This window comes from Lolliginicoccus suaedae, from assembly GCF_008312885.1.
Lineage (GTDB): Bacteria > Actinomycetota > Actinomycetes > Mycobacteriales > Mycobacteriaceae > Lolliginicoccus > Lolliginicoccus suaedae.
Map to the genome: position 1 here is coordinate 1 of NZ_VSSO01000004.1, position 56,902 is coordinate 56,902.

Below are 56,902 nucleotides of genomic sequence, written 5' to 3' on the forward strand. Positions count from 1 at the left end.
CGACCGTGGTGGCCAGGCCGATGCTCTCGAAGACGGAGAGGTTGCCGGTGGCCCAAAGGTAGATGGCGACCGCGAAGCCGATGTACTGCAGCGGGATGTAGGCGTAGGTGACCCAGCGGTAGAACCTGTCCTGATCGAGCTCGTCCATCACCTCGTCGGGCGGGTTCTGGCCGTCAGCGCCGAACGCGATATCGAGCAGCGGGATCAGGCCGAACACGATGATGGGGCCGCCCCAGTAGAGCCATCCCCAGCCGGTGAGCTCGACCAGCCCGACCGCGAGGAACACCGCGGACGCAGGGACCAGCGAGAAGATCCACAGCAGCTTCTTCTTGTCGCGCCAGCGCTGGAGCTCCTCCGCGCTGGTGTCGACGGCCTCGACCGTCGAGTCCTGATTCAGTGATGTGGTCATACGAGATAACACCTCATCGTGTTGGTGTGCTCGGCCCCGATGCCGAAGCAGCTTGTGGATTTGACTATAAGGGTTGGCGCGTTCCCCGGCTAGACAGCCTCCACGTTTTTGTCCACTGAAGGGACATTTTCGACCGTTTGACGCTAGCTACAGCAAGCGCGACTGCCGGATCATGATCAAGATACGGTAACAAACAAGCAGTTCAGCATGGTTTCTAGCGGGCACCCGACGCGCCCGGAGCACGGCCGGACCGCTAGCCACCAGCGGCATGCGACGTTGATCACACCATGGGCAGCACCCGCGCAATAGCGCGAGCAACGCCCTTCTGCCAGCCAGGGCTCAGCCGCGCGGGGCACCGGGGCGTGCCCGTGATGCCGCTAGCCCCATTCCGGCACTAAACTGGGGCGTGCCTGCTTCGCAGCGCGCCGATCGATCGTGCCATCACCATGTTTGGGGGTCTTGCCGTGTCGCCGTTCCGGCACGTTTTCCGCAGCCCGGAGCCCGAGATCCTGCCTCCGCCGCGCAAGAGTGGCCTGATCGGCCGCCACCTGCCATCGATGCCCCCGGGCACCCGGCGCTCGACCGAGCTCGCGAGCCAATCCAGGCACGGCCTGCTGGACCAGCGCCGACCAGTCCGCGGCGAGCGTGCCATGCTGCCCAGCGTGCCCTCGAAGACCCAGTACTCTGGGGGCATGCTGCTGGTGGATGTCGCATTGTTGCCGGTTCGCGCGAGCATCGTTGGCGTGCGGGTCACGGTGATGGCGAGCCAGTGGGTACGCCCGGACGGGCCACTTCGGCGCGAGAACGGCCTGATCGACATGGCTGACGTGGTCGTGGGCAAGAACGGCGTGGCCGAGCAAGTCATGACACTGCTCTCCAACCCGTACGGCCCGGTCGCGCTGCTGCGCGCTATCACGTCGGCAACGTCGCCGGAGCGCCCGCTGGGCAAGGCCATCCAGGATGGTGGCATCGTGGACTCGGCGTTCGCGCCCGACGGCATGATCGATCGGGTGTTCCAGTCGGGGGGCTTCGTGGAGCGGATCGTGATGGAGAACGGTCTCGCGGAACGGATGCTCGCCCTGCTCGAGAACATGGTGGCGATCGCGCCGACCATCGAGGGCTTGCAGGATCCGCTGGCCCGCATCGAATCGGCCTCCCGCTACATCACCGAGGCCGCGGAGCCGTTGACCGATCTCGCGGCTCGCCTGCCACGCCCCCGCTTCCCGAGGGTGGCGTGGCCCAACGGTGCGCGCGAGGACCTGGTTGAGCCACCGATCGAGGTGACGCCGCCGTCACGCGGCAAGACTGTTCCCCCCACTCCGCCGGGAAGCGGAAAGCGGCCCCCGGCGAAGCCCTAGGCCGCGTGAGGCCCTGAGCTTTCGCGGGAGGCCGGGGCTCAGCTTCCGAAGACCCGCTCGACGACGGTGCGGGCCCTGCGGGTGATGCGCCGGTAGTTCTCGACGAACTCACCTGGGTCGCCCCGCCATCCCGAGACATAGGCAACGGCGCGCAGGTCCGAGCCACCGCTGGGAATCTGGTCGGAAGGCTTGCCGCGGGCGAGGACGAGCGCATTGCGCACCTTGGTCGCGGTGATCCATGCCTCCCGCAGCAGCGTGGTGTCCTCCTCGCTGAGGAGATCCTCGGCGGCGATCGCCTCGAGCGCCTCGAGGGTCGAGGTGTTGCGGAGGCTGGTCAGCTCGTGAGCGTGCTGCAGCTGCAGCAGCTGCACCGTCCACTCGACATCGGCGAGGCCACCACGGCCGAGCTTGGTGTGCGTCTTGGGGTCCGCGCCGCGTGGCAGCCGCTCCGAGTCGATGCGGGCCTTGATGCGGCGGATCTCGCGCACAGCCTCGTTCGAGACGCCCCCCTCGGGATAGCGGATCTTGTCGGCCATGTGCAGGAACTCGAGTCCGAGCTCCTGATCGCCCGCGACCTGGTGGGCGCGCAGCAATGCTTGCACTTCCCATGTCTGGGCCCATTGGCTGTAGTAGGCATCGTAGGCGGCAAGGGTGCGCACCATGGGGCCGCTGCGCCCCTCCGGCCGGAGGTTGGTGTCGACCTCGAGCGGCGGATCGGTGCTCGGGGCGCCGAGGTGCTTGCGCAGCGTCTCAGCGATGCTGGTGGCCCACTTCACGGCGACGGTCTCATCGATGCCGGGCAGCGGATCGCACACGAAGAGGACGTCCGCGTCGGAGCCGTAGCTGATCTCGGCCCCACCGAGGCGCCCCATCCCGATGACAGCGATGCGGGCTGGCGCCGGCTCGCCGCGTTCCTCGACGCTCGAGGCGATGGTGGCACCGAGCGCGGCCTCGAGCACTGCCACCCATACCGAGGAGAGCGCGTGGCACACCTCGGGCACGGAGAGCATTCCAAGGATGTCCGCGGAGGCGACCCGCGCGAGCTCGGCGCGGCGCAGCGAGCGGGCGGCGGCGATGGCGCGCTGGGGGGAGCTGTGCCGCGCGGCGGACGCGATCAGCCCCTTGGCCACATCGTCGGGGTGGGTGCTCACGAGCTTGGGGCCGTCGGCGCCATCAGCGTAGAGCCGGAGCACATCGGGCGCCCGGAGCAGCAGCTCGGGCACATAGGCGGAGCAGCCGAGGATATGCATGAGCCGACGGGCCGCTGCTCCCTCGTCGCGGAGGGTGCGCAGGAACCATTGCTTGTCGCGGAGCTCCTCGGACATGCGCCGGTAGGCGAGCAGGCCCGCGTCCTGGTTGGGCGTATCGCTCAGCCAGTCGAGCAGGGTGGGCAGCAGCAGCGCCTGGATGCGGTTGCTGCGGGTAACGCCGCCAGAGAGTGCCTGGAGGTGGCCGAGCGCGTTGCGGGGCGCGGAGTATCCGAGCGCACCGAGCTGGCGGATGGCCGCGTCCTCGGTGAGGCGCAGCGCGTCGGTGTCGAGCTTGGAGACGGACTCGAGCAGCGGCCGGTAGAACAGCTTGGTGTGGATGCGCCGCACTCGGGAGATGTTGCGCTTGATGTCCTGGATGAGCATGCCCGCGGCGTCGGTCCGGCCGTCCGGACGAATGTGCGCGGCTCGGGCGAGCCACCGCAGCGCTTCAGCGTTGTCGAAGGCAGGCAGGGTGTGGGTGCGCGAGAGCCGCTGCATCTGGAGCCGGTGCTCGAGCAGCCGGAGGAACTCGTAGGACGCGGTGAGGTTGGCGGCGTCCTCGCGGCCGATGTAGCCGCCGGCGGCGAGCGCGGTGAGCGCCTCGGTGGTGGCGGTGACATGGAGGGTGTCGTCGACGCGTCCATGCACGAGCTGGAGCAGCTGCACGGCGAACTCGACGTCGCGGAGCCCGCCGGATCCGAGCTTGATCTCGCGGTCGCGGATGTCGTCGGGGATGAGTGACTCGACGCGACGGCGCATCTTGCGGACGTTGTCGACGAAGTCATCGCGCTCGGAGACGATCCACACCATCGGGTTGAGCGCGGTCACGTACTGCTCGCCGAGCTCCATGTCGCCGGTCATCGGGCGGGCCTTGAGGAGGGCCTGGAACTCCCAGGTGTGCGCCCACCGCTTGTAGTAGGCGATGTGAGCGTCGAGGGTGCGGACGAGCGCGCCGGACTTGCCCTCGGGGCGCAGGGCCGCATCAACCTCGAAGAACGCGGCGGAGCCAATGCGCATCAGCTCGCTGGCGAGCCGGGTCGAGGTGCTGTCGGCAGGCTCGGCCACGAAGATGACATCGACGTCGGAGACGTAGTTGAGCTCGCGTGCCCCGCACTTGCCCATCGCGATCACAGCCAGCCGGGATGGGCAAGGCTTGTCGGGGCACACCGTGGCGACGGCGACCGCGAGGGCCGCGGTGAGCGCGGCATCGGCGAGATCGGTGAGGTGGCGCACCACCGAGGTGTAGGGCAGGACCGGCTCGTTCTGCACCGTCGCAGCGAGATCGGCGGCGGCGAGGAGGAACAGCTCATCGCGGTAGGCATTGCGCAAGGCCGGGATCGCGGCGTGCCCCGTGGTGGTGGCGCGGTGGATCAGTGACCGTGCTGGGTCGACTCCCTCGATCGGCTCGGGCTTTGCGTCGACAGCGGCGAGCATGTTGGCGCGCAGCCCCTCGGCATCGGGCAGGTCGAGGTACTGGCCACGCAGCTTGTGCCACAGCTCGGGCCTGGCAATGAGATGGTCAGCGAGGGCGGAGGATGACCCGACGACGCTGAACAGTCGTCCGCGCAGGCCCGTGTCCTCGCGCAGCGCCGAATCGAGCTCGGACCACTCGTCGGGCAGGGCATCGCGCAGCCGGTCGATGGCGAGCAAGGCACGATCAGGGTCCGGGGCGCGCGAGAGGGCCCACAGCAGATCGATGTCCTCGTCGCGGTCCCAGCCCAGCGAGGCAAGGCGGTCGGAGGCTTGCGAATCGACCATGCCGAGGCGCGCTGGACCGGGAATCAAGGATCGGCCGAGCGGTGGCCGGGCCATCACGCGGAACCTCTCATCTCGGGAAACCTCTTACAGGGAGAGATAGGTCTTCAGCTCGAACGGGGTGACCTGGCTGCGGTACTGCTCCCACTCGGCACGCTTGTTGCGGAGGAAGAAGTCGAACACGTGCTCGCCGAGCGCCTCCGCGACGAGCTCGGACTTCTCCATCTCGCGCAGCGCCTGGTCGAGGTTGCCGGGAAGCTCCCGGTAGCCCATGGCGCGACGCTCGGCGCGGGTCAGCGACCACACGTCGTCCTCGGCCTCGGGGGGCAGCTCGTACTCCTTCTCGATGCCCTTGAGCCCGGCGGCGAGCAGCACGGCGAAGGTGAGGTAGGGGTTGCAGGCCGAATCGGGGCTGCGGACCTCGATGCGGCGGGAGCCGGCCTTGTTGGGGGTGTACATGGGCACGCGCACGAGCGCCGAGCGGTTGGCCCTCCCCCACGATGCCGCGGTGGGTGCCTCGCCGCCGTGGATGAGCCGCTTGTAGGAGTTGACCCACTGGTTGGTGACGGCGCTGATCTCGCTGGCATGGGTGAGGATGCCGGCGATGAAGTGCTTCGCGGTGTCCGACAGCTCCATCGGATCATCAGGATTGAAGAACGCGTTGTTGTCGCCCTCGAACAGGCTCATGTGGGTATGCATGGCCGAGCCGGCCTGCTGGCTGAAGGGCTTCGGCATGAACGAGGCATGCACGCCCTCGAGCAGAGCGACCTCCTTGACCGCGTACCGGAAGGTCATGATGTTGTCGGCCATCGACAGGGCGTCGGCGTAGCGCAGGTCGATCTCCTGCTGCCCGGGCGCGGTCTCGTGGTGGCTGAACTCGACGGAGATGCCCATCGATTCGAGTGCCTCGATGGCATGGCGACGGAAGTTGGGGGCAGTGTCGTGCACGGCCTGGTCGAAGTAGCCACCCTTGTCCGCGGGCAGTGGCTCGGAGCCGTCCTCGGGAGAGTCCTTGAGCAGGAAGAACTCGATCTCCGGGTGGACGTAGCAGGTGAAGCCGAGATCCCCGGCCTTGTTGAGCTGGCGACGCAGCACGTGCCGCGGATCGGCCCAGGAGGGCGAGCCATCAGGCATGGTGATGTCGCAGAAGATGCGAGCGGTGTGGGGCTTGCCGTCCTTGTGGACCCACGGCAGGATCTGGAACGTCGACGGGTCAGGCTTGGCGACGGTGTCGGCCTCGGAGACGCGCGAGAAGCCCTCGATGGAGGAGCCGTCGAAGCCGATGCCCTCGGTGAAGGCACCCTCGAGCTCCGCCGGGGCGATCGCCACCGACTTCAGGTAGCCGAGTACATCGGTGAACCACAGCCGGACGAACCGGATGTCGCGCTCCTCGATCGTGCGAAGCACGAATTCCTTCTGGCGATCCATACCGGCGAGGTTATCACTTGACGGCCCCGGCACACCCGAATCCGCTAGCAGCGCTCGCCCTCTGGCGGTAGGCGCAGGTCCACGAGGTAGCGAGTGACGTGCGTGTCGATGCACTCGTCGAGGCCAAGAACGACGGTGTGCTGGTCGCCCTCGTAGGTGAGCATGCGGCCGCCGAGCTGCGCGGCGAGCTCGGCCCCGGCCTCGTAGGGAGTGGCGGGATCGCCGGTTGTGGATACGACGAGCGTCGGCGGCACCGAACCGGGGATGTCGAGCCGCGAAGGCTTGCTGGTGGGATCGACCGGCCAGAACGCGCAGATGTCGAGGGGCGCGTTGCCCGTGCCCCGTCCGTCGTCGGCGAACGGTGCGACTGACCGGTAGCGCATGTCGTACTGGCCCCATTCGTCGCGATCAGTGACGGCAATGGTGTCGACGCAGTTCACGGCGTGGAACGCGGGCGTGGAGTTGGAGTAGGTGCCATCGTCCGCGCGGCCCTCGTAGATGTCAGCGAGCAGCAGCAGGGTGTCGCCGATGCCATCGCCGAGCTCGATGAGGCCCGAGCGCAGCAGCCGCCACATCTGGGGCGAGTAGAGCGCTTGGATGACGCCCGACATCGCGTCGTTGTAGCCGAGCCCGCGCCCGTCCGACGTCCAGGCCGGAGTGTCGGCGAGGGGGTCCACGAGGGCGCGGAAGTCCTTGATCGCCACGTCGCGATCATCGCTGAGCGGGCATTCGGGACGGGTCGCGCAGTCCGCGACGAACGCATCGAACGAGCGCTGGAAGCCCTCCCCCTGCCGGACGATCGCTTCCCCGAGGTCCATCCCTGGATCGACGGCACCGTCGAGCACGAGCGCCCGCACTGAGCCAGGGAACCGCTCCGCGTACCGCGCCCCGAGATAGGTGCCGTAGGAATAGCCGAGGTAGTTGAGCTGGTCATCGCCGAGGACCGCGCGGAGCATGTCGAGGTCCTCGACGTTCTCGCGCGTGCCCACGTTCGCCAGCAGCTCCATGCCCGAGCGCTCCGCGCAGGCATCGATGTAGCCCTGCATGTCCGCCTCCGCGCGCGCGATGCCCTCCGCGGACATGTCCACGTGATCGAGGCGGCGGTACTCGTCCATCTCCGGCCCGGCGAGGCACTGCACGGACGGCGTGGAGGCCGCCACGCCCCTCGGATCCCAGCTCACCAGGTCGAACCGCTCGGCGAGCTCGGTCCCGCGCCACACCGATGCGAGGTTCGCGGCCGTGCCGATGCCGCTCGCGCCCGGCCCGCCCGGATTGACCAGCAGCGAACCGATCTTGCTGGTAGCGGTGGCCAGCCGCGTCACCGCGAGCTCCGCGGTAGCACCATCGGGATCGTCGTAGTCCACCGGCACCGTCACGCGGGCGCACTCGAACCCTCCAGACTCAAGTTGCCTGGCCGTGGCGGGATCCTCCGCGAATCCCGCGCAGTCCCCCCACTCGACGGACTGGCCGGAGAAGGGCTCAAGACCGCGACCACCGCCCGCGGGCTCGGCGCACGCGGTGCTCGCGATGCCGAGGACCGTGCCGAGCGCGGCAGCAACGACAACGCGCCGCCGCCACGGCGCCACGCTCCGTCTCGAGCGGAGCTTTTCGGGGACAGTGCCGAGGACCATGCCGAGAATCGTGCCACGGCCCCGCCCCGCGCCACCACGCGCGCCACAACGGTGCCCTATCCGTAATCCATGTCACATCCGGTGCGGGCAGCGGAGGTTTGGTCACGGCAGTGGCAGACTGTGAGGTGTCACCACACCAATCCCGGGGACCCGCTGGCCGGGCCTCGAGGCGCGAAGGGACATCCATGACGAGCACATCGCCCGAGACCCCGGTGTACGGCGCCGCCGCGGCAGCCGGAGCCCCCAAGCGGGCCCGCACCCGGATCCACCACTTGCAGGCGTGGAAGGCGGAGGGGCAGGCCTGGCCCATGCTCACCGCCTATGACTTCCCCTCCGCGCGCCTCTTCGACGAGGCCGGTATCCCGGTCCTGCTGGTCGGCGATTCCGCCGCCAACGTCGTCTATGGCTATGACACGACCGTGCCCATCTCCATAGACGAGCTGATCCCGCTGGTGCGGGCCGTCGTGCGGGGCGCGCCGAATGCCCTCGTCGTCGCGGACCTGCCGTTCGGGTCCTACGAGGTCTCGCCGCAGCAGGCCGTGGAGAGCGCCATCCGCTTCATGAAGGAGGGCGGGGCGCATGCCGTCAAGCTCGAGGGCGGCGAGCGCATGGCGCCGCAGATCGAGACCCTCGCGGTCGCCGGCATCCCCGTGATGGCTCATATCGGGTTCACTCCCCAATCGGTTAACAGCCTCGGCGGATTCCGTGTCCAGGGCCGCGGCGCCGGTGCCGAGCAACTCATGGCGGACGCCGAGGCAGTGCAGGCAGCGGGCGCATTCTCCGTGGTCATGGAGATGGTTCCCGCGGTCCATGCACGCAGCATCACCAAGTCCCTGGCCATCCCCACCATCGGGATCGGAGCGGGCAACGAGTGCGACGCGCAGGTCCTCGTCTGGCAGGACATGGCCGGGATGAGCGGGGGACGCACCGCGAAGTTCGTCCGCCGGTTCGGCGATGTCGGCACCGTCCTGCGCGATGCGGCCCGCGAGTACGGCGCAGCGGTGCGCGATCGGTCGTTCCCCGGGCCCGAGCACACGTTCGACGACTAGCAATTACTCGTCCACCGACCCCCACGCCGTAGGAGGCCCCATGCGCCATCATCGAATGCTCGCCGCCGCGATCCTGCCCATGGCGCTCGCCGCCGGCGGCTGCTCCGTGGAGGTCAATACCAACGATCCCGCCACCACCACTCCCTCACCCGCGACCGGCACCGCCCCAGGCACCACCAATGGTTTCGCCTTGCCGGACGCCTCGGAGCTGTGCACCGACCTCGATGAGCGCGGGCAGGAGATGCGGACCTACACGCGCACCATCGGGCGCATCACCCTCAACGGGCTCGTGATCGACTGGGCCAGCCGCAACCAGGTCGACCTCGTCGCGCTCGCCAGCAACCGGGGCGCGGTCGACGAAGCACTCGAGTCGGCCTGCCCCGGCGTACGGTCGAATGTGATGGACTACCTGGAGATCGAATCGATCGCCTCGGCCCTCGTGGGGCTGCCCGAATAGAGGAGGCGCGCATGACTGTGACGGAATCGATCGAGCGGGAACTGAAGTTCGAGGCAGGGATCGACATCACGTTCCCCCGGCTCGACACCGTCAAGCGCGTCGCGGAAGCACGAGGCCCCGACCGGGCCCAGCTCAGCGCCACCTACTTCGACACCCCCACGCTCGCCCTGTCGCGGGCCCGCATCACCTTGCGCCACCGCACGGGTGGGAGCGACGCGGGCTGGCACCTCAAGCTGCCCGCCAGCGAGGGCGCGCGGCGCGAGATCCACTCGCCGCTCACCGATCTCGCCTCGGGCCCGCCCAGCGACCTCATCGACCACATCCAGGTCCATGTTCGCGGGCAGGAACTGTTCCCCATCGCCGTGATCGTCAACCAGCGGTCCACCACGACGCTCATCGGCAAGGACGGCACCGCGCTCGCCGAGGTCACCGATGACCACGTCACGGGGCTCTCCGTGCGCCCCGGCCATCGCCACGAGACGCACTGGCGGGAATGGGAGGCAGAGCTCATCACCGGCGACGAGAAGCTGCTCGCCGCCATCCGCGAGCGCCTCCTCGCCGCGGGCGCGCACGACTCGCCCAGCCCGTCCAAGCTCGCCCGCACCATCGGCCCGCTGGAGGACACACCGGCTGGAACCGAGACTGAGGACGCTGATGCAGCCGCTCCGGAGCATGCGGTTGCGGAGGCCCGGTTCCCTCGCGGTTCGGCTGGCGCGCTCGCCGTGAACGCCCTGCGCACTCACCGCGCGGCATTCCTCGTGCACGATCCCCTCGTCCGTGCCAACGCCCCCGATGCGATCCACCAGATGCGCGTGGCCGCCCGCCGCATGCGCAGCGTTCTCCGCGCGTACCGGGCGATCCTTGACCGCGACCGTACCGATCCCGTGGAGGCCGAGCTGAAATGGCTCGCCAAGGTGCTCGGCGAAGCGCGCGACGCCGAGGTGATGCAGCTGCGTCTCGCTAGCGTGATCGACGACCAGCCCGCTGGCACCATCACGGCCACGACTCGCGAGAGCCTGCTGCGCGCGCAGCAGGAAGCCTTCGATGATGCCTTCGCCGCCGTCGTCGAAGCACTCCGCTCCGACCGGTACTTCGCGCTGCTCTCCTCGCTCGATTCGATGCTCAGCGCCGAGTCGTTCAGCAGCAAGGCCGAAGCCGGCGCGGACGAGATCATCGCCGCAGCGCTCCAGCGCCTGTTCCGGCGCGCCCGCGGACAAGTCCGCGAGGCGGCAGCGGCCGCGACCCAGGACGAACGCGACCCGCTGCTGCACACCGTCCGCAAGAGATCGAAGCGGCTGCGCTACGCCGCCGAGCTCGCCAGCAAGAAGCACGTGGGCCGCAAGCCGCTCAAGCGCATCAAGCGCGTGCGGGACGCCGCCGAGGATGTTCAGGAGATCCTCGGCGAGCACCAGGATGGCGTGATCACCCGGGCATTGCTCGACGACTACTCCGGGCGCGCCGCCGCGCTCGGCGTCTCCCCCACCGAGCTAGCGCGCCTCGCCGGGTACGAGCAAGCGCTCGCCGACATCGCCGAGGCACGCTTCGAGAAGGCCTGGAAGAAGCTCCGCAAGGCAGTGCGCAAGCTGTAGGCGGGGCGGGGAAGAGGCGGACCGGGTGCTGGCTGGTTCTGCGCCGCATCGGACTGGTTCTGCGCCGGGAAATCTGCGAGTGAAAGTCAACAAAACAGCCCCTGAAATCGGACATTTGGTGACTTTCGCTCGCAGATCCTTGGTCGAGCTTGTGGAAGCATGGGCATCTAGGGAGGCCGAAGCTTCGGCCTCAGCTACCGGGGCGACACAGTGAACTAAGCGCGAACCCTGGCTCCCGCCGCAGCGCCCAGGCGCCCCGCTGCGCGTTGCAACTGGGGGTGCCCGTCGCGCTGGCTTCGGCGGCTACCGCCACTCCTTGTCCTGCTCGTCGGCGGCCTTGTTGCGTTCCCGCGCGATCTCGAGCGCTCGTCGTGCCGTGGCCTCGTCCGGGTAGGGGCCCATGCGCTCGAGGCCGCGGGATTCCTTGCCGCGGCGGACCGTGCCATCTGCTACGCAGTAGAACCATTCGTTGTCATCGCTCATGACACCAGTGTGCCGCACGAGCCGCTGCGGTGGGGGCTTCATCCGTCGCTGGTTCTTCAGCTCCACCGGCTACCGTGACAATCTCGCCGTGGAAGTGCCCGGGCCTGTCGCGAGAGTGCGAATTACGACAGGCCACCGCACATTTTCTGTCGCTTTTCGCACACTCGCGGGCACGGGGACCCGCGCCCGGAGTGCATCTTGTCGGGGCACGCAGGCATGATGGTGGACCGGACGATATTGCTGCCACGCGGGGAGGTTTCGGGAGGCATGGCCTGGGTGGGGAACGTGACGTGGTTGGCCGATGCGCTGCGGGCCGAGGGCTTGCGGACCATCGAGCATGATGGGTGGCGCACGAGGGGGCATGGCGCGTTCCGGGACATCCGCGGGGTGATGGCGCATCACACGGCGGGTGGCACGCCGAATGATTGGCGCGTGGTGCTCGAGGGGCGCCCCGATCTGCCGGGGCCGTTGTCGAACCTAGTGCTGGAGAAGGATGGCACGTTTCGCGTGATCGCTGCGGGGGTGTGCTGGCATGCGGGCCGCGGGAACTGGCCTGGCTGGCCTGCGAACAACGCGAACTTCCATGTGCTGGGCATCGAGGCGGTGAGCTCGGGCCGCCCGGATTCCCAGGGGCGCTATGACTGGACCGTGGAGCAGCTAGATGCGTACGCGCGGGGGTGCGCGGTGCTGGTGGTGCAGGCCGGTTTCCCGGTGAGGAATGTGGTGGGGCACAAGGAGTACAGCGCGGAGGGCAAGATCGATCCCGCAGGCTTCGATATGGATGTGTTCCGTGCCGAGGTGGGGCGGATCGTTGAACGCATCCGAGCAGGCATCCCGGCATCGGATCAGTCGGTGTTCCCGTTGCCGTCCGGGTATTACTTCGGCCCGCTGGACGGTCCGGACGAGTCGATATCCGGGCAGCATCCCTCAGAATGGCCGTTGTGGCGGGCGGGCCTGCGGCACTGGCAGGAGTCGGTGGGCGTGCCGGTGACCGGTGCGTGGGATGAAGCGACCGCGGTGGCCGCGCGGGCGGTGCAGCAAGCGAATGGGTGGGAGCCGACAGGCTTGATCGGCCCGGGTACTTGGGCGGCGGGGCTGCGTGAGGGCCTCCCAGCGCAGCCTGCTCCGATGCCGCCTGTCCCGGCACCCACTCTGCCGGAGCCCCCTGCTCCCCCGGATGGTGCGGCTCTGCCTGCAGGATGGCGCCGCTTCCTCGAGCGCGGATGGCGGTCGCTGCGCGATGCGCCGCGCTGGGTGCTCGATCGGATGGGGCGGCGATGAGGCCGTTGGCACGCCGCGTCGCTTCGGTTGCGGGCACGGTGCGGCAGGTCGCGTCCTCGGCAGGGGCAGCGGGGCGGCGGATCCTGCCGGTGCGCGGGTACGGTGCGGGCATGGCACGACTGAGCAAGGTGTGTGACCTCACGGGCCCCGGTACTTCGAGCGAGCAGTTTGGCGTGGTGGGCACTGATCTGGGGATCCCGGTGGAGCTGCCCGGTGGCGAAGAACTGGGCTGGATCTTCGGCGATACGTTCTCGGGCCTCGGCCCGGGCACCGGGCACTGGCGCTCGCCCGTGCTGCTGCGCTCGCCACTGTGGCGTCCCGGCGATGAGCGCGCGGGCGGCCGTGCTGTTGATTTCTGCTCGTGCGCAGGCCGCAGGCATGCACGCAGGCTGATCCGGGAGAGCAACCATCGCGGGGTGACGTGGTTACCGGCTGATGCGATGACGGTGGGCGGCACCACCTATCTGTGGGCGATGCGCAACGCCGGGCTGCACAACGTGACGGAGTCCCGGATCTTCGCGTCGCGGGATGGCGAGCGGTGGAAGCGGACCCGCGCGGCGTGGCCGGGCGACCATCACGGCGGGACGATGCAGCTGATCACCTGGGCCGAGGGTGCTGCGGGCGATGATCATGTGTATGTATTCAGCTCGGGCTTCCAGCGGGACAAGCCGTTGTTCCTGCATCGGGTGCCCACCGATGGGTTGTTGCGACCGGGCCGCTGGGAGTCGTGGGGCTTCCGTCCGGAGACCGGCTGGCAGTGGGGCAATCCGCCGACGCCCGTGCTCGATGGCGCGTGGGGCGAGATGTGCCTGCGCCGGATCGACGGCAAGTATGTGCTCGTCTGGTTCGATGCTTCGGCGTACGCGCTGCGCGCCATGGTCCTCGACCATCCCACGGACAATCTGTTCGAGGCCCGAAAGCTGACGTTGCTGACGGGCTGCGGGTGGGAGGACGAGGACCATGCGGCGGGCAAGGTGGCACAGCTGTATGGCGGCTACATCGTGCCGGGTTCCACGTTGGATGCGTTCACGGTGTCGGTGAGCCAGTGGAACACGGCCACGAACGAGACCTACAAGGCGATGCTGTTCACCGGCAGCCTGCGCGGCTGAAACGGTTGGCGCAACTGCTCGGTGCAGATCCTCACGGGCGCACTCCGATGGTGGGCATCGCGAGGAGCTCCACCGGGGCCGGTGGCGCGGAGCAGCATCCTCCGGAGCTCGCGGCGTCAGGGTCGTCGAACAGGCCCGCTCCACCGCAGACCCCGGTCTCGGGCAGGGTCAGCTCGACGGCTTCCGCGGCGGCGAGGTCACCGTCGATGGCGGCGACGATGCTGCGAACCTGCTCGTAGCCGGTGAGCGCGAGGAACGTGGGTGCCCGCCCGTAGCTCTTCATGCCCGCGATGAAGTATCCCTGCTCGGGATGGGCAAGCTCGCGGTGCCCGTGGGGGTAGACGGTGCCGCAGGAGTGCACGTTCGGATCGATCAGTGGCGCGAGCGCGCGGGGCGCTTCGAGGACCGGATCGAGGTCGAGGCGGATCTCGCTGGTGATGCGATGGTCGGGCCGGAACCCGGTGAGCGCGAGGACGGTATCGACCCCGTCGAGGCGCTGGCCGTCGTCGCTGATCAGGGATAGTCCCTCGTCGGTGCTGATGATCTCGGTGACGCGGAACCCGGTGCGGGGCTGGACGTGCCCGGCGTCGACGGCGTCGCGGGCGCGGATGCCGAGGGCGCCGCGCTGCGGCAGCTCATCGGTGGCACCAGGCTCGGGCTGCGAGCTGGCGCGGCGCCGGACCCAGGTGATGGTGGTAGCGGGGTCCTCGGCCACGAGGTCGGCGAGGAGACCGATCGCGGTGAGCGCGGAATGGCCGCTGCCGGCGATGGCGATGTGCTTGCCGAGCAGTGCGGCGCGCTCGGCGGGGTCAGTGAGATCAGGGATGCGGTAGTGGATGCGGTCGCGGGCCGAGGTCTCACCGATGGCGGGGATGCCCTCGGTGCCGAGCGGGTTGGGCTGGTGCCACGTTCCGGAGGCGTCGATGACGGCGCGGGCGAGGATGCGCTCGGTGGCGCCGGTGCTGCTGGTCGCGTGGACGACGAGGGGTGCGGTGTCGCGGCCGGAGTCAACGACGCGGTCGCGGGATTGGCGGGTGATGGCGGTGACGGTGGTGCTGGTCCGGACCACATCGGGGCCGAGCGCCTGGGCGAGCGGCTGGAGGTAGCGGGTGGTCCAGTCCTGGCCGGTGGGGTAGGAATCGTGGTCGGGCTCGTCCCAGCCGGTGCGGGCGAGGAGTTCGCGCGCGGCGGGGTCGATGAGCTCTCCCCAGCGGGAGAACAACCGGACGTGGTTCCATTCGGCGACCGCGGAGCCGGCGGTGGTGCCGCGCTCGAGGACGAGGGCGGGGATTCCGCGCTCGGCGAGGCGCGCTGCGGCAGCAAGCCCGATGGGGCCGGCGCCGATGACGAGGACAGGTAGCTCGCTCATGCTCACTCCATAGATAGATGTCTATACAAGCGTCAGAATATAGACATCTGTCTATGCAAGCAAGGGGTGGACGAGCCAGCATGTAAGCCGGATTCTGTGCCCCGCCACGAGGGCAGGGGCGGCGATCATCCATCTGGGCACACCGTTGCCGGGTGCCTCGAGCAGCCCACCCACGAACTCGGGCGAGCAGCCCTCGAGCGTTCGTGCAGCCGCACCACCAGGATGCGACCTTTGGCCTTGCTCCGGACGGGGTTTACCAAGCCACCCTGGTCACCCAGGATGCTGGTGCGCTCTTACCGCACCGTTTCACCCTTGCCAGCCCGGCCATGCCGGGCGGCGGTCTGTTTTCTGTGGCACTTTCCCGCGGGTCGCCCCGGGTTGCCGTTAGCAACCGTCCTGCTCTGCGGAGTCCGGACTTTCCTCGGCAGGAAGCACACCACCATGATGGTGGCAGTCCTTCCCGACGCGATCGCCCAGCTGACTCGTCCACCACCACCATAGCCCGTCGGCGCACCCCGCCCCGCATCCGCGAACCGGCAGCTGATCAGGACCAGGCGTGGCTCGTATCGTTGACCAGCCGCACCGAGGCTCCCCCATCGGGATAGAACTCGGCGATGCTCAGCGAGGCAAGATCGAGATGCAGCCGGTACAGCAGCGACGGCCCCGCATCCAGTGCCATGCGCAGCATCGTCTTGATCGGCGTCACATGGCTCACCACGAGCACGTTCGCGCCGCCATGAGCGGCGATCAGCTCATCGCGCGCCCGCCGCACGCGCCGGTGCACCACATCGAAGCTCTCCCCACCCGGCGGCGCCACCGAGGTATCCGAGAGCCACTGCTCGAACAGGTCGGGATCGCGCTGCGAGGCCTCCGTGAACGTCAGTCCCTCCCAGGCGCCGAAGTCCGTCTCGATCAGTCCCTCGTGCACCTGCACCTCGAGGCCCAGCACGTCCGCGGCCGCAGCGGCGGTGGATCGCGCCCGTTGCAGCGGGGAGGACACGACCGCCGCGATACGGCCCCGCTGCCGGGCCATGCGTTGCGCCGCAGCAGCGGCCTGCCGCTCCCCCTCCGCGGTGAGCGGGTGATCACCGCGCCCGGAGTAGCGGCGCTCCACCGAGAGCCGGGTCTGGCCGTGGCGCATCAGCAGGAGTCGCGTGGGATCCCCCGTGGCCCGGTTCCACCCGGCCGGAGGGGCGCTCGCCGGAGCGGGACCCGCGGGCTCCGCAGGCTTCTCGTCAGCACTGCTGGATCCGGCGCTGCTCGGACCGGGGCCGGTCCGGGTCTCGCGCGGCGCGGCACCACGGTCCATGGCGCGGTTGGCCAGCGAGTCCGCGTGCTTGTTCTCGGCGCGCGGGATCCAGGTGTAGCTCACCGACTCGAAGCGGACCGCGAGGTCCCGGGCTTGGCGCGCCAGGGGGATCATGTCCGGGTGCTTGACCTTCCAGCGGCCCGACATCTGCTCGACGAGCAGCTTCGAGTCCAGGCGCGCCTCGACGATGCGCGCGCCGCACTCCGCGGCAGCCTCGAGGCCAGCGATCAGGCCCCGGTACTCAGCGACATTGTTGGTGGCCGTACCGATGTACTCGTCCCGCTCGGCAAGCACGTCGCCGGTGGCACTGTCACGCACGACGGCCCCGAAACCGGCGGGGCCTGGGTTGCCGCGCGATCCGCCATCCGCTTCCAGGATGACCCTGTCGTGGCCCGCGGGCCTACTGCTGCTCATCGCCTGCCTCGCGGATCGCTACTTGCGGACCAGGATGGCATCGCATTCCGGGCATTGCAGCACCCGCTCGGCAGGAGCAGCGTTGATGCGGGCGAGCTCGCCGCGGTCGAGCTCGATGCGGCATGCCCCGCACTTGCCGCCGTTGAGCACGCCCGCGCCCAGCCCGCCTGCCCGCACGCGCGAGTCGTAGAGCGCGAGCAGGTCCGCGGGGAAGGAACCCGCGATGGCGTTGCGATCGGTGGTGCAGCGCCGCTCCGCGGTCTCGATGTCCGCGAGCGCCTCATCGCGATGGCGCTTGACCTCGGCGATCTGCGACTCGACGTGGGAGACCTGCGCCCCGGCGTGCTGGAGGTCGGCCTCCGCTGCCTCGCGCTGCTCCATCACCTCGAGGGTCTCGTCCTCGATGATCGACTTGCGGCGCGCGAGGCTGTCCAGCTCATGCTGCAGCTCGGTGAGCTGCTTCGCCGGCAAGGTACCGCCACGCTGCAGGTCAGTGTCCTTCTCCTCGCGCATGCGGACCTGGGCGAGTTCCTTCTCGTGGCGCTTGATGTCGCGGTCGAGGTCATCGAGCCTGATCTCCTTGCCCACTGCCTCGTCCTTGCGGGCGCGGAGCTCCTCAGCGAGACGATCGAGCTCCTTGTCCTCGGGCAGGGTGCGGCGCCGGTGCCTCAGCCGCAGCATCTCGGCATCCACTGCAGCGAGGTCGAGGAGCCTAAGTTGAGTCTGGGGTTCCGCGTTCACGTCTCTGTGCTCCATTATTCAGGTCTCGGTGGTCGTTCAGTGCTGGCTAATCGCACTACCCTACCGCCTCGGTGGTGGCTCTTCCGCTGCGTTCACGGTCGCCATTGGTCAGAGCGGCGCGGCCGCTGCCACGGTCCAGGGGTCGGTGCGCAGCCCCGTGACGGAAACGGCCACTCCGCGTGCTGCCAGTGCTGCGTCGAGCAGCTGGCGCGCTTGGTCGCACCAGGGGAACTCGCTGGCCCAGTGCGCGACATCGACGAGCGCCGGGCCGCCTGCCCGCAGGTTCTCGTCGGTGGGGTGATGGCGCAGGTCGGAGGTGACATACGCATCGACGCCAAGACGTGCGACCGTGGCGAGCAGGGAGTCGCCCGCTCCGCCGCAGACAGCGACGCGGCGCACGATCCGGTCGGGGTCACCGGCGGCGCGCACGCCCCACGCCGTGGCGGGCAGCGACCGAGCAACCCGCTCGGTGAACTCGCGCAGGGTCTCCGGCTCAGGCAGCTCGCCCACCCGGCCGAGGCCTTCCGACGAGTCCAGGGAGGCATGCTCGAGCACGTCGTAGGCCGGTTCCTCATAGGGATGCACCTCGAGCAGGGCCGCGCGGACCATTTCACGCTTGACGCGAGGGGCGACGACCTCGAGGCGGTCCTCGGTGACGCGCTCGAGCTCGCCGATCTCCCCGATCGCCGGATTGGCGCCCCCCACTGGACGGAACTGCCCGGTACCGGTGACGCGCCAGCCGCATTCGCGGTAGTCACCGAGCTCCCCGGCGCCGACGGCAAACATGCCCTCGGCAACCGCGGCCGTGTCCTCGATGGGCACGAACACGATCCACTTGTCGAGGGGCGCGCTCGGCTTCGGCGCGATGGGGCCCTCGGTGCGCAGGCCCAGCGCCTCGGCGAGAGCGTCGGACACCCCGGGGCTCGCCGAGTCCGCGTTGGTGTGCGCGGTATATAGCGCGCAGCCAGCGGTGATGAGCCGGTGGATGTGGGCGCCCTTCGGAGTGCTCGCCGCGACGGTGTCCACACCGCGCAGGAGCAATGGGTGGTGGGCCACGATGAGGTCAGCGCCCTGCTCGATCGCTTCCTCCACGACGGCGGCGGTGACGTCCACGCACAGCAGGATGCGGCGCATGGGGGCTGCCGGATCGCCGCAGACCAGTCCGACGGAGTCCCAGCTCTCGGCGAGTCGGGGCGGGTAGGCGGACTCGAGCACGGCGATGGCGTCCGCGATGGTGGCGGGGCTGGCGCTCACGGGGCTGGCGCTCACGCGGGTTTGCTGCACTGCTTCTCCTCGGTCGGCGTTCCCTCGGGGCTGGGATCCGCGCTCAGGACCTCCTCGATGGCCTGCACCAGCGTGTCTACCAGAGGCCGCGCGCGCACCGCGACCCGGATGGCGCGGTCGTCGAGGCCGGGGAAGGTATCGCATCGGCGGACGGCCACGCCACTCTCGCGCAAGCCCTGCCGCAGGCCCTCGGGGCCGCGGAGCAGGACGAACGGCGCGCTCGGCGGGGCGGCCACCGCGATGCCAGGGTGGCGCAGTCCTCCGAGCCGGTCGAGCAAATGTGCTCGGTCCGCTGCGATCTGGTCGGCGATCCGCTCGGCCTCTTCGAGAGCGCGATCACTGGAGCACGCGGCGAGCGCCGTCAGCGCGAGGGTACCCACCGGCCAGTGCGGCCTCGGCCGAGCCAGGCGTTCCAGCAACTCCGGGGCGCCGAGAGCGTAGCCCGCGCGCAGCCCGGCCAGCCCCCACGTCTTGGTGATGCTGCGCAGCACCAGCACATCCCCCGCACCATCACTCGCGCAGGAACCGGTCTCGCCAGGAACGACGTCCATGAATGCCTCGTCGACCACCACGAGGCGCCCGGGCGCGCGCAATGCATCGATGCTCGACCGCGGATGCAACACCGACGTCGGATTGGTCGGGTTGCCCACCACCACGAGATCCACGTCGCTCGGGATCGTGGCCTGGGCGAGGCCATAGGGCGGCGGGAGGATCACCCTCGTCACCGGGATGCCTGCCGTGGCGAGGACATGCTCCGGCTCGGTGAAGGACGGGTGGATCACCGCGGCGTGGCGCGGCGCGAGTCCTGGCAGCAGCGCGAACCCTTCGGCGGCCCCATTGAGCAGCAGCACCTCGTCGGGGTGGCGCCCGTGCCGTGCCGCGATGACCGCGCGGGTAGCCGCGTCCTCGGCCTGGTCGGGGTAGCGCGCGAGATCCGGCAGCCGGTCCCGCAGCGCGTGCTGCACCCAGGATGGCGGCTCGGTGCCATGCACATTCACCGCGAAATCGAGCAAGCCCGGTGCCGCGTCGATATCGCCGTGGTGGCGCAGCGCATCCGCCCCGGCTCCCCTGCCGGGCCCGGACGATGGCCGCGCGACGATGCTCACGAGCCACCAGCCTAGTGCTGCGAAAGCGCCGGGCGGCATGATGGTCGGCATGGCTGCCCCTTTCCGCTTCCCGGCGATCCTCGTCGATCTCGACGGCACGATGACCGATTCCGCTCCGGGGGTGATCGCGAGCTTCCGTCACGCTTTGGACGCCGTGGGCTGGCCGGTCCCTGCGGATCTCGCGGTGCTCGACGTGGTGGGCCCGCCCATGATGGACACGCTCGACGCATTGGGCCTGGAGGGATCCGTCGCGGAGCGGGCGCTGGCGGCCTACTTCGATCGGTACGGCACGCTGGGCTGGCGCGAGTCCACCGTCTATGACGGCGTGCCCGAGGCTCTGGCGGCACTGCGGAGCGCCGGTGCCCGGCTCGCGGTCGCGACATCGAAGGGCGAGACCAACTCCCTCAAGATGCTGCGCCACCACGATCTCGAGCAATACTTCGAGATGATCGGAACAGCGAGCGACGATGGCACGAGGCGGCGCAAGGCTGATGTGATCGCGCACGCGCTCAAGGGACTGGGCATCCCTCTCGAGCGCGCGCCCCAGGAGGTGGTGATGGTGGGCGATCGGATCCACGACGTTCGCGGGGCCGCGGCCCACGGCATCAGCACGATCTCGGTCGCCTGGGGCTACGGCAGCGGCAGCGAGCACGCCGGCGCCGGATGGGTGGCCCGCTCCCCCGAGCACCTCATCGAACTGCTGCGCACCACCAGCGAGTAGGGTCGGCTACGTGCATATCACCTTCATCTGCACCGGGAACATCTGCCGCTCCCCGATGGCCGAGCGGATCCTCGTCCACGCCCTTCGCGAGGAGGGGCTGCACGATCAGGTCGAGGTCAGCAGTGCCGGGACTGGCTCGTGGCATATCGGCGAGCCAGCCGATCACCGCACCGTCGCGGCATTGCGGCAGGCGGGCTACAGCACCGAGCACGTCGCCGCTACGGTCGCTGCGGAGCATCTGAGCGCTGACCTGATCCTCGCGCTCGACGAGGGCCATGTCCGCGAGCTGCGCAAGCGCGGCGCCGACGCTGCCCGGGTGCGATTGCTGCGCGAGTTCGATCCGGCCGCGACGTCCTGGGATGTCGCCGATCCCTATTGGGGAAGCGCGCGCGAGTTCGAGGAGGTGCGCGAGCAGATCGAGGCCGCGATGCCCGGCCTCCTCGCCTGGATCCGCGCGCGCCTGTGACTTTGGCGGCGTTCGATGCCCGATGGTTTCGACCTGCCTGGTCCGCGCGGCTACCGTGGTAGCGTGCGCCGACTCGGATTCCTCGTCCGCCCAGGCTGGGTGGTCCTCATCATCATCGTGGGCGTGTTCGCCTACCTCTCCTTCACGGTGCTCGCACCGTGGCAGCTCGGCAAGAATGCCGAGACCGAGCAGCGGAACACTCTGATCGAGCAGTCGCTCGACGCGGAGCCCATGCCGGTCGATGAGCTCATGATCGATCAGGGCGCGCCACCCGCGGACAACGAATGGCGCCGGGTCCTGCTCAGCGGCTCCTACCTGCCCGCCGATGAGGTAGTAGCACGGCTGCGATCGGTCGATTCAACGCCTGGGTTCGAGGTGCTCACGCCGTTCGAGCTCGACAGCGGCCCGGTCGTGCTGGTCAACCGCGGATTCGTGCCCACCGATGTGGGGACCGAGGTACCAGGGTTCACGGCACCCCCCGAGGGCCAGGTCCAGCTCGCGGGCCGCATCCGCATGCCCGAGGGGACGACCGGTCGCGATGCCATTGATGGTGACGACGGCGTGATGCAGGTGTACTCGATCAACACCGACGAGATCAGCGCGGCCACTGGCACGGACCTCCCCGGCTTCTATGTGCAGCTCGCGGCCGAGCAGCCAGGCGGCCTCGGCCTGATCGGATTGCCGCAGCTCGATGCCGGCCCGTTCCTGTCCTATGGGCTGCAGTGGATCGCGTTCGGGATCATGGCGCCGCTCGGGCTGCTGTACTTCGTGCGCGCCGAGCTGCGGGAGCGCCGGGGACGCGGCAGCCGCGACGACGACGAAGCCGGAGAGAAGGGCGCTGCCGAGCCTGCCGGCACGGTTCCCTCACGCCCGCGCGATGTGCTTGCCGATCGGTACGGCCACAACCGCTAGGACCACCAGCGCGGCCGCGCCGGCCTGCACGCGCCGGGAGAGCCGCACCGCGCGCCGCACATCAGCAACCTGTGGGGGCGGGCCCTCCCCCAGCCGCGGCCGTTCCTCGGTTCCATGCCGGTACTCCGTGGTGCCGCCTAGCTGGATGCCGAGCGCGCCCGCCGCGCTGGCCTCCGCCACTCCGGCATTGGGGCTAGGGTGCGAGCGCGCGTCCTTCTGCCAGGCCCGCCAAGCCCGTGCTGGTGAGCCCCCGACGACGGGAGCCGAGGCGACGGTGATGATGCCGCAGAGGCGGGCCGGGAGCAGGTTCGCCGCATCGTCGGCGCGGGCCGAGAACCAGCCGAAGCGCAGGTAGCGCGCCGAGCGATAGCCCACCATCGCGTCGAGGGTGTTGATCGCCCGGTAGGCGAGCGCGCCCGGAGCGCCGAGCACTCCGGCCCAGACGAGCGGTCCGATCGTGGCATCAGAGGTGTTCTCCGCGAGCGATTCCACCGTCGCGCGGGCGATGCCGGGCAGATCGAGCAGCGCTGGGTCCCGCCCGCACAGCGAGGGCACCTGCGCGCGGGCCGCCTCCAGGTCGCCTGCTTCCAGATGCCCCGCCATGCGCTCGCCCACCCGCGCCAGGCTCGTGCCACCCAGGGTTGCCCACGTGGCGCCGGCGGTCCATCCGATCCTCGCCAGCCGGGGCATGCCGTCCCGTGCCAGCGCGCGATCCACCAGGCAGGCTGCACCGGCCGTACCGCCCACGAGAACCAGCCAGTGCAGGGCTCCCCGGCCACGGGAATCCCAGTACCAGGCTTGCTCGGCGCGGTGCGCGATAGTCCCGAACCCCGCGACGGGATGGAATCGCCGCGGGTCGCCCAGCCACCGATCCGCGAGGAACGCGATCGCGAGCCCCGCGGCCCTGTCCGCCGCCCACGAATGACGCATCCTCGTTCCCGCTCCTGCCAGCTCATCGTCGTGGTTCGGATCCTGCCCGCGTCCTACCCAGGCATGACGCGGGCCGCGGCGAGGATCGGACCGTGGCCCGACGCTTCTGCCCGCCCGCCACGGCACCGTGGAGAGCATGACACACTCCCCGGTCCTCAGCGGGCGTGGCCTCACCAAGCGCTACGGCCCCCACACAGTCCTCCATGACGCCAGCATCGACGTCGAGCCACAAGGCACCCTCGCCATCATGGGCCCCTCCGGCTCCGGAAAGTCCACCCTGCTGCACCTGCTCAGCGGGATCGTGCAGCCTGATGCGGGCGAGGTCCTCCTCGAGGGAACCGACATCAGCGCGCTGCGCGAATCCGCGCGGACCGCGCTGCGGCGGCGCGCGTTCGGCTTCGTCTTCCAGTCCGGGCAACTGCTGCCCGAGCTGCCCGCGATCGAGAATGTCGCGCTGCCCCTCATCCTCGACGGCATGAGCGTGCGTGCCGCACGGGATCGGGCCGCCACGTTGTTCGATCCGCTCGGCATCGCCGGGCTGGAGGAACGCCGTCCCGGCGAGATGTCCGGCGGGCAGGCCCAGCGCGTCGCGATCGCGCGCGCGATGGTGGCCCGGCCGACGGTGCTGTTCGCCGACGAGCCCACCGGCGCTCTCGATGCACGTACCTCCCAGGACGTGATGGGCATCCTTGTGGAGGCCAGCCGCCATCTCGGGACCGCGCTGGTCGTGGTGACCCATGACCCGCAGGTGGCTGGCTATTGCCAGCGCGTGGTGCACATGCACGATGGTCGGCTGGCCCAGCGGAGCGCGTCATGAGCGCCACGACGATCCTGCGGGTGACCCGGATGACGGCGCGCGCCGAGGGACCACGGCTGCTCGTGCCCCTGGCACTGCCGATCCTCGCGTTCGCCGCCGCTACGGCGCTGGCGCTGACCGTGATCGGCGGGCATGGCGCGTTCGCTGGCCGCGATGACCGACCCGATGCAGAGTTCTATCTGACGCTCGCCTCGATCGCGAGCATCCTCGTGGTGATCCCGTGCGTCACTCTCGGGCTTGCCGCCGCTCGTCTGGGCGCCCGCAAGCGTGACGCGCGCCTGGCGTCGATGCGACTCGCTGGCGCCACCCCGGGCGATGCGGCGGGCATGGCGATGGCGGAGGCGTCGATCGCGGGACTGCTCGGGGCGCTGCTGGGCGCGGGCATCAACGCGGCACTGCTGCCCGTCGTCGCGCTGCTGCCGTTCCAGGGCGAGCCTTTCTCCATCGGCGAGCTGTGGGTGGGGCCGTGGATCCTGCTGGCGAGCATCCTCGGTGTTCCCGTGCTCGCGGCAGCCACTTCGCTGCTGGGGCTCCGGAGCATCGCGATCACCCCGCTCGGCGTCGCGCAGCGGCACGCGCCCCCTCCGCGCGGGCTCATCCTGCTGGTCGTGAGCGGTGGCGGACTGCTGCTGTGGACCCAGGCGAGCCCGGCAGCAGCAGGGATCACTGGCCTGCTCATCGCGCTCGCGATCACCTTCGCGATGCTCAACGTCGTCGGTCCGCGCATCGTCGCGCTCGTGGGGCGGGCCATGCTCGCGCGGGCTGGCGATGCCGCGTCCTTGATCGCGGCGCGCCGTGTGCTCGACGCCCCAGCCCAGGCGTGGCGCACTGTCAGCGGCGTGGCCGTGGCCAGCTTCGTCGCCGCCGGGACCGCCCTGCTCACCGCGATAGGCAGCGGCAACGGCGAGGAGCAACTGATGAGCGACTTGCGGCTAGGCGTGGCGTTCACCCTGGTCGCGACGTTCGCGCTCGCCGCGATCTCCACCGCGCTCACCCAGGCCGCAGCGATCCTCGAGCATCGCGAGCTGTATGTGTCGCTGCATCATGCGGGCACGCCGGTCGCGGTGATGCAGGCGGCGCGCTCGCGGCAGGCGCGCGGGCCGGTGCTGGTGCTGTCGGTGGTCTCCGCGGGCGCTGCGCTGGCTTTCCTGTTCCCCATCACGGGTGCCGTGGTCCTGCTCGATCCGTTGGCGCTCGGCCAGGTGGTGATGCTGCTCGCGCTCGGCAATGCCATCGTCATCGGGGGCGTGCTCGCCACCCGGCCCCTGCTGCGCAGGGTAGTGACCGCCGACTAGGCGCGGCGGGCGGAAAGCTCCCGCGCCCACCTCGCCCGTCCCTTGCGCGCACGCGCGACCCGTGGGTGATCGCTTCCCAGCACGCGCTCGAGAACAGGGATGAGCTCCTCGTAGTCCCGGAGCGCGGCGGCCGCATCACCGTTGCGGCCCTTGATCCAGGCTAGGTTCGCGCGCGTGGTCAGGGTGGCAGGATGCTCGGCCCCCAGCACTCTCTCGCGATCCGCGAGCAGTTGCCCGAATTCGCGCAGGGAGCGCTGGATCTCGCCGAGCTTTCCGTGCGACAGCGCGAGATTGTTGCGCGCGGACAAGGTATCGGGGTGGTCCGCGCCGAGGACGCGCTGCTGGAGCGGGATGAGGTCCTCGAGCTCCTTGATCGCGCCGTGCAGCTCTCCAGCATCTGCCTTGGCGAGGGCGAGGGTGGCGCGGGCAGCAAGCGTATCGGGGTGATCCGCCCCGAGGTGCTGCGACCGGCCCTCGGCGAGCGCGATCAGGGCGCCCAGGGCACCATGCTGGTCCCCCGAGCGGAGCCGCCAGGACGCGAGCGAATGCAGGGTCTCCAGCACGTCCGGGTGGGCGGGGCCCAGGACTCGCCGCTGGTCGCGGAGCACCTGGTCGGCCTCAGCGCTCGCTGCGGCATGGTCGCCGGAGGCGGCGCTCATCGTGGCGATGCGGAACCGGGTGGCGAGGGTGGCTCGATGGTCGTGGCCGAGCACGCGCTGCTGGTCCCGCAGGGTAGACCGTGCCTCGTCGGGTGTCGCGGCGGTCGCGGCCATGCTGGCGAGGTAGTGGCTGAGGTGGTCGCGCATGGCGACGGTGGTCGGGTGAGTAGGACCGTGCAGCCGTTCGAGCATGGGAAGCACGGCGGCGAACTCGGCGGTGGCGGCCCGGTGCTGGCCGGATTTGCCCAGCCAGACGGCGACGTTGTTGCGGGTGGCGATCGTATCGGGATGCTCGGCGCCGAGGAGTAGCTCGCGATCGGCGGCGAGCGCGGTGAAGTCCTCGGCGGCGCCCGCGGGGTCCCCCGCGATGCCCCGCGCACCGGCGGCGTTGCCACGCAGCGACAGCACCACCGGATGGCCGGGACTGAGGATTCCGGTGGCGATGGTGCTCCAGCGGGCCCATCGGGCATGGTTGTCCGCGGCGTGCGAGTTGCCCGCTGCGGTGGCGAGCAGCGCGAGTGCCTGCCCGGGGAGGCCGCCGTGGAAGCAGTGGAAGGGAAGCACCAGCCGCTCGTGGACGGCAAGGGCCGCGGCAGGAGCAGCGCTGGCGGCAGCTCCGAGGTGCTCGACCGCGTCCACGATTGCTCGGTGCGCCACCGCCATCGCTGTGCCCGCGGGATCCACGACCGAGCGGAGCGCTCGGGCAGGTACGTGCTGCCGGAGGCCAACGGTCTCCTCGCTGGTGCCCGGCGCGGCGCGTTCCACGAGGGGGCCGGCCAAGGCGAGGACCTCTCCGGCGAAGGCCCGGGCATCGGGGAGGCCGCGCTCGGACAGGGCGCCCTCGATGGCCGACCGCGGCAGGATCGGGGCCGCGCCCGTGGCACAGAGCAGAGCGAGCACGAAGCGCGCGGCCTCCGGGGCGCGGCTGGCGGCCATGATGTCCCGGGCCTGGCGCGCGACCGCCTCATCGGGCTGCTCCGCTTGCGCTCCGGTCGGCGCGCCCTGCCAGCCGGCATCGCCGAGCAGGCTGATGCGCAGGCCTGCTGAGAGCGACGGCAGCGCGGCCAGGTCAATGGTGTCGCGGATGCTCGCGATGATCCGTAGCCGCGCGAGCGCGCCGTCGCGCCGGCCGAGCAGCGTGCCGATGGCGTCGTCGAGGCGCTTCAACTCCGGCGGGGGCAACTGGTCGATCCCGTCGAGGATGACGAGGATGGGGCGCTGCCAGGCCGTGGTGCACCCTGCGAGCGGATTCTCCAGGAGCCGCTCGGTGGCCATTGCGGGCACCGTCCCGTTGATAGGGCGCGGCTCGAGGCCGGGGATGCGCGCGCGCAGCTGGGTCGCGATCTCGGCGGCGATCTCCTCGACGGAGTGCCAGGCGTGGATGAGCACGATCGCGGCGACGTGGCGCGGGCTGCAATGATCGATCGAGGCGACCTGGTCGGGCCTGGTGAGGGCGGCGAGGACGGTGGACTTGCCGCATCCGGGGGCGCCCGTGATGGTGACGAGCCGGTGGTCGCGCGCCTCGATAGCGGATTCGGCGGCACGCTGCTGCGCCGGGGCGAGCATGATTCCCGCGAGCCGCGCATCGATCAGGCTCGCCCGCGCGGATCCAGCCGTGGCGTCGTGCGCGCGGGCCTGGTTGGGGAGGATCCACAGCGCAGGATCGTCGGTGTCCCCCGGCGGTCCCTGATGGGTGGCCGGGCGGATGTCGCGGGCGGTGATGCGCGAGCCCACGGAGGCGATGCCTGCCGCAGCGATCCGGGCGACCTCGGCAGCCAGTCCGTCGCCCGCTACCACCTCGACACGCCCGGTTCCCGGCGCACCAGCCCCGAGCGTTCCCGTCCAGGCTGGCGGCAGCATGATCGGGACATCGAGCAGCAGGATCAGTCCGTCGATGCCCCGATAGTGCTCGCGCAGCTCCCGCACGCATGCGCCCAGGTCCAGGCCGTCGGGACCGAGCAGCACGGTGGTGCCCTCTGCCGTCGCGACGTCGCTGACGATCCCGAGCAGCAAGGTCGTGCCCTCGCTGTGCGCGGCGGCGAACGCGCGCTCGATCAGAGCATGCGCGCCCGCCTCCGCTGGGTCGAGCGCGATTCCGTCCGGCGCTCCGGTGCCCTGCCAGCCTCCAGTGCCGACGAGCGCGCGGTGCAGTGCGAGCGCGCGGCCCGGCACGCCGGGATCGATGCCGCCTGCCATGCCCAGGACCAGCGCGTGCCGCGTGCCTCTCGCTGCTCGCGCCGCGGGATCGCCGACCATCACGTCATGCGAGCATCCGGCGCACGCGCTCGGATTCGACGAAGTCACGGAACTGGCGGCGCACGAAGCTCTCGAGCATGCCATTCTCCTGGACGATCCCCAGCACGCGCGGGGCGAACCGGAGTGCTTCCTCGATCATGTCCTCCCGGCTCACGCCCAGTTCCTCGAGGAGGTCAGCGAGGGAGTAATGGGAGTACTTCTGGAAGAACACGGCGACGCCCTCCTCCACGGCGGCGCGCAGCGCGCGGGTGCCGCGCATGTCGTTCCAGATCTCGAAGCCGAGGACGAGCAGGTCCTCGAGCTCCTGTGCGGTGAGGGACGATCCGATGTGCGCCTCGAGGAGCTCGGCGGTGGAGGCGCCCGCTGCGGGACGGGGAATGGCAAGGTCAGGGGTTTCCGCGGCATCGAGGATCCCGGCCACGATGCGTTCCACGGCCCCCCGTACCGCGCGGTCGACGTGCGCGGGGGCCGCTGGGGCGACCCGGTTGCCCAGCGCGCTGGTCAGGCGCACCAGCATGCCGAGTCCCGGGGTGCTCGCCATCAGGTCGCGGTTGCGGTTGACCGATTCCACGGCGGCCCGGTACAGGAACCAAGCGACCGAGCCGCGGACCGCGGGGCTGTGGTAGACGAGGTCGATAATGCGGTGGAATGCCGGCATCGCGAGGAACTTCTCCGCGGCCACAGCGACATCGCGGCCATCGTGATCGTGCAGCAGCCGCTCGTGGATGCGGCCAGCGATGTCACCGGCGAGCTCCGGGATCGCTCCCTCGATGCGCCACTCGAGCGCGTACTTGATCGCGGCCCCACTGACCTGCTGCGGCGTCACCACCTCGCCGAGGGTCAACTGCTTCGCGGCCGCGAGGGCATGCCCGACCTCCACGTGCACCAGCTCGGCGAGCGTATCGCCACGGAGCTTGTCGCTGACGAATTCCGTCAGCGCGTCCAGGAGTTCCTCGGGGTCGCCGCTTGCATTGCTCGGCTGTTTTCTCGCCACGGACCTGACAATAGTGCCTAGGAGCGCGTACGCGTGGGCGCCACGGGCCAGGCAAGCCGCGTGAGCTTGCTGCGGCCGCGCAGTTCCACGAGGTCGCCGCTCTCCCAGAGTGCCTGCTCCGCCTCGGAGGCGAAGCCCACCGATGTGGCTGATGCCAGGACATGGCCGGGATGCTTCTTCGCGAGCTCGGTCAGCCGGGCCGCCTCGTTGACCGGGTCGCCGATGACGGTGTACTCGAACCGCTCGGCCGCCCCGACGTTGCCCGCGGTGACGGTCCCGGCCGACACACCGATCCCTACCTGGATTTCTGGCATGTCGGCGAGCGCTTCCACGAGCTCGCGCGCGGTGGCGAGGGCCTGCGTCACGGCCTCCACCTGGAACACGGGAGCACCGAACACGATGAGCGCCTCGTCGCCGACGAACTTGTTGACGAATCCCCGGTTCCGGTCAACGACCCGGATCACGATGTCGAAGAATCGGTTGAGCAACGCAACGACCTCGCCCGGCCGCATCGTCGAAGCCGCGCGGGTGGACCCCACCAGGTCGACGAACATCACGGCCACGAAGCGCGTCTCCGCACGCAGCTCGGTGCCATGCTCGAGCGCCTGCCGGGCTACGTCCTGGCCCACGTGCTGCCCGAAGAGCGCCTGCGATGCTTCCGACCGGACGGACTCGTCGATCAGCTCGCCCACCGCGGACTGCAGCGCGCCAGCCTCGGTCACCGAGTCCACCACGGGCCGGTAGCGGCCCCGGATGGCGTCGCGGATAGCGGCGAGGGTGGCGGCGGATCGTCCGCCGAGCCACAGCGACGATGCCACGATCACGGCAACGCCAAGAAGGGTGGCTGCCTGGGCCGCACCGCTGGAGGCGCCACTACTAGCGAGGGCACCGGCGAGCAGCAGCACGGGAACAGCGGGGACGGTCACGACCCGCGCGGTCCATATCCGCTCCGCCCATGCCCGCGACGCCGCGACAGCACCCACAGCGGCTTGATCGAACTCGCGCAGCAATGCTGGCCGCAGCCACCACGCCGCGATCCCATGGTTGATGCCTGCCGCTAGCCAGGCGACCGAGCCGGCGATCCACCACGTCGCCAGGCCGCCCGCTGCCGCGCCAGCGGACACGGCTTGCTCCAGGACAACGATGCCGCCCCAGATCGAGCCGCAGCCAAGCGCGATGAACACCGCCGCCGCCAAGGCCTGCCGCAGGTCCGCGTCGGTGGGCGCGACGCTGGAGCGTGACCACGCTTGCACGTACCGGTCCACGCGGAGCACGATCACCGCGGCACCGAGCACCGCCACGGCAACGATGCCCCACTGCTCGGCGAGGCTGCCCGCACCGTCGTCGACAAGCCATGCGCTCGCCCACCACCAGGCGACCACGAACGAGTTTCCCAGCAGCAGCACGGCCAGCAACGCGGCTCGCGAGGACCTCATGCGTCGTTCCCGTGGCACCACGCGGCGACGGCGATCACGGCTTCTCGCCCCGGCCGTCCTCCAGCGCCCCGAGGACGATCTGCGCGAGGCGGACCATTCGATCAACGGCCACGTCCTGGCCATGGGTCGGCGCGATGGCGTGAGCCACAGCAAGCCGGGCGATGGAATCCGCCAGGATCACCGCGTCGTCCTCGCACACCGTGGGGGTCAGCTCGCGGATCAGGCTCGACAGCCTATCCACCGTGCGCTCGTTGACCTGGCGAAGCAGCTCCGTCAGGCCCGAACGGTCCCCGCCGCCCGAGAGGACGGTGCGGATCAACGGCTCGTCGGCCATGTCGAGGAACATGATCAGCGCAGCCCGGAATCCCTCCTCCAGGGTGGAGGATGTTCGCACGAGGGTCGAGACGGAATCGAGCACCTGGTCCAGGCGATGCAGGATATAGGCCTCTGCCAGCGACTGCCGCGAACCGAACTCGTTGTACACCGTCTGGCGGCTGATCCCGACGGTCTTGGCCACTCGGTCGATCGTCGTCGCGGCCCAGCCGTCATGGCGGACCAGCTCGTCCACCGCGGTGAGAACGGACTCGCGCAGCAGCGACCGGGCAGCCTGCGCGTACGAGGAACGCGAGCGCGGCCTTCCGATCATCACAATCCTCCACAGGTACTTCGAACGGGCATGGCAAGCCTACCGGTGCGCGGCATCACCCGTCGCCGATCCTGGGGCCAGCGCGGCTGCTAGCGCGTATCGCTGTCGATCAGCAACCGGCCACCGGCCTCGACGACCCGTACCTCGAGATTGCGGCTCTGGCCGTCGTAGTCCAGGCCATTGACCCGCAGATCGACCGATCCGTCCGGATTGTTGGCGAGCTTGTAGGCCTCGATGCGGCCAAAGCTCTGCACGACGCGCGAGGACCAGTACTCCTCGAAGCCGGCGGCGTCGCCATATACCTGCTGCGCGGCCGGGGTGAGCAAGGACCACGAGCCCGCCGGATTGCTGTAGAACTGCGCCACGACATCGCCCGCCGCGCCCCACGCGACGTTTCCGCCCGAGCTTGGTGTCTGCTCCAGGCTGGGCGCTGCCGATTCGGAAGTCTCTCCCGCGCCGCCGCCCAGGCCGTTGCCGGACATCGTGACGATGCCATACACCAGGCCGAGCACCATCAGCAGCACGATCACGACCGCACCCGTGAACACCACGGGTCGCGAGCCCGGTTCGCGAGCAGGCACCGGCCTGGCGTCCGTCACGTACGGGGCAACAGCGGTGGCCCGGCCGTCGCGCTGCGGCGCGGCATCAGGCTGGTAGGGGCGTGCCTGCACGGTTTTCGCGCGTGCCGGGCGGGACGGCGCTGGTGCCGGTTGCGCGGGGGGCGCGAGCTGGGTGGTCGCCGACCGTGCCGCTAGCGCGCCCGCTGGAACACTCGCGCGGACAGCGTCGATCAGCCCACGGCGCAGGCCCGGCTGGGAGGCTGCAGCACCGCGCGCGCCCGTGCCCTCCGCCACGCCCGCGAGCTCTGCCCGGGCCTCGCGCAAGGACGGTCGCTCCGCTGGATCCGAGGCCAGCATCCGCTGCAGCAGGATTGTCGCCTCGCCCGCGCGCTTGGGCGCGCCCATCTCCCCGCTCGCCGCCTTGTACAGCACGGCCAAGGGGTTCTGGTCCCGCCCATACGGTGGCTCGCCCTCGAGGGCGTGGAACAAGGTGGCGCCCAGCCCGAACACATCGGAGGCCGGTGTCGGCTCGGCGCCGCGCGCGATCTCCGGCGGCAGGTACGCCACCGTGCCCGAGACCAGGCCCGTCGCTGTCAGTGTCACGTCACCGGCCGCTTTCGAGATGCCAAAATCGGTGATCTTCACGACCCCGGCATCATTGATCAGTACATTGCCCGGCTTCACGTCGCGGTGGACGATCCCGGCATTGTGGGCCGAGATCAACGCCGACGCCACCTGCCGACCGATCCGCGCCACCTGCGGCAAGGGCACCGTGCCCTGCGCGGATAGCACCTCGGCGAGACTGCGCGACTGGAAGTACTCCATCACCAGGCACGGGTTTCCCTCATGATCTGCGATGTCGAAGACCACGATGGCGTTCGGGTGCTGGAAGCGGGCAGCGTTGCGGGCCTCCCGCATCGCGCGCTGGCGCAGCACCTCCCGCTCGCTCTCGGGCAAGCCCGGCTGCACGAGGATCTCCTTGACCGCCACCGGGCGCTCGAGGCGCTCATCGATCGCGCGCCAGACCACGCCCGCGCCGCCGCTGCCAATGCGCTCGACGAGGCGATAGTTCTTCGCGATCAACTCCCCGGCCTTGATGACAATCACTCCGAACTGTGCGTCTTGAGGTCCTGATGGCCCGCACCGGAATAGCGCGGGCCCAAAGGCTCGGGAGCCGGTCCTGGTCCCGTGCCTGGCGCGTCGCGGCACCTGGCAAGCAGCCGACAGTGTCCGAAACGCGCACTGTAGAGAGTACCGCCGCTACCACGGGATGCCGTTAGGACACGAGTCACACCGCGCAGGCTCGCGACACGCCCGTCCGACCAAGGGGGCAATGGGCCAAGGATCGTGCGGCGGCGCCAGGAACTGCTGGTGATTGTCCTGTTCTGGGCAACGTGTCGCGGCGTGTCGCGCAACGTTCGCCAGCAGATCCGCCGAACAGGCCAGCGGCACTGGAGCTCCCCCGCCCAATAGGCCAGGATTCATGCTCGCCGCTGAGTTGCGGTTCTCATGGTGGGCGCAGAGGGATTTGAACCCCCGACCACTGCTGTGTAAGAGCAGCGCTCTACCGCTGAGCTATACGCCCCGATGCCGCGACCACTTTACACTGGCGCGCGGAGCAGTCCTAGTCGGCGCCGGAGGGGCAAGCGGGGGCGAGCGCTATCGCTGGCTGGCGAGCGCCTCGATCGCAGCTTGCCATTGCAGCTGGTCGCGCGGCTTCCCGGGCGGCCCGATCTCGGCATAGCGGATGATGCCGCCGCGATCGATGAGAAAGGTGCCACGGTCTGGCGTGCCGTTCTTCTCGTTGAGCACCCCGTAGCGCGCGGCAATCTCGCCGTGGGGCCAGAAGTCGGCGAGGATCGGGAAGAGGTAGCCCTGCTCCGCGGACCAGATCTTGTGCACTGGTGGCGCGCTGACGGAGATCGTGAGGATCTCGGTGGTGTCGTTGCGGAAGGTATCGATGTTGTCCCGGATCTGCCCTAGCTCGCCCTGGCAGGTGCCGGTGTAGGCGAGCGGGAAGAAGACGAGGAGAACGTCCTTGCTGCCCCGGTAGTCGGCGAGGCTGACGCGCTGGTTGTTCTGGTCGCGCAGGGTGAAGCCGGGGGCGACGTCCCCGATGGCGGGAGGGGTGCGGCTCGTGTCCTCCGCAAGGCCTCCGCCATCATGGGGCCGGTCGCCGCCGGGCTTCGTTCCACCGGCCCGATGACCCGCGGGTGTGGTGCTGGCGTCGCCCGAGCTGGGTGAGCTGGGGCTCATTGCCGCTTTCCGGCCTTGGCGCGGGGCTGCTCGAGGCGGGCTCCGGTCCAGGCTCCGAGGTTGACGGTGGAGGTCTGGGTGAGCCCGGCCGTGGGCGCGGACTCAGCGATCTCGCTGGGCTCGACGTATCCAGGGGTGCCGGTCTTGGGAGTGAGGACCCAGATGGCCCCGTCCTCGGAGAGCGGGCTGATGGCGTCCACGAGCTCGTCGATGAGGTCTCCGTCGCCGTCGCGCCACCAGAGGATGACGATGTCGATGACCTCGTCGGTGTCCTCGTCCAGGAGCGTATCGCCGCAGGCTTCCTCGACTGAGTCGCGGACCTCCTCGCTGGCATCGTCGTCCCAGCCGATCTCCTGGACGATCATTCCCTGGGTGATGCCCAGCATTTGTGCGTAGTTCCGAGTGTCCGTCCCGGCCACGTTCGTGTGTCCTCCTGCTTCTGTGCCTGGGTGTGATGATCCCGAGATCATTGTGCGGTGCGGGGGCTGGTTTGTCAGCAGCGCACTGTGCTTGCTGTCCTGCTTCCCGCTGTTGCTGTTCCCGCTGCGGCGTGCGGCGCGGATTGTCTCGCGCTGGCTCTGTCCTGGCGGGGCGTGCCGGGGGGATGGTGTCCGTGCACCTGCTTCACGGGGGCCACCCTACCGGTTTGGTAGTGGTGCTGTCGCCGTTTGCGGTGCGGGCGGGCCGCTGGGCGCGCGACGGGAGCGACTGAGCGCGACGTTTTGGCTGTGGCCCTGCACTGGTGGTGCTCGCGAAAGTAATGTGGGTCATAGGCTGGGTCGTGCTGCGGACCGCGGTGCGGCACGGGTGTCCACGAGGTACATGCCCACAAGGAGTGATCGAGTGCCTGAGCAGTCATCGAGCGATGGAGTGTCGCGGGATCGTGATCGCGTGCGGGTGATCCGCGAGGGGATCGCATCGTACTTGCCGGATATCGATCCGGAGGAAACGTCGGAGTGGCTGGAGTCCTTCGATGGGATGCTGGAGCATTCGTCGCCGGAACGGGCCAGGTACTTGCTGCTGCGGCTGCTCGAGCGGGCGAACCAGCGGCGTGTCGCGGTCCCGGCGCTGACATCGACCGATTACGTGAACACGATTCCGACGGAGCGGGAGCCGTGGTTCCCGGGCGACGAGGACGTGGAGCGCCGCTACCGCGCATGGATCCGCTGGAACGCGGCGATCATGGTGCACCGGGCGCAGCGGCCGGGCGTGGGCGTCGGCGGGCACATCTCGACGTATGCGTCGTCGGCCGCGCTGTACGAGGTCGGGTTCAATCACTTCTTCCGGGGCAAGGATCATACGGGCGGCGGCGACCAGATCTTCATCCAGGGGCACGCGTCGCCGGGGATCTATGCGCGCGCGTTCCTCGAGGGCCGGCTGACGCCCGAGCAGCTCGATGGATTCCGGCAGGAGCATAGCCACCGCGGCGAGGGCGGCGGCCTGCCGTCCTATCCGCATCCGCGGCTGATGCCGGACTTCTGGGAGTTCCCGACGGTATCGATGGGCCTCGGCCCGATGAACGCGATCTATCAGGCGCGCTTCAACCACTACCTGCGCGACCGGGGCATCAAGGACACCTCGGACCAGCACGTGTGGGCGTTCCTCGGCGACGGCGAGATGGATGAGCCGGAGTCGCGCGGGCTGGTGCATGTGGCGGCGATGGAGGGCCTCGACAACCTGACGTTCGTGGTCAACTGCAACCTCCAAAGGCTCGATGGCCCGGTGCGGGGCAACGGCAAGATCATCCAGGAGCTCGAGTCGTTCTTCCGCGGCGCGGGCTGGCATGTGATCAAGGTGATCTGGGGCCGCGAGTGGGATCGGTTGTTCTACGCGGACAAGGACGGGGCGCTGGTGAACCTGATGAACACCACCCCGGACGGCGATTTCCAGACGTACAAGGCCAACGATGGCGGGCATGTGCGGGAGCACTTCTTCGGCCGCGATCCGCGCACCAAGGAGCTGGTGGAGGATCTGTCGGATGCGGAGATCTGGAACCTCAAGCGCGGCGGCCATGACTATCGCAAGGTGTACGCGGCGTACCGGGCGGCGACCGAGCACAAGGGCCAGCCGACGGTGATCCTCGCGCACACGATCAAGGGCTACGCGCTCGGCGAGCATTTCGAGGCGCGCAATGCCACCCACCAGATGAAGAAGCTCGCGCTCGAGGACCTGAAGCACTTCCGCGATACGCAGCGCATCCCGATCAGCGACGAGCAGCTCGAGGAGGATCCATACCTGCCGCCGTACTACCACCCCGGCGAGGACGCCCCGGAGATCCAGTACCTGCTCGACCGGCGGCGGCAGCTCGGCGGGTTCCTGCCGCGACGGCGCACCGGGGCGCGGGCGCTCGAGCTGCCCGGCGACAAGCCCTATGCGTCGATCCGCAAGGGGTCGGGCAAGCAGGACGTGGCCACGACGATGGCGGTCGTGCGGTTGTTCAAGGAGCTGCTGCGCGATGACAACATCGGCAAGCGGATCGTGCCGATCATCCCGGACGAGGCGCGCACCTTCGGCATGGACTCGTGGTTCCCGACCCTGAAGATCTACAACCGGCACGGGCAGCTCTACACCTCGGTGGATGCGGACCTGATGCTGGCCTACAAGGAGTCCCAGACGGGGCAGATCCTGCACGAGGGCATCAACGAGGCGGGCTCGGCGGGCTCGTTCATCGCTGCGGGGACCTCCTACTCCACGCATGACGAGCCGATGATCCCGGTATACATCTTCTACTCGATGTTCGGCTTCCAGCGCACCGGTGACAGCTTCTGGGCAGCGGCCGACCAGATGACGCGCGGATTCCTGCTCGGCGCCACCGCGGGCCGCACGACGCTGACGGGCGAGGGCCTGCAGCACGCCGACGGGCATTCGCACACGCTCGCCTCGACCAACCCGGCCGTGGTGGCCTACGATCCCGCGTTCGCGTTCGAGATCGCGCACATCGTCAAGGACGGCCTGCGCCGCATGTTCGGCCCCGAGCCGGAGAACATCTACTACTACATCACGCTGTACAACGAGCCGTTCGTGCAGCCCGCCGAGCCCGAGGGGCTCGATGTGGATGCGCTGCTGCGGGGGATGCACTGCTACTCCCCCGCTTCGGGCGAGGGCAAGCGGGCGAGCATCCTCGCCTCGGGGGTGTCGGTCCCGTGGGCGCTGCGCGCGCAGGAGATCCTCGCGAGCGAGTGGGACGTGGCGGCGCACGTGTGGTCGGTGACGTCCTGGAACGAGCTGCGGCGCGACGGCCGCCGGTGCGAGGATGCAGCGCTGCGGGATCCGGGCACACCCAAGAAGGAGGCCTTCGTGACGGCCGCGCTGCGGGACTCGCAGGGGCCGTTCGTGGGCGTCTCGGACTTCGAGAGCGCGGTGCCGGATCAGATCCGCACCTGGGTCCCGGGCCACTATGTGACGCTCGGGGCTGATGGATTCGGCTTCTCCGATACCCGGCCTGCCGCCCGGCGCTTCTTCAACATCGATGCCGAGTCGATCGTGGTGGGGGTGCTGCTCGCGCTCGCCGAGAACGGCGATCTCGACCGGGAACGCGCGGTCGAGGCCGCGCGCCATTACCGGATCCACGATGTGGCCGCCGCTCCGGAGCAGACGACCGATCCTGGGGTGGCATGACGAGCACGCCACGGCCCCCGCGCGTGCCGAGCGCGGAGAACCCGCTCTCCGATGCGCTGCTGCGACGCCTGAAGCAATACTCTGGCCGGCTCTCCACCGAGGCGGTCAAGTCGATGCAGGAGCAGCTGGACTTCTTCGCCGATCTCGATGCCGAGCAGCGATCGACCGTGCACCTGCTGGTGCAGAACGCGGTTTCGAACTTCGTGGACTGGATGAAGGACCCGAACCGCGACATCTGGAAGACGGTGGACTCCTTCCGCGTGGTGCCCAACGATCTGGCGCGCGGGGTGACGCTGCGGCAGACGGTGGAGATGGTGCGGGTGGCCATGGAGTTCTTCGAGAACTACCTGTCCCGGATCACCCGCAATGACCAGCAGTTGCAGGCGCTGACCGTGGCGGTCCTGCGCTACCGCGTGGAGGTCGGTTTCGCGGCCGCTGCGGTGTATGCCACGGCGGCGGAGTCGCGCGGCGCCTGGGATACCCGGCTCGAGGCCCTCGTGGTCGATGCGGTGGTGCGCGGGGACTCCGACTCCTCGATGCTCTCGCGGGCCGCGACGCTGAACTGGGAGGCGAATGCCCCGGCGACGGTGATTGTAGGTACCCCACCACCGGACAGCGGGGTCTCGGCGGTCTCGACGGTGCATGCGGCGGCCCAGAAGCACGGTCGCTCGGCGCTGTCGGTGGTGCAGGGCGCGACCCTGGTGGCGATCATCAATGGCGAGGTCCCGGCGCGCGGCGAGTTCATCTCGGACCTGCTCGCGGCCTTCTCGGATAGCCATGTCGTGGTGGGTCCGACGGCCCCCTCGCTGGCGGCGGCGCACACGAGCTGGCGCGAGGCCAACACGGCTCTGCTCGCGGCACCTGGGTGGCGGCTAGCGCCCCGCCCGGCGCTCGCGTCGGACTTGCTCCCCGAGCGTGCCCTGCTGGGCGATGCCCATGCTGTGCGGGCGCTCAACACGCAGATCGTGACCCCTCTGGCCAAGGCGGCGAACTCGCTGAGCGAGACGCTGGATGTGTACCTCGAGGCCGGTGGCGCGGTGGAGGCGTGCGCGCGGGCTTTGTTCGTTCATCCCAATACGGTGCGGTACCGGCTGAAGAAGATCGCCGAGATCACGGGGCTCGAGCCGAACAATCCACGGGATGCCTATGTACTGCGAGTGGCCGAATCCGTGGGTCGCTTGATGCGCTCTGATGCCGAACCGTTACTCCAGTTCCCAGACATCACTTCAGTAACATTGTGAAAAACTTCTCTGTAACATTCCCGGCGGTGCTGGCGATGACTGGGCCGATCGGGGCGGTTTGTAGGGTTCCTACAAACTATTGCCTCAAGGTTGGTGCTTAAAAACACCTGAGAAACGGGCCCCAAGGGTGTTCCCTGGAACACGTGATAGCACTACTCGCCCCAGGACAAGGCTCCCAGAAGCCAGGCATGCTCGCGCCATGGCTCGAGCTGCCCTCGGTGCATGACCGGGTAGCCCAGTGGTCCAAGGCCGCTGGGCTCGATCTCGTGCGCCTCGGCACCGTCGCCGAGGCCGACGAGATCACTGACACCGCCGTCACCCAGCCACTGGTAGTCGCTTCAGCCCTGATCGCGTTCGAGGAGATCGCCCAGCGCGGCCTGCTCGGCAAGCACCCCGAGCTCGGCGGCATCGTCGCCGGCCACTCCGTGGGGGAGCTCGCTGCCGCCGCGATCGCCGGGATCATCTCCAGCGACGATGCTGTCGCACTGGCTGCCCTGCGTGGCCGCGAGATGGCCAAGGCGTGCGCGGCCGTCGAGACGGGGATGACCGCGGTCCTCGGTGGGGCCGAGGAGGACGTCCTCGCCCGCCTCGCCGAGCTCGGATTGACCCCGGCCAACCGCAATGCCCCCGGGCAGATCGTCGCGGCCGGGCCCATGGAGGCGCTCGCCCAGCTCGCGGAGAACCCTCCCGAGCGCGCCAAGGTCCGCCCCCTCGCCGTCGCGGGAGCGTTCCACACCGAGTTCATGGCACCTGCCCAGGACGCGGTGGCCGAGGCGGCGGCGGACATCCCCACCGAGGATCCGCGCCGGACCCTGCTGTCCAACGCTGACGGCCAGCCCGTGCGGTCGGGAAGCGAAGCGCTCGACCGGATCGTCGCCCAGATCACGCGCCCCGTGCGCTGGGACCTGTGCAGCGACACGATCCGGGACAGCGGCGCAGCAGGCCTGGCCGAGCTGGCCCCGGCGGGCACGCTCGCCGGGATCGCGAAGCGCACCATGCGCGGCGTGCCCCAGCTCGCTATCAACACCCCCCAGGACCTCGACGAGCTCGAAGCCCGCTTCGCGCTCGTCGACTGACAACTCAATATCGCCAACCCCAACAAGCAGAAACATGAGAAGGGAGCCATATTCCATGGCCGCAACCCAGGAAGATATCGTCACCGGACTTGCCTCGATCATCGAAGAGGTCACCGGCATCGAGCCATCCGAGGTGACGATCGAGAAGTCCTTCGTTGACGACCTTGATATCGACTCCCTGTCGATGGTGGAGATCGCCGTGCAGACCGAGGACAAGTACGGCATCAAGATCCCCGATGAGGACCTCGCCTCGCTGCGCACCGTCGGCGACGCCGTCTCCTACATCCAGAAGCTCGAGGCCGAAGGCGTCGAAGGCGTCAACACCGATGCCCTCAAGGGTGCGAGCGAGAACTGACAGTGACTGATTCCGCTACTACGTCCACAAGCACCGGGTCCACCAGCTCCCGGCCTTCCGTTGTCGTCACCGGCATCGCCGCGACCACATCGCTGGCCGGCGATATCGATGGCACCTGGAAGAGCCTGCTCGCGGGCGAGAGCGGCATCGAGTCGCTCACCGATCCCTGGGTCGAGAAACTCGGCATGCCAGTAACGATCGGTGGGCGGCTCAAGGTCCGGCCCGAGGAGTCCCTGACCAAGGTGCAGGTGCGCCGCATGGACTTCGTCGAGCAGCTCGCGCTCGTCCAGGGGCGCAACGCCTGGGCGCACGCGGGCAGCCCGGAGGTCGACAAGGAGCGCCTAGCAGTCGTCCTCGGCACTGGCATCGGTGGCTACGACACACTGGTCAACTCGCACGTCGCCATGCTGGAGGGAGGAGCCCGCAAGGTCTCCCCCATGGCGGTGCCGATGATGATGCCGAACGGGCCTGCCGCGACCATTGCTCTCGAGTACGGCGCCCAGGCTGGCGTCCACACCCCCGTGTCCGCCTGCGCATCCGGCAGCGAGGCCATCGCGCAGGCCTGGCGGATGATCCGCGACGGCGAGGCCGATGTCGTCATCACTGGCGGCGTCGAGTCCCAGCTCCAGCCGATGGCGATCGCCGGGTTCGCGATGATGCGGGCCATGAGCACGCGCAACGATGATCCCAAGGGCGCGTCCCGTCCGTTCGACAAGGATCGGGACGGGTTCGTGTTCGGCGAGGCAGGCGCGGTCCTGATCCTCGAGCGCGAGGACTTCGCTCGCGCTCGCGGCGCGACCATCCTCGCGCGCGTCCTCGGCGCGGGCATCACCTCGGACGGGTTCCACATCGTGGCGCCCGAGCCCGAGGGAACCGGTGCGGCCCGGGCCATGCGCAAGGCCATGAAGCTTGCCGGCGTGGAAGCCAGCGATGTGAGCCACGTCAATGCCCACGCCACCGCCACGTCCGTCGGCGACCTGGCCGAGGCACGCGCGATCAACTCCGCCATCGGCAACCACGCAGCCGTCTACGCGGCGAAATCAGCTCTCGGCCACTCCATCGGAGCGGTCGGTGCGCTCGAATCGATCCTGACGATCCTGGCGGTGCGGGACGGCGTGATCCCTCCGACCCTCAACCTCGACAACCAGGATCCCGATATCGATCTCGACGTCGTCTCGGGCAAGCCCCGCTACGGGCAGTTCGACGTCGCCGTCAAGAACTCGTTCGGCTTCGGCGGGCACAACGTCTCGATCGTGTTTGGCCGCGCCTAGGCGCGGGCATGCACCCGGACGTTCGCTGCCAACGACGTCAGCGAACAGCACGAGCAGCATCACGTAACACATCTCGAGACAGAACAGACATAACTAACGAAGCAGTTCGACCGGACTGGGATTTGGAGGAGCGATGACCGTCTTGGCGCCGAGGACCACACGGGATACCACACCCGACCCGCGCGACCCGATGGGCCGCTTGCAGCGATTCTTCGATCCCGGTTCGATCACCCTCCTCCACGCCCGGGACAACTCCGGCGTGCTCGCGGCAGCTGGCCGCGTCGACGGGGTGCGCACCATCGCCTTCTGCACCGACGGCACCATCATGGGTGGCGCCATGGGCGTGGATGGCTGCGCGCACATCGTCAACGCGATCAACACCGCCCTCGAGGAGGAAGTGCCCATCGTCGGGCTCTGGCACTCCGGCGGCGCGCGACTGGCCGAGGGCGTCGAGGCGCTGCACGCCGTGGGCCTGATGTTCGAGGCCATGGTGCGCGCCTCCGGTGTCATCCCCCAGATCTCCGTGGTGCTGGGATTCGCTGCCGGTGGCGCTGCCTACGGGCCCGCGCTGACCGACGTGGTCATCATGGCGCCCGAGAGCCGCGTCTTCGTCACCGGCCCCGATGTCGTTCGCTCGGTGACCGGCGAGCAGGTCGACATGGACGCCCTCGGCGGCCCCGCCACCCACACCCGCAAGTCGGGTGTCGCGCACATCGCCGCGGCCGACGAGATGGACGCGATGCACCAGGCCCGCAGCCTCGTCTCGCTGCTCGCCGACCAGGGCGAGATGGACCTCGACGCCGCGCGCCGGGGCGATTCCGACCTGCGCGCCCTGCTGCCCGAGTCGAACCGCCGCGCCTATGACATCCACCCCATCGTGCGCCAGCTCCTCGACCAGGTCGATACCGGCGACGGCCAGCAGATGTCGAGCTTCATCGAGCTCCAGGCCAAGTGGGCGCCCAACGTCGTCGTGGGCTTCGGTCGCCTCGGTGGCCGCACCGTCGGCGTCCTCGCCAACAACCCGCTGCGCCTTGGCGGCTGCCTCAACTCCGAGAGCGCCGAGAAGGCTGCCCGCTTCGTGCGCATCTGCGACGAGTTCGGCGTGCCTCTCGTCGTGCTCGTCGATGTCCCGGGCTACCTGCCCGGCGTGAGCCAGGAGTGGGAGGGCGTGGTCCGCCGCGGAGCCAAGCTCCTGCACGCGTTCGCCGATGCCTCCGTGCCGCGCGTGACCCTCGTCCTGCGCAAGGCCTACGGTGGCGCCTACATCGCCATGAACTCCCGCGCTCTCGGCGCGACGAAGGTATTCGCCTGGCCGGGCGGCGAGGTCGCCGTCATGGGCGCCAAGGCCGCCGTGGGCATCCTGCACAAGCGTGCCCTTGCTGCCGCTGGGACCGAGGCCGAGCGCGAGGCCCTGCACCAGCGCCTCGTCGAGGAGCACGAGGCCATCACCGGCGGTGTCGGCCGGGCCATGGATATCGGTGTCGTGGACGAGCAGATCGATCCTTCGGTGACGCGCAGCCGCATCGCGCAGGCCATCTCGGAGACCCCGATCAAGCGGGGCCGCCACAAGAACATCCCGTTGTGATCAACCAACGCGGCGACTGATCCAGGTCACCTCGGCGCCGTCGCCGGCGAACCGGAAGGGCTCGAGCTCGTCGTCCCAGTCGGTGCCCATCGCTTCATCGAGCGCGGCCGCTAGATCGTGGGCACGCTCCGCCATGATGGCGCGCAGGCGCATCTCGCCGATGACCGTGTCACCGTTGGCGCTCATCGTGCCGCGCCAGAGTCCCAGCGCAGGGGTGTGGCAGAAGCGCTCGCCATCGATGCCCTCGCTGGCATCCTCGGTGACCTCGAACCGCAGGTCCTCCCACACGGCCAGGGACCGTGCCAGTCGCGCGCCGGTGCCCACGGGACCAACCCAGTTGATCGTCGCGCACAGCTCACCGCCCGCGGCTGGTTGTGCCGACCAGCGCACGCGCGAGCGGCAGCCCAGGGTCGCCGCGATCGCCCAGTCCACATGCGGGCACAAGGCGGACGGCGACGAATGGACATGTATAACGCCCGTAGTCGCATCGGTGGCCTGCATCATTGCCGACACTCAAAACACCTCCGGTATCTGGAACAGACGAGAAACGTCTTCCCCAAACGGCTCTCGCGCCAGTATCCGGTGGCATGCTCAACGGCTCGGGCCCCGATGATGGCGGGCCGGGCCGAAGATCGGACCGCGCGTCGGCGCGGCCACAGCAACCTCGCTCCGGCCAGCCCGTGAATCAGGGCTTTCCGTTAGCACAGTGCTTGCTGTTGCAAGATAGTGTGCACACGTGTCGCCGATCTCGCTAGTGTTTCGACTGATTTTCGTTACTTCTTCGCGATTTCTTCAACTACGGCATCGGAGAGCTCCGGCCAGCGCGGCTTGGCCCACTCACCGAAGTCCCGATTTGTCAACACAATGAGGGAAATCCTGGGTCCGGGATCGGCCCAGAGGAACGTTCCCGATTGACCGAAATGCCCGAATGTTGCTGAAGTGTTGCGCGCCCCCGTCCAGTGCGGACGCTTGTCGCCGCGGAGCTCGAAGCCCAGCCCCCAATCACACGGTCGCTGCCTCCCATATCCTGGAACGATCCCGTCCAGGCCAGGAAACACGACTTGTGTTGCCGCCCGCCATGTCTCGGGAGCGAGCAATCCCGGGGAGAGCAACTCCCGCGCGAACGCCGACAGGTCCGCCAGCGAGGATTCCGCTCCGTGCCCCGCCGGGCCCACCAGTCGAGTGCGCGACATGCCCAGCGGGGCCAGCACTCCCTCGGACAGATAATCCGCAAACCGGATATTTGTCTCGTTCTCAATCAATTCCGCGAGAACCTCGAATCCCGCGCTCGAATAGATTCGCTTCGCGCCCGGCTCCGCGACGCTATTGCGCTCCCCGAAAGCCAGCCCCGACGCATGCGCGAGCAGGTGCCGCACCGTCGCGCCCGGAGGCCCCGCGGGCTGCTCCAGCGCGATCGCGCCCTCCTCCACTGCTAGCAGGACGCCATACGACACGAGCAGCTTCGTCACCGAGGCCAACGGAACCACCCGGTCCTCGTCACCCCGCGAACCCACCACGCCGTCGTCAGTGACCACCGCAGCCGCCGCGAACTCCACCGGCCATTCCTCGATCAGCGCAAGTCTCTCCACGCCCACCAGGGTAGCCAGTTAGTGCGACACCGGGTTGGCGAGCGGGCGGGTGGATGGTGGGAACGCTGGCTTGGCACCGCCCGGGCTGGTGGCGTTGGGGCACGCTGGCGCTAGTGGAAACTTTTCCCGCCTGGAGCGGGAAAAGTTTCCACTCGGGCCCACGAGCTAGCTCGCGTCGGCATCCCGCGCCTCGCGAACCGCGTCGAGCACGCGCTCCACCGCATCCCCGAGCCGCTCGTGCTCCCACACCACGATCAGCGACCAGCCATGCGCCTCGAGCAACCGCTCCTTGCGCTCGTCCCGCGCCACGTTCCCCGAGATCTTCCCCGACCAGTACGTCACGTTGCTCGAGGCCTGCCGGTAATGCTCCGGGCATCCATGCCAGTAGCAGCCCCGCACCTCCACCGCGATCCGTAGACGAGTGAACGCGACATCGACCGACATGCGGCGATTCTCCGGGAACGGGCGATAGCGCACCCGGTACCTCAGGCCCTCGGCGAACAAGGCGCGGCGAAGCGCGAGCTCCGGACCTGTGTCCTTGCCCCGGATACGCGCCATGCGCTCCGAGCGCTCAGCAGGGGTGAGAAAATCCGCCACCCCTCCAGTGTCGCTGCTCGGCGGGACTCGCGTGGGCGGGCTGCGGACGGCCACGCGCAGGGTGCCCGCAGCTGACGAGTGCGCGAAAAACGACAGGATGTACGCGTGCGGGTGTCGTTTTGCGCACACTCGCGCCGCCAGCCCCGCGAGCGACCGGCCAGCTAGTGACCGCGCGCGATCCACTCCTCGAGGTGCGGTGCTTCTCCCCCGACGGTGGTCCCCTCGCCGTGCCCGGTGTGCACGCGCGTCTCGCCGGGCAGGGTGAGCACGCGCTCGCGGATGGAACGGATGATCGTCGGGAAGTCGGAGAACGATCGACCGGTAGCGCCAGGCCCACCGGAGAACAAGGTGTCCCCGGAGAACAGGACTCCCGCCTCAGGCAGGTAGAGGCAGATCGAGCCGGGCGAGTGCCCTGGGGTGCGGATGGCCTCGAGGTCGGTCCCAGCGATGGTGATGCGTTGACCGTCCTCGAGGTCGCGATACGGCTCCTCGGGGTGGGTCATCCGCCACAGCGGATCGTCGCCGGGATGCAGCAGGATGGGCGCGTCGAGCCGCCGGGAGAGCTCCGGGGCAACGGTCACATGGTCGTTGTGCCCATGGGTGCAGATCACCGCCCGCACATGCCGTCCATCCACGGAGTCGATGATGGGCGCGGCCGCATGTGCCGCATCAATGATGACGACTTCATCGTCGTCGCCGACGAGCCAGATGTTGTTGTCGACATCCCAGGCACCCCCGTCGAGCTCGAAGGTGCCGGATGTGGTCACATGGTCGATGCGCAGCGTGCCGCTCACAGGATCACCACCGAGCGCAGGACCGCACCCTCGTGCATGGAGTGGAAGGCCTGCTCCACCGAATCAAGGCTGATGCGCTCGGTGACGAACTTCTCCAGCGGCAGGCGCCCCTGCTGGTAGAGGTCGACGAGCGGGGGGAAATCCCGCTCGGGCAGGCAGTCGCCGTACCACGAGGATTTGAGCGCGCCCCCGTGCGAGAAGAAGTCGAGCATCGGCATCTCCAGCCGCATATCCGGGGTGGGCACGCCCACCAGCACCACTGTCCCGGCGAGGTCGCGCGCGTAGAAGGCTTGCTTCCAGGTCTCGGGCCGCCCCACGGCGTCGATCACGACGTCCGCGCCGAACCCTCCGGTGAGCCCCTGCACCGCTTCCACGACATCGGCGGAGCTGGCATCGACTACGTGGGTGGCGCCGAGCTCGCGCGCCCAGTCGAGCTTCTTTGGGTCCCGATCCACCGCGATGATGGTGCGTGCCCCGGCGAGCCAGGCGCCCATGATCGCGGCATCCCCCACGCCGCCGCAGCCGATGACGGCGACGGTATCCCCGCGCGTGACTCCACCGGTGTTGACGGCCGCGCCGAGGCCCGCCATCACTCCGCAGCCGAGGAGACCCACCACAGCGGGATCGGCAGCGGGATCGACCTTGGTGCACTGGCCGGCGTGGACGAGCGTCTTGTCGGCGAACGCGCCGATGCCCAGAGCCGGGGTGAGCTCGGTACCGTCGGCGAGCGTCATGCGCTGCTCCGCGTTGAACGTGTCGAAGCAGTACTGGGGACGGCCGCGCTTGCACGCCCGGCACTGGCCGCAGACGGCGCGCCAGTTCAGGATGACGAAATCACCAGGGGCAACGGATTCCACTCCCTCGCCGACGCTCTCGACAGTGCCGGCGGCCTCGTGGCCGAGAAGGAAGGGGAACTCGTCATTGATCCCGCCGTCCCGGTAGGCCAGATCGGTGTGGCATACCCCGCAGGCCGCGATGTCGACGACAACCTCGCCCGGGCCCGGGTCAGGGATGGTGATGTCCACGAGCTCCACGGGGGCGCCCTTCGCTCGGGCGATCACGCCCCGAACCTGTTGCGGCATGGTCGTTCACTTCCTTCCACCGGATTCGCATTCATGCGCATGAACGCATGGCCCCCACGCTAGCGGCATCGGCTGGCCCCGGCGAGGATGCTTACTGGCCGGCGCGGTCCGCCCGCGCCCCGTCGGCCGCCCGCGAGTGTGCGACCCGCCCGCGAGTGTGCGAGAAACGACATCAATACGCGTACCAACTGTCGTTTTTCGCACACTCACGCCGCCAACCCCCGCCAACCTGTGCCGCGAACCCCCGTCTACCCGCGCGTGATGCGGTAGTGCCGGTCGTCGGGCGTGGTGAGCATGGCGGTCATCGTCGCGCGGTCGAACGGCCACAGGTCGATGCTGCCGTCCTCGTTCTGGTACCAGGAGTTGCAGCCACCGGTGTTCCAGATGGTCGGTCCGATGGCCTCCAGCACCTGCTCGTTGAACTCGCGGGTGGCTTCCTCGGTCGGCTCGGCGGCGGTGAGCTCCCCGTCGCGGAACCGCTGGATGAACTGCAGGATGTAGCGGGACGTCAGCTCCGCGGTGTACTGCAGGGAGATCGATCCGATGGGCGAGTTGGGCCCGAGCATGGTGAAGAAGTTCGGGAATCCCGGCATCGCGGTCATGCGGTAGGCGCGGGGCCCCTTGGCCCACGCCTCGTCGAGGGTAATGCCGCCGCGTCCGGTCAGCTGCATGGGGCGCATGTAGTGGTGGGCCTCGAACCCGGTGGCGAGGATGATGACGTCGAACTCGCGCTCGATTCCATCGGTGGTGATGATGGATGTCTCGGTGACGCGCTCGATACCGGTGCTGACGTACTCGACGTTGGGCTGCTGCACCGCCTTGTAGTAGCTGCCGGAGACGACCTGCCGCTTGCACAATGGCTCGTACTCGGGAGTGAGTCGCGCACGCAGCGCGGGGTCGCGGATGGTGCGCAGGTGCAGGCGCGCGAGGGATTGGACGAGGCTCCGCCGCCAGCTTGGCCTAGTGGTGATGTCAGCGAGGATGCCCGACGCCCACAGCGCGGTGGCGTAGAGGCGACGGTTGGCGGCGGGCACACGGGAGAGCGTCGCGCTGACCACGCGGGACTGCCGGAGCCCGGTGGGGCCCCACAGCACCCATTGCGGGGTGCGCGCGAACTGGGTGACCTGCCGCGCCTCGGGCTGCAGAGCCGAGACTACTTGCACGCCGGTCGATCCCGTGCCGATGACCGCGACCCGCTTTCCGCCCGTGGTGACGGTGTCGTCCCAGCGCGCGGTGTGCACGACCGGCCCGGCGAACGTGTCGAGCCCGTCGATGGCGGGGATGCTGGGGTGGTGCAGGATGCCGGTGGCCGAGATGAGGAAGTCGCACTCGTAGCGTTCCCCGCTCTCGGTCTCGACGATCCATCCGACGTCGGTGTACGCCGCCGCCGTGACGGTCGTGCCGGTGCAGATGTGGGGGCCGAGGCCGAACTGCTCGACCACATCACGGTGGTACTGCTGGATCTCGGGCCCGGTGGCGAAGACGCGCTTCCAGTCCGGTTTGGGGGCGAACGAGTATTGGTACAGGTGGGACGGCACGTCGCAGGTGAGCCCGGGGTAGCGGTTCCAGTGCCACACTCCCCCGACATCGCTGCCCTTCTCGAGGATGACGAAGTCGTCGATCCCGGCCTCGCGAAGGGTGGTGCCCATGGCGATGCCGGACATTCCCGCGCCGATGATGACGGCGAGCACGCGGTGGGTCATCGCAGTCCCTCCAGGGTGGTGACGCGCTGCGGGAGCGTGGCGAGAGCATGCTCGAACACGGTTTCGCGGCGCCGGTGGTCCATGAGGTTGCCGCCCATCACCGCGAGATCGGCCGTGGTGGCATCGAGCACGATCACGCGGGTTCCCGACAGCTCCAGGTGCTTGATCTCGGCGCGCAGTCCGCGGGTCATGCCGCGGCGCAGGAGCCGGTCCTCGCCGTGGCCGAGCAGGCCGGGCGCGCGAGCTCCCGAGAGAGATGCCATCGGTGCGATCACGATGGCTTCGTCGACCCCCTGAGCACCAGGATCATCCGCGATCAGGTCCACCGAGGCGGTGGACGCGGCCCCTCCATCGATGTAGCGCCGACCGTCGATCTCGACGGGCGGGTACCAGCCGGGGATCGCCCACGAGGCTTGCAGTGCCTCGCTCACCGAGGCGGGCGGGCTTCCGGGCGCGCCGAACGCCACGCGCTCGCCGGTGTCGTAGTCCATGGCGACCAGGCGCAGTCCGGGATGGCTTGGCCAGCTCGCGCGGGGGTTGAGCGAAAGCGCGAGGCGCTCGAGCCAGGCTGGATCACCGCTGCCGCCCGGCGCGAGCCCCGAGAGCGCGGACAGGCCACGCGCGCGGCGCAGCAGCCCGGGAGAGCCCAGGCGTGCGCGCGGCAGCGGAGGAAACCGGCCGGGCGCGTCGGCGAGATGAGCGCGCAGCCGCTTGTCCTCGGTGGAGCCTTGCTGCATCGCGACGAGCTCGTCGACGCTGATGCCACTGGCGAGCATGGTGCCCAGTTCCGCCCCGGCCGAGGTTCCCTGGATGATGCTGGCGGTGCGCGGATCCCAATCAAGGTGATCGGCGAGCGATTTGAGCGCAGCGATGGTCCAGGCTCCACCGAGGGTGCCGCCGCAGCCGAGGACGAGCGCGCGCCGTGTCGTGGTGCTCATGAGTGGCCTCCAAGCTGGCTGGCGATGCGGTCCTCGTAGGGGCGGCGGGCGTGATGGTCGAGCTGGTCGAGGGCGCGCCGGTCGTTGATGAGCGCGCGCCCGATGCGCTCGATCGGCTCGGGCACCAGGGCATGCATCAGTGCTACCGCAGGGTGGACGAAGCGGGGCACAGAGACCTCGGCGGCGCGGGTCCGGACGGTGCGGACGATCTCTCGGGCGACGTCCTCGGGATCGACGGTGGGCAGCGCTCCGCCGAGCCGGGCGCCGGAGGACAGCTCGGTGCGTACGGCGCTGGGCATGACGCAGCTGAAGCTGACGCCAGTGCGGGCGTTCTCGGCCCGCAGCGCGCTGGAGAGTCCGACGGCGGCGAACTTGCTGGCGTTGTACATGGCCATGCCGGGGATGGGGAGCTTGCCCGCCATGGAGGCGACGGTGACGATGTGGCCGCGACGGCGCTCGAGCATGCCGGGCAGGACAGCGCGCGTGCCATGCGACGGACCGTGGACGTTGATGTCGATCATCAGGCGGGAAAGCGCATCGGCCTGGTCGAGGAACGGACCGAGCGGCATGATCCCAGCGTTGTTGACGAGCACGTCGACGGATCCGCTGTGCTCGATGACGGTCGCGGTGAATGCAGCCCACGACTCGGGACTGGTGACGTCGAGGTGCGCGGCGTGGGTGTTGTCCAGGGTGGCGGCGGTCTGCTCGGCGAGGGAGGCATCGAGGTCACCGATCCAGACGGTGGCGCCGTGCTCGCTGAAGGCGCGGGCAGTGGCGGCGCCGATGCCGCGCGCGCCTCCAGTGACGATGACCGTGGCACCGTCGAGCGATAGTGCGGGGTAGCGAGGCATGGACAGGCTCCGATCCAGATACACAACGTTTCTCACTCTTGCGAAGTGAGAGTACAGCGTGTTTCTGGTAAGTCAAGGGGCGGCGGCAGTGCGACCACGACGGCAGCGGGCCGGCTCAGTGGGCCCCTGGCTCAGTGGCCTCCCCCGCTTCAGTGGAAACTTTTCCCGCTCCAAGCGGGAAAAGTTTCCACTCGACGGGACATTCAGCGACGGGCCCTTCAGCCAAGCCGCGCTCACCCCAGCTCGAACGAGGTGACCCCGAAGATCCGGTCCAGCGGCAAACCAGGATCGGGGCCGCGATACATCCGGCCCGTCTCGAACACCACTTCCATGCCGCGCTCGGCGGCCAAGCGCCCCGCAGCACCGTTGGGCTCGGGAGCGTCCAGGAACACCCGTGCCCTGCCGCCCGCGCATGCCACGAGGTCGTCGAGCAGTTCCTCCGCGAGGCCAGGGGAATCCGCGAACAGTGGCCCGATCTTCCAGCCGTCGAGGCACTTTCGGATCGTTCCCGCTGCCGCCACCTCGCCATCGGCCACGATGAACCTGGTGCGCGCGTCCGGCAGCGACCACCACGCCTCGAGAAAGGTGCGGCGATCCGCGGGGAAATGCCGCCGATCATGGGCAACGAGAGAATCGTGCGCGGCGCTGGTGACCGAGCGCGCCCGCGCGGAGGGGCGCCCCTCCAGGACCCCGCCATGGCGGAACGACGAGAACGCCCGGACGAAGCCGGAGCGCGCGTAAGCCTCCTGCTGCTCGACCACTGCGTCGAGGCCCACCGTGCGCACGTCGGCGAGGGAATCCATCGCCTCGCCCCACAACCGGTAACCGATGCCACGGCCGCGCCAGGGCGGGCTCACGATGTAGAAACCGATGAACCCGAGCTCCGAGCCGTACCGCACCGCGGAGATCGTCGCGACCAGCTCATCGTCCCACCAGGCGCCGCGAAACCCGGAGGGATCGGCCGCAGCGAAGGCGTCCGTATCATGCAGCCCCGGGTTCCAGCCCTCGGCCGCTGCCCACTCGACGGCGGTACGCACCCCGCCGATGTCGAGGACCCCGCTGGCATACCCGTCCATCCGGCCTCCTGCCATCCGCTTCCCAGGATATTGCCGCGCCACAGTGCGCGACAAGGCCCCCGGACCGGCGATCACCACGCACTACACTGTGGTTCCTACACTGTGGTTCGACCAACCGCGACCCGCACGCGCAGAGACCCCGAAGGGAGCCACGTGCCCGAGAGCCGGCAGCGCTCCCTCGTCCCGGACGAGTTCGGTGGGAACCTCCCCCGCCATCGGCACAACCTCACGCGCGAGCAGGTCAAGCAAAGCCAAGCGGCCCGGATCATCAATGCCGCGATCGAGCTGTTCGCCTCCCGCGGCTACGCGGGCACGACCGTCCTCGACATCGTCAAGCGCGCCGGGGTATCCCGCAAGACGTTCTACGAGCTGTTCGACACCAAGGAAGCCGTGATCGTCGCCGCCTACAGGGCCTTCGACACATTCCTCCGCGACGCTGGCTTGACGGCAAGCAACAACGCGATCCTGACGACGCCTGAGCAACTGCACGGACTCGTGCGTGCATTGCTCACCCTGCTCGGAACCTATCCTGCTGGGGCCCGCATGTTCTTCCTCGAGGTCCTCGGCGCAGGCGATGAGGTGCGCCGCCGCCGCGCTGCTGCGATCACACAGTTCACCGATGTCCTCGGCCTGCCCTTGCAGCACCTCCGCGAGAGCCTCGATCCCGGACTGCCGCCCCTCGACCCCATCCTCGTGCGCGGCCTCGTCGGCGGGGTGATGGAGATGATCGTCGATCACCTCGTCCACCACGAGCCCGGCACCATCGCCGATCTCACCGAGGACGTCACCCACCTCATCCTGGGAGTGACCGCGCCGAGCCACGCGGCTCCCCGCTAGGGCACGCGGAACCCGGCCTCGGCCATCACTCGCTGCCCGTCCTCCCCGATGAGCAGGTCCACGAAATCGTGTGCGGCCTGGTTCTCCTTGGCGAGACCGAGCAGCGCCACCGGGTAGGTGTTCACGGCTGCCGCAGCCTCGGGAAATGCCACCGCGGTGACCTCGTCCCCAGCGGCACGAGCGTCGGTGACGTAGACCAGTCCCGCGTCCGCCTGGCCGGACGTGACCTTGGCTAGCACCCCCGACACCGAGGATTCCTCACTGACCGGCTTGAGGGTGACCCCCGCCTGGCTCGCTGCAGCCTGGGCAGCCGCGCCGCAGGGGACCTGGGGCGCGCACGTCACGACGAGCAGCGACGGATCCGTGAGGTCAGCAAGCGAACTGATTCCTTCCCGATTGCCGGGCGCGGTGATGATCGTCAGCACGTTCGCGGCGAAGACAACCGGCTCACCAGCGATGAGGCCGGCGTCAACGACCTTCTGCATGTTCGCCTTGCTGGCGGCGGCGAACACATCCGCCGGGGCGCCCGCGATCAGCTGGGCGGCGAGATCCGAGGAGCCCGCGAAGCTCAGCTCGACATCGACCCCGGGGTTCCGGGCCTCGAAAATCTCGGCAATCTCAGTGAAGGATGCGTGCAGGGATGCCGCCGCGAAGACGGTGATCGTGTCCCCGGCCTCTGGCCGGGCCTGGTCCGCGCAGCCGCTCATAGCCACAGCCACGGTCACGAGCAATCCCGGTAGCGCTCGTCTCACCCCGAACCCCTTCCGCAGAAACGGACGTCCATGCAGTTTCTATCCGCGCATGCGTCAGAATAGCTCGTTTCAGCTAGCATCGACGGTGTGGTGGCAGTGCGAGTACGGCAGGCAGCGGAGCTCCTCGGCGTCAGCGACGACACGGTGCGTCGCTGGATCGATAGCGGAACCCTGGCGAGCCACAAGGACCCATCCGGGCGCAAGGTGATCGACGGGCGGGACCTCGCCGAGTTCGCGCGCTCGCAGGCCGCCGCGCCGACCGATCCGATCGGCATCGGAAGCTCCGCCCGCAACCGCCTCACCGGCCTCGTCACCCGCGTCACCTCCGACACCGTCATGTCGCAGGTGGAGATGCAGTGCGGGCCGTTCACCATCGTCTCGCTGATGAGCACCGAGTCCGTCCACGAGCTCGGCCTTCAACCGGGCAGCGTCGCCGTGGCCGTCGTCAAGGCGACAACCGTGATCGTGGAGACACCGCGACCGTGATGCCGCGCTGGATCATCATTCCCGCCACGGCAGGCGCGCTGTTCCTCCTCGTCCCCCTCATCGGGCTCACCAGCGTCGTCGATTGGTCCCGGTTCATCAGCCTCATCACGTCCGAATCGTCGCTCGCCGCGCTGGGGCTGAGCCTGCGCACCGCCACCGCGAGCACCTTGTTGTGCCTCATCGTTGGCACGCCCATGGCGCTGATGCTGGCACGCGGCTCGTTCCCCGGGCTACGCCTGGTCCGCGCATTGATCCTGCTGCCGCTAGTACTGCCTCCGGTCGTGGGAGGCATCGCGCTGCTCTATGCCTTCGGCCGCCAGGGACTGCTCGGCGAGCACCTCGAGGCATTGGGCATCCGCATCGCCTTCAGCACCACCGCCGTCGTGCTCGCCCAGGCCTTCGTCGCCATGCCGTTCCTGGTGCTCAGCCTCGAGGGCGCACTGCGGACCGCGGGCACCCGCTATGAGGCCGTCGCCGCCACCCTCGGGGCCCGGCCCACCACTGTGCTGCGGCGCGTCACCATCCCAATCGTCCTGCCCGGCCTGCTCTCCGGCACAGTGCTGGCATTCGCGCGGGCGCTCGGCGAGTTCGGCGCCACGCTCACCTTCGCCGGCAGCCTGCAGGGCGTCACCCGCACCTTGCCGCTGGAGATCTACTTGCAGCGCGAGACCGATCCCGATGCGGCGGTGGCGCTGTCTCTGGTCCTGGTGGCGGTGGCGGTCGTGATCGTCGCCTCGGTGTACCGGCGGGCCGCATGAGCAGGCTGAAGGCGCGGGTCGCCGATCCCGACCGGGGCATCAAGGCTGAGCTAACTGTCGAGGCGGGGACCGTGACGGCGATCCTCGGGCCGAACGGTGCTGGCAAATCGACGCTGCTCACCACCATCGCCGGGCTGCACCAACCCTCGGTCGCCCATATCGAGCTGGGCGGGCGGATCCTCGCCGGCATCCCTCCCCACCGGCGTCGCATCGCCTTGCTCGCGCAGCAGCCCCTGTTGTTCCCGCACATGACGGTGCTCGACAATGTCGCCTTCGCGCCGCGCAGCATGGGCGCGAGCCGGGCCGAGTCACGCGGGGTCGCCGCCCGATGGCTGGAGGAGGTCGATGCCCTCGACCTGGCCGCGCGCAAGCCCCGGCAGCTCTCGGGTGGCCAGGCACAACGGATCGCGGTGGCCCGCGCGCTCGCCGCCGAGCCCGAGCTGCTGCTGCTCGACGAGCCCATGTCCGCGCTCGATGTTGCGGCGGCACCCGCGCTGCGGGCACTGCTGCGCAGGGTCCTTCGCGAAGCGGGACGCACGGCCATCCTCGTCACCCACGATCCGCTGGACGCGCTCGGCCTTGCAGACCGCGCGATCATCATCGACAACGGTCGCATCGTCGAGGACGGCTCCGTCCACACCGTGCTCTCGCACCCGCGCAGCACCTTCGGGGCACGCATCGCGGGCGTCAACATCTGTCAGGGAAAGGTAGCTGGACAAGACTGCCTTGAGACACCGTCCGGCCAGCACGTTCATGGGATAGCCGCAGAGCCCCTGCCTGCTGGCGGCAACGCGGTCGCGGTATTCTCGCCCGCCGCGGTCGCGGTCTACGCGCAAGCGCCCCACGGCAGCCCCCGCAACCAGTTCACCGTCACGGTCGCAGGCCAGGAGCATCGCGGGAGCCTCATCCGCATCACCGGCCACGACACCGACGACCAGCCCGGACTGATGGCTGACATCACGCCCGCCGCCGCGATAGAACTCGATCTCGCGCCCGGAACGGAAGTGCAGCTCGTGGTCAAAGCGACCGAGACGCGAATCTATCCGGCTTGAGAGCGGAGTGAAAGTGGGGCGGGCGGGGCTCGAACCCGCGACCAGCGGATTATGAGTCCGCGGCTCTAACCGACTGAGCTACCGCCCCTCGAAGGCAGATTTACCTTACACAACGAATCAGGCCCCTCAGTGCATGAGGGGCCTGATGGCGTGCTCCTCCGGCTGGACTCGAACCAGCAACCGTCCGATTAACAGTCGGATGCTCTGCCAATTGAGCTACGGAGGACCGTTCATTGCCTGCTTGCAGGCCTTGACGACAATAGCGCATCGAGGGGCGGTTGCGCCAACCGGTATGTGATCGAGCCGATGAGCTGCGAAGTTGTGTCCCGGCCGGACTATGGCCGCTCGCTAGGGCAAGATGGGGGCGGTCGGATGAACGAGCAACGGGAGCCTCGGGAGGCTTGGCGGATGATTGGTGTTGTTGTAGGCGTGGCTGCCGGCTATGTGCTGGGCACTCGAGCGGGGCGCGAGCGGTACGAGCAGCTCAACCGGGTCGCGCGCACCATCGCGACGAGCCCGGCGACGAAGAAGGCCGTCGCCGTGGGACGCCAGAAGCTCTCCGAGGCGCTCTCGACGACGCCACAGCTCGAGCGGGTCGCGGAGATCGACGAGACCACTTCGGTGTATGCCCCGCAGGGATCCACCGGGAATGGGATGACGGATCGGGATGGCGCCGCGCGGAGCCCGCGCGGCTAGGTTCGTGGGGGTGTTGGCCGGGGTGCGCTTCCGACGAGCTAGCGGACACGTTCCCGCCACCTTTGCGGCATCGCTGCCACCCTACCGACGCTCCGGCCACCGATATATGGGTGGCTGATTCCCGCAAACGTGGCAGCTGGCCTAGTTGGGTGGCAGCTGGCCTAGTTGGGTGGCAGCTGGCCGCGAGCGAGCCCGAGGGCCAGCCAGCCCGCTACCGCGCGGCCCTAGTAGCCGCTGATGGCGGGGTCGGCGTCGCCGACGGCCTTGGTCAGCAGGCTGCGGCGGTATTCCTCGAGCGCCACGAGGTCGCCGAACAGGCCGTGGTAGGCGTCGGGGTCCTCGGTGGGTGACATGCGTTGCAGCCGGGACTTGAGCTCGGCGATCTGGCCGCCGACCCATACTTCCTGGAGCCGGGCGAGGACGCCGCCGATGTAGCGGGGCACGGCATCCTCGTCAACGGGCATGTTCTCGATGGCGAGCTCGGAGACGAGGCGGATGTAGGGCGCATCGAGGCTGGCGGTCACCGCGGTGATCCAGTCGGCGCCGCTGATCCCGGCGGTGGTGCCTCCCGCGTT

The 56,902-nt window shown here is 69.2% G+C and carries 50 protein-coding genes, 3 tRNA genes, 1 other RNA gene and 1 pseudogene (1 of these 55 cut by a window edge); 22 read left to right on the forward strand and 33 right to left on the reverse strand.

Translation table 11 applies throughout. The features are described 5' to 3' along the window. A pseudogene (locus FXO18_RS11770) lies at nt 1-409 on the reverse strand (alkane 1-monooxygenase); the annotation flags it as partial. 446 nt (nt 410-855) lie between these two features. Between FXO18_RS11770 and FXO18_RS11775 the strand changes: the two are divergent. Continuing rightward, entirely contained in the window at nt 856-1,767 is a 912-nt protein-coding gene (locus FXO18_RS11775) for a hypothetical protein (protein ID WP_149361339.1), read from the forward strand. A 38-nt stretch (nt 1,768-1,805) separates the two neighbouring features. On the opposite strand, the gene FXO18_RS11780 is transcribed toward FXO18_RS11775, so the two are convergent. From FXO18_RS11780 to FXO18_RS11790, 3 genes are read right to left on the reverse strand one after another with little or no spacing between them, the layout of a single operon-like run. Next, entirely contained in the window at nt 1,806-4,829 is a 3,024-nt protein-coding gene (locus FXO18_RS11780; protein ID WP_149361340.1) for a bifunctional [glutamine synthetase] adenylyltransferase/[glutamine synthetase]-adenylyl-L-tyrosine phosphorylase, read from the reverse strand. A gap of 30 nt (nt 4,830-4,859) precedes the next feature. Continuing rightward, on the reverse strand, nt 4,860-6,200 hold the full coding sequence (gene glnA / locus FXO18_RS11785; protein ID WP_149361341.1) for a type I glutamate--ammonia ligase: 1,341 nt from the start codon (nt 6,198-6,200) through the stop codon (nt 4,860-4,862). Between the two features lie 44 nt (nt 6,201-6,244). Beyond that, nucleotides 6,245-7,831: an alpha/beta hydrolase gene (locus FXO18_RS11790; RefSeq protein WP_149361342.1), complete on the reverse strand. Its 1,587-nt coding sequence runs from the start codon at nt 7,829-7,831 to the stop codon at nt 6,245-6,247. Nucleotides 7,832-8,016: 185 nt separating this feature from the next. On the opposite strand from FXO18_RS11790, the gene panB reads away from it, so the two are divergent. From panB to FXO18_RS11805, 3 genes are read left to right on the forward strand one after another with little or no spacing between them, the layout of a single operon-like run. Next, nucleotides 8,017-8,880 carry a 3-methyl-2-oxobutanoate hydroxymethyltransferase gene (gene panB / locus FXO18_RS11795; RefSeq protein WP_149361343.1) on the forward strand — a complete coding sequence of 288 codons (864 nt, stop codon included), beginning with the start codon at nt 8,017-8,019 and terminating at the stop codon, nt 8,878-8,880. 40 nt (nt 8,881-8,920) lie between these two features. Next, on the forward strand, nt 8,921-9,337 hold the full coding sequence (locus tag FXO18_RS11800) for a hypothetical protein (protein ID WP_149361344.1): 417 nt from the start codon (nt 8,921-8,923) through the stop codon (nt 9,335-9,337). 11 nt (nt 9,338-9,348) lie between these two features. Beyond that, nucleotides 9,349-10,926, forward strand: coding sequence for a CYTH and CHAD domain-containing protein (locus tag FXO18_RS11805; RefSeq protein WP_149361345.1), 1,578 nt, complete (start codon nt 9,349-9,351; stop codon nt 10,924-10,926). 303 nt (nt 10,927-11,229) lie between these two features. On the opposite strand, the gene FXO18_RS11810 is transcribed toward FXO18_RS11805, so the two are convergent. Continuing rightward, on the reverse strand, nt 11,230-11,409 hold the full coding sequence (locus tag FXO18_RS11810; protein ID WP_149361346.1) for a hypothetical protein: 180 nt from the start codon (nt 11,407-11,409) through the stop codon (nt 11,230-11,232). A gap of 285 nt (nt 11,410-11,694) precedes the next feature. Here FXO18_RS11810 and FXO18_RS15965 point away from each other — a divergent pair, with 285 nt between their 5' ends. Continuing rightward, a complete protein-coding gene (locus FXO18_RS15965) occupies nt 11,695-12,690 on the forward strand; it encodes a peptidoglycan recognition protein family protein (RefSeq protein WP_235900638.1) in 996 nt (331 codons plus the stop codon). 110 nt (nt 12,691-12,800) lie between these two features. Further along, complete coding sequence (locus FXO18_RS11820) at nt 12,801-13,799, forward strand: DUF4185 domain-containing protein (RefSeq protein WP_149361347.1); 999 nt, start codon at nt 12,801-12,803, stop codon at nt 13,797-13,799. A 31-nt stretch (nt 13,800-13,830) separates the two neighbouring features. On the opposite strand, the gene FXO18_RS11825 is transcribed toward FXO18_RS11820, so the two are convergent. From FXO18_RS11825 to cobC, 6 genes are all read right to left on the reverse strand, one after another. After that, nucleotides 13,831-15,168 carry an NAD(P)-binding domain-containing protein gene (locus tag FXO18_RS11825; protein ID WP_149361348.1) on the reverse strand — a complete coding sequence of 446 codons (1,338 nt, stop codon included), beginning with the start codon at nt 15,166-15,168 and terminating at the stop codon, nt 13,831-13,833. 67 nt (nt 15,169-15,235) lie between these two features. Beyond that, nucleotides 15,236-15,653: RNase P RNA component class A (gene rnpB / locus FXO18_RS11830), an RNA gene on the reverse strand. Between the two features lie 59 nt (nt 15,654-15,712). Next, nucleotides 15,713-16,891: a bifunctional RNase H/acid phosphatase gene (locus FXO18_RS11835; RefSeq protein ID WP_149361349.1), complete on the reverse strand. Its 1,179-nt coding sequence runs from the start codon at nt 16,889-16,891 to the stop codon at nt 15,713-15,715. An 18-nt stretch (nt 16,892-16,909) separates the two neighbouring features. Then, the gene (locus FXO18_RS11840) at nt 16,910-17,632 is read right to left on the reverse strand and encodes a zinc ribbon domain-containing protein (protein WP_149361350.1); all 723 of its coding nucleotides are present in this window, start codon (nt 17,630-17,632) and stop codon (nt 16,910-16,912) included. A gap of 108 nt (nt 17,633-17,740) precedes the next feature. Further along, complete coding sequence (locus tag FXO18_RS11845) at nt 17,741-18,886, reverse strand: Nif3-like dinuclear metal center hexameric protein (RefSeq protein WP_235900663.1); 1,146 nt, start codon at nt 18,884-18,886, stop codon at nt 17,741-17,743. Nucleotides 18,887-18,897: 11 nt separating this feature from the next. Further along, nucleotides 18,898-20,022 (reverse strand): Rv2231c family pyridoxal phosphate-dependent protein CobC, encoded by a 1,125-nt coding sequence (cobC, locus tag FXO18_RS11850; RefSeq protein ID WP_235900639.1) that lies wholly within the window; start codon nt 20,020-20,022, stop codon nt 18,898-18,900. A 49-nt stretch (nt 20,023-20,071) separates the two neighbouring features. On the opposite strand from cobC, the gene FXO18_RS11855 reads away from it, so the two are divergent. The 3 genes from FXO18_RS11855 (at nt 20,072) to FXO18_RS11865 (ending at nt 22,121) form a co-directional block, all read left to right on the forward strand. Next, the gene (locus FXO18_RS11855; RefSeq protein ID WP_235900640.1) at nt 20,072-20,743 is read left to right on the forward strand and encodes an HAD-IA family hydrolase; all 672 of its coding nucleotides are present in this window, start codon (nt 20,072-20,074) and stop codon (nt 20,741-20,743) included. 10 nt (nt 20,744-20,753) lie between these two features. Then, the gene (locus FXO18_RS11860; RefSeq protein WP_149361353.1) at nt 20,754-21,209 is read left to right on the forward strand and encodes a low molecular weight protein-tyrosine-phosphatase; all 456 of its coding nucleotides are present in this window, start codon (nt 20,754-20,756) and stop codon (nt 21,207-21,209) included. A 63-nt stretch (nt 21,210-21,272) separates the two neighbouring features. Beyond that, on the forward strand, nt 21,273-22,121 hold the full coding sequence (locus FXO18_RS11865; RefSeq protein WP_149361354.1) for an SURF1 family cytochrome oxidase biogenesis protein: 849 nt from the start codon (nt 21,273-21,275) through the stop codon (nt 22,119-22,121). On the opposite strand, the gene FXO18_RS11870 is transcribed toward FXO18_RS11865, so the two are convergent. Beyond that, nucleotides 22,074-23,051 carry a cobalamin biosynthesis protein gene (locus tag FXO18_RS11870; protein ID WP_149361355.1) on the reverse strand — a complete coding sequence of 326 codons (978 nt, stop codon included), beginning with the start codon at nt 23,049-23,051 and terminating at the stop codon, nt 22,074-22,076. The genes FXO18_RS11865 and FXO18_RS11870 overlap by 48 nt on opposite strands. A gap of 136 nt (nt 23,052-23,187) precedes the next feature. Between FXO18_RS11870 and FXO18_RS11875 the strand changes: the two genes are divergently transcribed. Further along, nucleotides 23,188-23,868: an ABC transporter ATP-binding protein gene (locus FXO18_RS11875; protein ID WP_149361356.1), complete on the forward strand. Its 681-nt coding sequence runs from the start codon at nt 23,188-23,190 to the stop codon at nt 23,866-23,868. Further along, nucleotides 23,865-25,163, forward strand: a complete 1,299-nt coding sequence (locus FXO18_RS11880) for an FtsX-like permease family protein (protein ID WP_149361357.1) — start codon at nt 23,865-23,867, stop codon at nt 25,161-25,163. Before FXO18_RS11875 ends, FXO18_RS11880 begins: the two co-directional genes overlap by 4 nt. Here FXO18_RS11880 and FXO18_RS11885 read toward each other — a convergent pair. The 8 genes from FXO18_RS11885 to FXO18_RS11920 form a co-directional block, all read right to left on the reverse strand. Then, a complete protein-coding gene (locus FXO18_RS11885; RefSeq protein WP_235900664.1) occupies nt 25,160-28,078 on the reverse strand; it encodes a tetratricopeptide repeat protein in 2,919 nt (972 codons plus the stop codon). The two genes, FXO18_RS11880 and FXO18_RS11885, sit on opposite strands and share 4 nt — an antisense overlap. A 4-nt stretch (nt 28,079-28,082) precedes the next feature. Further along, nucleotides 28,083-29,072, reverse strand: a complete 990-nt coding sequence (locus FXO18_RS11890; RefSeq protein ID WP_149361359.1) for a hypothetical protein — start codon at nt 29,070-29,072, stop codon at nt 28,083-28,085. 17 nt (nt 29,073-29,089) lie between these two features. After that, nucleotides 29,090-30,508, reverse strand: coding sequence for an adenylate/guanylate cyclase domain-containing protein (locus tag FXO18_RS11895; protein WP_149361360.1), 1,419 nt, complete (start codon nt 30,506-30,508; stop codon nt 29,090-29,092). Nucleotides 30,509-30,542: 34 nt separating this feature from the next. After that, nucleotides 30,543-31,154, reverse strand: a complete 612-nt coding sequence (locus FXO18_RS11900) for a TetR/AcrR family transcriptional regulator (RefSeq protein WP_149361361.1) — start codon at nt 31,152-31,154, stop codon at nt 30,543-30,545. An 89-nt stretch (nt 31,155-31,243) separates the two neighbouring features. Continuing rightward, on the reverse strand, nt 31,244-32,821 hold the full coding sequence (locus FXO18_RS11905) for a serine/threonine-protein kinase (RefSeq protein ID WP_235900641.1): 1,578 nt from the start codon (nt 32,819-32,821) through the stop codon (nt 31,244-31,246). A gap of 403 nt (nt 32,822-33,224) precedes the next feature. Continuing rightward, a tRNA-Val gene (locus tag FXO18_RS11910) sits at nt 33,225-33,299 on the reverse strand. A gap of 74 nt (nt 33,300-33,373) precedes the next feature. Beyond that, complete coding sequence (locus FXO18_RS11915) at nt 33,374-33,832, reverse strand: peroxiredoxin (protein WP_235900665.1); 459 nt, start codon at nt 33,830-33,832, stop codon at nt 33,374-33,376. 134 nt (nt 33,833-33,966) lie between these two features. Continuing rightward, nucleotides 33,967-34,356: a DUF3052 domain-containing protein gene (locus FXO18_RS11920; protein ID WP_235900666.1), complete on the reverse strand. Its 390-nt coding sequence runs from the start codon at nt 34,354-34,356 to the stop codon at nt 33,967-33,969. 436 nt (nt 34,357-34,792) lie between these two features. Here FXO18_RS11920 and aceE point away from each other — a divergent pair, with 436 nt between their 5' ends. The 6 genes from aceE to FXO18_RS11950 all read left to right on the forward strand — a co-directional run bounded on the left by aceE (nt 34,793) and on the right by FXO18_RS11950 (nt 43,116). Continuing rightward, nucleotides 34,793-37,588: a pyruvate dehydrogenase (acetyl-transferring), homodimeric type gene (aceE, locus tag FXO18_RS11925; RefSeq protein ID WP_149361364.1), complete on the forward strand. Its 2,796-nt coding sequence runs from the start codon at nt 34,793-34,795 to the stop codon at nt 37,586-37,588. Next, on the forward strand, nt 37,585-38,829 hold the full coding sequence (locus FXO18_RS11930; RefSeq protein ID WP_149361365.1) for a PucR family transcriptional regulator: 1,245 nt from the start codon (nt 37,585-37,587) through the stop codon (nt 38,827-38,829). Before aceE ends, FXO18_RS11930 begins: the two co-directional genes overlap by 4 nt. A gap of 143 nt (nt 38,830-38,972) precedes the next feature. Beyond that, a complete protein-coding gene (locus FXO18_RS11935; RefSeq protein WP_149361366.1) occupies nt 38,973-39,905 on the forward strand; it encodes an ACP S-malonyltransferase in 933 nt (310 codons plus the stop codon). A 55-nt stretch (nt 39,906-39,960) separates the two neighbouring features. Beyond that, nucleotides 39,961-40,260, forward strand: coding sequence for a meromycolate extension acyl carrier protein AcpM (acpM, locus tag FXO18_RS11940; RefSeq protein ID WP_149361367.1), 300 nt, complete (start codon nt 39,961-39,963; stop codon nt 40,258-40,260). Between the two features lie 2 nt (nt 40,261-40,262). Then, nucleotides 40,263-41,531 carry a KasA/KasB family beta-ketoacyl-ACP synthase gene (locus tag FXO18_RS11945; RefSeq protein WP_149361368.1) on the forward strand — a complete coding sequence of 423 codons (1,269 nt, stop codon included), beginning with the start codon at nt 40,263-40,265 and terminating at the stop codon, nt 41,529-41,531. Between the two features lie 133 nt (nt 41,532-41,664). Next, a complete protein-coding gene (locus FXO18_RS11950; protein WP_149361369.1) occupies nt 41,665-43,116 on the forward strand; it encodes an acyl-CoA carboxylase subunit beta in 1,452 nt (483 codons plus the stop codon). Here FXO18_RS11950 and FXO18_RS11955 read toward each other — a convergent pair whose 3' ends face one another. From FXO18_RS11955 to FXO18_RS11995, 9 genes are all read right to left on the reverse strand, one after another. After that, nucleotides 43,117-43,620 (reverse strand): DUF3145 domain-containing protein, encoded by a 504-nt coding sequence (locus FXO18_RS11955; RefSeq protein WP_149361721.1) that lies wholly within the window; start codon nt 43,618-43,620, stop codon nt 43,117-43,119. Nucleotides 43,621-43,889: 269 nt separating this feature from the next. Beyond that, nucleotides 43,890-44,705 carry a serine hydrolase domain-containing protein gene (locus FXO18_RS11960; protein WP_149361370.1) on the reverse strand — a complete coding sequence of 272 codons (816 nt, stop codon included), beginning with the start codon at nt 44,703-44,705 and terminating at the stop codon, nt 43,890-43,892. A gap of 165 nt (nt 44,706-44,870) precedes the next feature. Next, nucleotides 44,871-45,302 carry a very short patch repair endonuclease gene (locus FXO18_RS11965; protein WP_235900642.1) on the reverse strand — a complete coding sequence of 144 codons (432 nt, stop codon included), beginning with the start codon at nt 45,300-45,302 and terminating at the stop codon, nt 44,871-44,873. Between the two features lie 161 nt (nt 45,303-45,463). Beyond that, nucleotides 45,464-46,096: an MBL fold metallo-hydrolase gene (locus tag FXO18_RS11970; RefSeq protein ID WP_149361371.1), complete on the reverse strand. Its 633-nt coding sequence runs from the start codon at nt 46,094-46,096 to the stop codon at nt 45,464-45,466. Beyond that, complete coding sequence (locus FXO18_RS11975) at nt 46,093-47,178, reverse strand: S-(hydroxymethyl)mycothiol dehydrogenase (protein WP_149361372.1); 1,086 nt, start codon at nt 47,176-47,178, stop codon at nt 46,093-46,095. The genes FXO18_RS11970 and FXO18_RS11975 overlap by 4 nt, the downstream gene beginning before the upstream one ends. Nucleotides 47,179-47,426: 248 nt before the next feature. Next, complete coding sequence (locus tag FXO18_RS11980; protein WP_149361373.1) at nt 47,427-48,881, reverse strand: flavin-containing monooxygenase; 1,455 nt, start codon at nt 48,879-48,881, stop codon at nt 47,427-47,429. Further along, on the reverse strand, nt 48,878-49,819 hold the full coding sequence (locus FXO18_RS11985; RefSeq protein WP_149361374.1) for a patatin-like phospholipase family protein: 942 nt from the start codon (nt 49,817-49,819) through the stop codon (nt 48,878-48,880). Before FXO18_RS11985 ends, FXO18_RS11980 begins: the two co-directional genes overlap by 4 nt. Then, nucleotides 49,816-50,670: an SDR family oxidoreductase gene (locus FXO18_RS11990; RefSeq protein WP_149361375.1), complete on the reverse strand. Its 855-nt coding sequence runs from the start codon at nt 50,668-50,670 to the stop codon at nt 49,816-49,818. Before FXO18_RS11990 ends, FXO18_RS11985 begins: the two co-directional genes overlap by 4 nt. 233 nt (nt 50,671-50,903) lie before the next feature. After that, entirely contained in the window at nt 50,904-51,746 is an 843-nt protein-coding gene (locus FXO18_RS11995; protein ID WP_149361376.1) for a GNAT family N-acetyltransferase, read from the reverse strand. 153 nt (nt 51,747-51,899) lie between these two features. Here FXO18_RS11995 and FXO18_RS12000 point away from each other — a divergent pair, with 153 nt between their 5' ends. Beyond that, complete coding sequence (locus FXO18_RS12000) at nt 51,900-52,583, forward strand: TetR/AcrR family transcriptional regulator (protein WP_187774340.1); 684 nt, start codon at nt 51,900-51,902, stop codon at nt 52,581-52,583. On the opposite strand, the gene modA is transcribed toward FXO18_RS12000, so the two are convergent. Then, nucleotides 52,580-53,290: a molybdate ABC transporter substrate-binding protein gene (gene modA, locus FXO18_RS12005; RefSeq protein ID WP_149361723.1), complete on the reverse strand. Its 711-nt coding sequence runs from the start codon at nt 53,288-53,290 to the stop codon at nt 52,580-52,582. The two genes, FXO18_RS12000 and modA, sit on opposite strands and share 4 nt — an antisense overlap. 132 nt (nt 53,291-53,422) lie before the next feature. Between modA and FXO18_RS12010 the strand changes: the two genes are divergently transcribed. Genes FXO18_RS12010 through FXO18_RS12020 form a run of 3 tightly spaced genes read left to right on the forward strand, consistent with a single transcriptional unit; the run spans nt 53,423 to nt 55,631 of the window. After that, the gene (locus FXO18_RS12010; protein WP_149361378.1) at nt 53,423-53,821 is read left to right on the forward strand and encodes a TOBE domain-containing protein; all 399 of its coding nucleotides are present in this window, start codon (nt 53,423-53,425) and stop codon (nt 53,819-53,821) included. Then, on the forward strand, nt 53,821-54,579 hold the full coding sequence (locus tag FXO18_RS12015) for an ABC transporter permease (protein WP_149361724.1): 759 nt from the start codon (nt 53,821-53,823) through the stop codon (nt 54,577-54,579). Before FXO18_RS12010 ends, FXO18_RS12015 begins: the two co-directional genes overlap by 1 nt. Continuing rightward, nucleotides 54,576-55,631 (forward strand): sulfate/molybdate ABC transporter ATP-binding protein, encoded by a 1,056-nt coding sequence (locus FXO18_RS12020; protein WP_149361379.1) that lies wholly within the window; start codon nt 54,576-54,578, stop codon nt 55,629-55,631. The genes FXO18_RS12015 and FXO18_RS12020 overlap by 4 nt, the downstream gene beginning before the upstream one ends. 14 nt (nt 55,632-55,645) lie before the next feature. Here FXO18_RS12020 and FXO18_RS12025 read toward each other — a convergent pair. Both FXO18_RS12025 and FXO18_RS12030 read right to left on the reverse strand, forming a co-directional pair. Further along, nucleotides 55,646-55,719: transfer RNA gene (locus FXO18_RS12025), tRNA-Ile, on the reverse strand. A gap of 65 nt (nt 55,720-55,784) precedes the next feature. Further along, a tRNA-Asn gene (locus FXO18_RS12030) sits at nt 55,785-55,857 on the reverse strand. Nucleotides 55,858-56,039: 182 nt separating this feature from the next. Between FXO18_RS12030 and FXO18_RS12035 the strand changes: the two genes are divergently transcribed. Then, nucleotides 56,040-56,327, forward strand: a complete 288-nt coding sequence (locus FXO18_RS12035) for a hypothetical protein (RefSeq protein ID WP_149361380.1) — start codon at nt 56,040-56,042, stop codon at nt 56,325-56,327. Nucleotides 56,328-56,551: 224 nt separating this feature from the next. Here the strand turns inward: FXO18_RS12035 and dnaG are convergent, their stop codons facing one another. Next, a protein-coding gene (dnaG, locus tag FXO18_RS12040) for a DNA primase (RefSeq protein ID WP_149361381.1) crosses the window boundary here: on the reverse strand, nt 56,552-56,902 show its 3' end. The gene runs 1,566 nt beyond the window's last position; 351 of the gene's 1,917 nt are visible here — the last part of the coding sequence; its start codon lies beyond the right edge, outside the window; the stop codon is at nt 56,552-56,554.

Bases quoted from the DNA above. Each gene is read 5' to 3' on its own strand.
- FXO18_RS11775 (WP_149361339.1), top strand. From the start codon at position 856: ATGTTTGGGGGTCTTGCCGTGTCGCCGTTCCGGCACGTTTTCCGCAGC.
- FXO18_RS11780 (WP_149361340.1), bottom strand. From the start codon at position 4,829: ATGGCCCGGCCACCGCTCGGCCGATCCTTGATTCCCGGTCCAGCGCGC.
- glnA (WP_149361341.1), bottom strand. From the start codon at position 6,200: ATGGATCGCCAGAAGGAATTCGTGCTTCGCACGATCGAGGAGCGCGAC.
- FXO18_RS11790 (WP_149361342.1), bottom strand. From the start codon at position 7,831: ATGGTCCTCGGCACTGTCCCCGAAAAGCTCCGCTCGAGACGGAGCGTG.
- panB (WP_149361343.1), top strand. From the start codon at position 8,017: ATGACGAGCACATCGCCCGAGACCCCGGTGTACGGCGCCGCCGCGGCA.
- FXO18_RS11800 (WP_149361344.1), top strand. From the start codon at position 8,921: ATGCGCCATCATCGAATGCTCGCCGCCGCGATCCTGCCCATGGCGCTC.
- FXO18_RS11805 (WP_149361345.1), top strand. From the start codon at position 9,349: ATGACTGTGACGGAATCGATCGAGCGGGAACTGAAGTTCGAGGCAGGG.
- FXO18_RS11810 (WP_149361346.1), bottom strand. From the start codon at position 11,409: ATGAGCGATGACAACGAATGGTTCTACTGCGTAGCAGATGGCACGGTC.
- FXO18_RS11820 (WP_149361347.1), top strand. From the start codon at position 12,801: ATGGCACGACTGAGCAAGGTGTGTGACCTCACGGGCCCCGGTACTTCG.
- FXO18_RS11825 (WP_149361348.1), bottom strand. From the start codon at position 15,168: ATGAGCGAGCTACCTGTCCTCGTCATCGGCGCCGGCCCCATCGGGCTT.
- FXO18_RS11835 (WP_149361349.1), bottom strand. From the start codon at position 16,891: ATGAGCAGCAGTAGGCCCGCGGGCCACGACAGGGTCATCCTGGAAGCG.
- FXO18_RS11855 (WP_235900640.1), top strand. From the start codon at position 20,072: ATGGCTGCCCCTTTCCGCTTCCCGGCGATCCTCGTCGATCTCGACGGC.
- FXO18_RS11870 (WP_149361355.1), bottom strand. From the start codon at position 23,051: ATGCGTCATTCGTGGGCGGCGGACAGGGCCGCGGGGCTCGCGATCGCG.
- FXO18_RS11875 (WP_149361356.1), top strand. From the start codon at position 23,188: ATGACACACTCCCCGGTCCTCAGCGGGCGTGGCCTCACCAAGCGCTAC.
- FXO18_RS11880 (WP_149361357.1), top strand. From the start codon at position 23,865: ATGAGCGCCACGACGATCCTGCGGGTGACCCGGATGACGGCGCGCGCC.
- FXO18_RS11885 (WP_235900664.1), bottom strand. From the start codon at position 28,078: ATGGTCGGCGATCCCGCGGCGCGAGCAGCGAGAGGCACGCGGCACGCG.
- FXO18_RS11895 (WP_149361360.1), bottom strand. From the start codon at position 30,508: ATGAGGTCCTCGCGAGCCGCGTTGCTGGCCGTGCTGCTGCTGGGAAAC.
- FXO18_RS11900 (WP_149361361.1), bottom strand. From the start codon at position 31,154: ATGATCGGAAGGCCGCGCTCGCGTTCCTCGTACGCGCAGGCTGCCCGG.
- FXO18_RS11920 (WP_235900666.1), bottom strand. From the start codon at position 34,356: ATGCTGGGCATCACCCAGGGAATGATCGTCCAGGAGATCGGCTGGGAC.
- aceE (WP_149361364.1), top strand. From the start codon at position 34,793: ATGCCCACAAGGAGTGATCGAGTGCCTGAGCAGTCATCGAGCGATGGA.
- FXO18_RS11930 (WP_149361365.1), top strand. From the start codon at position 37,585: ATGACGAGCACGCCACGGCCCCCGCGCGTGCCGAGCGCGGAGAACCCG.
- acpM (WP_149361367.1), top strand. From the start codon at position 39,961: ATGGCCGCAACCCAGGAAGATATCGTCACCGGACTTGCCTCGATCATC.
- FXO18_RS11950 (WP_149361369.1), top strand. From the start codon at position 41,665: ATGACCGTCTTGGCGCCGAGGACCACACGGGATACCACACCCGACCCG.
- FXO18_RS11955 (WP_149361721.1), bottom strand. From the start codon at position 43,620: ATGATGCAGGCCACCGATGCGACTACGGGCGTTATACATGTCCATTCG.
- FXO18_RS11975 (WP_149361372.1), bottom strand. From the start codon at position 47,178: ATGCCGCAACAGGTTCGGGGCGTGATCGCCCGAGCGAAGGGCGCCCCC.
- FXO18_RS11980 (WP_149361373.1), bottom strand. From the start codon at position 48,881: ATGACCCACCGCGTGCTCGCCGTCATCATCGGCGCGGGAATGTCCGGC.
- FXO18_RS11985 (WP_149361374.1), bottom strand. From the start codon at position 49,819: ATGAGCACCACGACACGGCGCGCGCTCGTCCTCGGCTGCGGCGGCACC.
- FXO18_RS11990 (WP_149361375.1), bottom strand. From the start codon at position 50,670: ATGCCTCGCTACCCCGCACTATCGCTCGACGGTGCCACGGTCATCGTC.
- FXO18_RS11995 (WP_149361376.1), bottom strand. From the start codon at position 51,746: ATGGACGGGTATGCCAGCGGGGTCCTCGACATCGGCGGGGTGCGTACC.
- modA (WP_149361723.1), bottom strand. From the start codon at position 53,290: ATGAGCGGCTGCGCGGACCAGGCCCGGCCAGAGGCCGGGGACACGATC.
- FXO18_RS12015 (WP_149361724.1), top strand. From the start codon at position 53,821: ATGCCGCGCTGGATCATCATTCCCGCCACGGCAGGCGCGCTGTTCCTC.
- FXO18_RS12020 (WP_149361379.1), top strand. From the start codon at position 54,576: ATGAGCAGGCTGAAGGCGCGGGTCGCCGATCCCGACCGGGGCATCAAG.
- FXO18_RS12035 (WP_149361380.1), top strand. From the start codon at position 56,040: ATGATTGGTGTTGTTGTAGGCGTGGCTGCCGGCTATGTGCTGGGCACT.